Here is a 50661-nt window from a genome sequence, read left to right as displayed (position 1 = left end):
TCTTTCCCTACCCGACGCGCTTCCGTTCTGCCGTGGCGCGGCGTACGAGCCCGGTCGGGTCGGGGTGCCCCGCCGGGGGTCGGCGGGGCACGGGGACGGGGGCGTACGCGCGTACGGAACCGGAGGGAGGGGAGGCGCGCGGGACACGGGCCCGCGCGCCGGCGCGGTCCGGCTAGGGGGTCAGACCGAGCTTCTCGCAGTCGGCCCGGTACTTGTCGGCACAGATTTCCTGGACGGTGTAGACCCCGTCCTTGACGACCGTGTCCCGGATGTTCTCCCGGGTGAGGGGCACCACCGGCACGAGCACCGCGGGCACGTTCTTCGCCGTCCCGCTGTCCACCGTGTCCCCGGCCAGCTCGCCGGGCTTCTCGCCCCGGGCGAGCGCGACGGCCATCTCGGCGGCGGCGTCCGCCTCGCCCGCGTAGGGCTTGTAGACGCTGGAGTGCTGCTCACCGGAGACGATGCGCTGCACGGCGGCGAGTTCGGCGTCCTGGCCGGTGACGGGGGGCAGGGGGTCGAGCCCGGCGGCCTTGAGGGCGGTGATGATGCCGCCGGCCATCCCGTCGTTGGCGGAGTAGACCCCGATGATCTCGTTCTTGCCGAGGGCGGAGATCGCCGCCTCCATGTTGGCGTTGGCGTTCTCCGGCTTCCACTCCTTGGTGTCGTATTCCTTGCCGATGTTCACCTTGCCGTGGAGTACGGAGTGCGCGCCCTTCTTGTAGTCGGCGGCGTTGGGGTCGGTGACCGAGCCGTTCATCATCACGATCTGCCCGTCCCGGGCCTTCTTCCCCAGCGCGGTGAGCAGCGCCTTGCCCTGGACCCGGCCGACCTCCTCGTTGTCGAAGGAGGTGTAGGCGTCGATGGGTCCCTCGGCGAGCCGGTCGAAGGCGACGACCGGGATGCCGGCGCCCTTGGCCTTGGTCACGGCGCCCGCGATGGCCCGGGCGTCCACCGCGTCCAGGATGATCACATCGACCTTGTTGGTGATCATCGTGTCGACCTGCTGGGTCTGGAGCGCCGCGTCCTGTTTGGCGTTGACGTAGACGACCTCGCCCTTCCCGTCCGTCAGCTCGCTGATCTTCTTCTCTATGAGGGGTCTGTCGAACTTCTCATAGCGCGCGGTCTGGTTCTCCGGGAGCAGCAGACCGACCGTGAGCCGGTCGCCCTTGGCGGCGGTGTCCGTCTCCTTCGCCTTGTCTCCGGACTCCTTGGCACTGCCGCAGGCGGCGAGTAAGCCGGCCGTGACGGTGGCGGCGGTGGCAACGGCTGCACGACGCAGATGTGCGTTCATCCGTGGAACCTCCTGACGGGGCCGCGTCATCGCGGCCGAGGTGGCAGGCAGTCAACTCGGCGCCGGAGCCGGGGTCAAGGAGTAAATCCTTAACGAGATGACAACGGTGCCATGTGTTCTTTAAGTGAAGATGCTTACGTGAAGACGGCACCGCCGCCCGGTGGCATGCCGTCGAACAGGCCGGTGTCGCCCATCTCGCTGAGCACCAGGGCGACCGCGCCCAGCACCTCGGCCCGGGGGCCCAGGGAGCCGGCGGCCACGGTCAGCTGCCGGGCGGCGCTGGGGATGGCGTAGCGCGAGACGGCGTCCCGGATGGGTCCGAGCACCAGCTCACCCGCCTCGGCGAGGTCGCCGCCGAGCAGCACCCGGCTGGGGTTGAGCAGATTGCACAGGGCGGCCACCCCGCTGCCGATGTGCCGGCCCGCGTCGGCGATCACCCGGCGGCAGCCGAGGTCTCCCCCGTGGGCCAGACCCACCACCCGTTCCATCGTCAGCCCGGGACCGTGGGCGGGGCTCAGCAGCGGCAGCAGATAGCGGGCGGCGGCGAAGGTCTCCAGACAGCCCCGGTTGCCGCAGCGGCAGACCGGGCCCGACTCGTCCAGGGTGAGATGCCCGATCTCGCCGGCCGTGCCGCCGGGCCCCCGGAAGATCCGGCCGCCGATGACCAGACCGGCGCCGACACCGCCCGCGACCTTGAGATAGGCGAGGTTGCGCACACCCCGGCCGCCGCCCCAGACCAGTTCGCCCAGGGCCCCGAGGTTGGCATCGTTGTCCACCCGGACGGGGACGCCGAGCCGTTCGGCCATCTCCTTGCTGGGGTTGGTGCCGATCCACCCCGGCAGCATCGAGGTGGAGCCGAGGGTGCCGGACTCCGCGTCGATCGGGCCCGGGACGCCGAGGCCGACGCCGATCACCTTGTCCCGGCCGATCCCGGAGGCCGAGATCAGCCGGCCCACCAGCTCCTCGGCCCGGTCGAAGCCGTCCTGCGCCGAGGCGTCCACATCGAGCGGCTCGGACTCCTCGGCCAGCACCCGGTGGGCCAGGTCGGCGACGGCCACCCGCAGATGCGTGTGGCCGAAGTCGACCCCGATCACCGCGCCCGCGTCCCCGCTCAGCGAGATGCTGCGGGCGCGGCGGCCCCCGGCGGAGGTCGGGGTGACCTCGACGGTCCCGCTCTCCTTCAGCTCGCGGACGATATTGGAGACGGTGGCCGCCGACAGGCCGGTGGTGCGCGCGATCTCGGCCTGGGTCAGCGAGCCGGCCAGCCGGACGGCCCGCACGACCCGTCCGAGATTGGCCCGGTGCAGCGAGGTCTGCGATCCCGGAGTCTCCATCAGCCCATCCACTCCTGCCCGGGAGGGCGGCACGACGGCCGTCCTCCGATCGGGGACCCCGATGAGGAATCCCCGCCCTTTCTCCAACTTGTGAAGCACAAGGTCCCTGCCGATGGGTTCGTCCGTCAAGACCTCGATCGGGCGGCGGACGGAGCGCGGCCCCCGGTGGAAGGGTTCCACCGGGGGCCGCCGGGCATGCCGGACCGTACGGACCGTGCGGGGCGCTACTTGATCGCGCCCGCCGTCAGACCCGCCTGCACCTGGCGCTGGAAGATCGCGTAGACGATCAGCACCGGGAGCATGGCGATCATCATGCCGGCCATGAGCGCTCCCCAGTCGTTCTCATAGCCCTGCTGGAGCGCGATCATCGCGAGCCCCTGGGTGAGGACGTACTTCTCCTCCTGCTGGTTGAGGACCATCGGCAGCAGATACTGGTTCCACTGCCCCAGGAAGTTGAAGATGCCGATGCTGATCAGGCCGGGCTTGGCCATCGGCAGCATCACCTGGAAGAACGTCCGGGTGTGCGAGGCCCCGTCGATCATCGCCGCTTCCGCCACCGAGCTGGGCAGGGTGCGGAAGAACGACGTCATGAAGAAGACGGTGAAGGGCAGCGAATAGGCGATGTAGACCAGGATCAGTCCGTGGTACGTCGCCAGCAGCGAGCTGCCCGGGAAGTCCCTCAGCACGAAGAAGAGGGGAATCACCAGCATGAAGACGGGGAAGGACATGCCCGCCACGAACAGGTAGTAGATAAACCTGTTCCCCGGGAAGGTGAAGCGCGCCAGGACATAGGCGGCCATGGAACCCAGCACCATGGTGCCGACGACCGAGCCGCCCACCACAATGGCGGTGTTGACGAAGTACTGGCCCATGTTCGCGTCGTTCCACGCGTTGGACCAGTTCTCCCAGTGGAGGGTGGTGGGCAGTCCCCAGGGGTCGGTCAGAATGCCATTGCTGTCCTTGAAGGCGCTCCAGAGCACCCACAGCAGCGGAACACCGACCATGAGCGCCCAGACGACGAGTATGCCGTGGGAGAAGACATTGAGCACCCCGCCCTCCTTGCGGGGGGTCTTCCTCCCCGCCGCCGGGCCGGTCGTTCCGGTGGCCCCGGCGGGTGTTTCCCGCTTGGCCACATCGATCTCTTCGGTCGTCATCCGCCGTACCCCTAGAACTCGATCCGCTCACGCCGCGCGAAGCGCATGGTGAGCAGTGCGAACGTCATCGTGACAATGAGCATCGCGATTCCCATCGCGGAGGCGTAGCCGAATTGGCTGTCCCGGAAGGCCGTCAGATACAGCCGCAGCGGCATGACGTCGGTCGCGCCATCGGGTCCGCCCATGTTCACCGACATGATCTGGACCAGGGCGAAGGCGTCCAGGGCGATGATGCCCATGTACACCCAGCCGGTCTGCACCGCGTCCCACAGCAGCGGGAGGGTGATCCTGAAGAAGGTGTGGAAGCGGTTGGCACCGTCCAGCAGTGCCGCTTCGTAGATCTCCCGGGGGATGGAGGCCATCGCCGCCGAGAACAGCACCACATAGAAGCCGACATGGCCCCAGACCATGACCGCGCTGATGCACCAGAGGGCGATGCTCTTCTCGCCGAGCCAGGAGTTCTGGAGGCTGTCGAGACCGACCGCCCCGAGCAGCGAGTTGAGCATGCCGTCGTTGGGGTCGGGGTTGTAGATGTTGAACCAGATGACCGCGACGATGGTGATGGAGATGACCTGCGGGAAGAAGAAGACGAACTTGTAGAACTTCGACCCGGTCACACCCGTGACCACTTCGTTCTTCTTGCGCTTGCCGCCCACATTGAGCATGAAGGCGAAGAACAGGCCCATGCCGAGGGTGACCACCGGGACGAGCGCCAGCATGTAGACGTTGTGGCGCAGCGCGTTCCAGAAGTCGTCGCTCTCCCAGAGCCGCTGGAAGTTCTCCATGCCGACGAACTTGGCGGTGCCGACCAGACCGGACCAGTCGGTCATGGATATCTGGAAGGCCTGGACGAACGGCGACAGTACGAAGATGCCGTAGATGATCAAAGGTAGGGCCAGGAAGCCCACGATGAATCGGTATTTGCCGTGTTGCATGTGCTTCCCGGCCCTTCCCCTCTTCCTTCGGACTGATGCCGTGTCAGATTCAGCTGCTGCGCTTGAACTTGGTGACGGAACTGTCCTTGGCCACCTTGTCGGCCTCCGCCTGGGTCTTCTTGATCCACTCGGATGCCTTGAGGTCACCGGTGAGCAGCTGGCCGGTCAGGCCGCCGATCTTCTCGTCGGTGAGCGCCGGGTACCACTCCTGGAGCTGGAGGCTGATGAGGTTGTCACCGGCCGCCTTGACCGCCGCGCTCGCGGAGGCGAGGCCCGGGGAGAGCGTCATGCCCTCGGTGGCGCCCACCACACAGGTCAGCGACTTCACCTTGGTGGCGAAGTTCTGCGCGTGCTTCTTCGACAGCATGATGCGGAGCAGCTCCATGCCTCCGACCGGGTTCTTGCCCTTGGCCGAGACGATGTACGGCTCGCTGGGCTCACCGCGCAGGGTGCCCTGCGGCAGCTTGTCGCCGGTGCCGTCGAGGAGGGCGCCCACCGCCATCCCGAAGTCCTTCGGGGTGGTCGGCGCGGCCTCGTTCTCCACCCAGGAGCCATTGGGGATGAAGACGGCGTTGTTCTTGGTCCAGGCGGTCTGGGACTGGATGTGGGTCAGACCCTGGCTGCCCTCCAGGAAGTACTTCTTGGCGGCCAGCTCCTCGTAGTGCTCGATGACCTGCTTGACGGCGTCGTTGCCCGTCCAGGCGTTGGGCTCCAGGTTGTCGATCGCGGTCCAGGCCTGCATGCCGCCGATCTTGGCGATCTGGGCGAAGAGGTTGAAGTGGACGTAGTACGGGTGCTTGCCCGCGTACGTCCAGGGCGCGATCTTCTCCTTCTTGATCTCCCCGCAGAGCTCGACCATCTCGTCGAGGGTCTTGGGGTAGGTCCAGCCCTTCTCGTCCAGCAGCTTCTGGGAGTACCAGGTGCCGTAGATGGTGAAGGCGTAGTAGAGCACGTCGAACTTGTCGCCGTGCCGGCCCTTCTCCAGAGTGCTGGGGTGGATGATGTCGCGGACCTTCTTGGCCGGGTCGTCCAGCGACGCCGCGTCCAGCAGCACGCCCAGGTCCTGGAGCTGCCCCTGGCTGGAGAGCTTGTTCATGTCCAGGTGGTTGGCGCCGGAGTTGTCGATGACGTCCGGCGGGTTGCCGCCCGCGAACCGGGGGGTGAGCTTGGGGCCGACCTCCTGCGTACCGGTGTGCTTGACGTCGGCCTTGTAGGTGGTCTTGTAGTCGGCCTCGGCGTCCTTGGCGTACTGGTCGCCCAGGCCGCCCTTGAAGATGAACGCCTCCAGCGCGGCACCGTTCTTCACCCCGAGCGGGTTCTTAGCCGACGTCTCACCCTTGGGGGCCTCGGTCTTCTTCCCGTCGCCGCCGTCGCCGCCGGTGGCGCAGGCGGAGAGAAAGCCCATGGTGGGAACGGCGATCAGGCCGAGCGCCGCGGAGCGCTTGATCAGATTGCGCCGGCCGAGACCCTCATTGTTGTGCGCGGAGGTCGATCCCATGCTCAAGTCCTCGCCTTCATCAGGACTCAGGCGGTGAACAAGTCGCCCGTGTGTATCGCCTCAGGCGAAGGGCCCCGCCACCGCAGTCAGTTGCTGTGTTTCCCAGGGGGAAATTCAGTGAAGCTTGGGTTGTACACGGTCTACAGTGAGAACAGATCGCGGGCAGCAGTGAATGGACGCACGCCTGCCCGTCTCCCCCGTTCCCCCCGGCCCGCAGAGTGTGTGCAACAGCCCTGGCGGGTGCCGACAGGTATAGTCCACTTCACATCAACGGAGCAAGATCGAAAGCATGGTTGAGCGGGAGTCTTTCCCTAGTTGAGACCTCCCGGATATATGAGCACTGTGCGTACGCATTCGACCACATCGCCCGGTCCGGAACGGAAGCTTCCGGCCGCTTCGCGCTGCCCAAACCCTTGACACCGTCGGGCACTTGGCTCCCTACTGGAACCCGCGCACCGTATTGACAACGTTGTCCGGACGCATCTTCCGCTGGAGGAAAGGCCCGTGATGGCCAGAGCCAGACATCGGCAGAGTCCAAGAAGAGCACCTCGCGGCCGAACTCGCCCCGCCCTCCTGGCGGTCGGCATCGCGCTGACCCTGCTGACGGGTGGTCCCGCCACCGCCGCGCAACCCGCGCCGGCGGCCGGAAAGGACGCCGCGGCAGCGAAATTCAGCTCCTCCTTCGAAACGGATGAACCACCACTCGACTGGCGCAATACCGTTGACATCGGACCAGACGGTCAGAAAAAGGCTTCCGGTGTCGATGGCGGCTTCTCCAGCGGTATACCGGGCAATATCACCGACACGGTCCGGGAGTTGCGCGCGAGCGGTGAGAACACCGAGGCGGGCGAGGTCAAAGAGAACCTGATAGATCTTCAGCCGAACACCAAATGGCTGGAATTCGCGCCAACCTCGTGGATAGAGTTCGACACCGGCACCCCGGTCAAGGTCGCCTCCTACGCTCTGACCTCGGCCAATGACGCCCAGACGCGCGACCCCAGGGACTGGACCCTCAAGGGCTCCCCCGACGGCAGCCGGTGGACGGTCCTCGACGTCCAGCGGGACCGGGGTTTCGAGCGGCGCTTCCAGACCCTGACCCAGGACATCGGCGATCCGGCCGGGATCACCGCCTACGCCCACTACCGGCTGGAGATCACCCGCAACAGCGGCGCCGGACTGACCCAGCTCGCCGATGTGCAGTTCTCCGACGGCTCCGCCACCGCGCCCGCGCCGGGCGACATGCGCACCCATGTCGACCAGGGCCCGCCCGGCTCCCCCACCGCCAAGGCCCGCGCGGGCTTCACCGGTCTGCGGGCGCTGCGCTACGCCGGCAGCCACCGGCCGGCCGGCCGGGCCCACTCGTACAACAGGGTCTTCGACGTCCACCTGCCCGTGCGGCGCGACACCGAGCTGTCGTACCGGATCTTCCCCGCGCTGCCGGAGGGGCCGGAGACCGACCTCACCTATCCGGCCACCCATGCCTCGGTGGACCTGGTCTTCACGGACGGCACCTCCCTGAGCGGGCTGCGGGCCACCGACGCGCACGGCGGGGCGCTGACCCCGCAGGGCCAGGGGGACGCCAAGCGGCTCTACGTCAACCAGTGGAACCAGGTGACCTCGGCCATCGGCACGGTTGCGGCCGGCCGGACCGTGGACCGGATTCTCCTCGCGTACGACTCCGCGAAGGGCCCTTCGGTCTTCCAGGGCTGGATCGACGACCTCGCGCTGCGGCCCGCGGCTCCCGAGCCCCGGCACGACAGCTGGGCCGAGTACGCCTCGACCACCCGGGGCACCCACTCCAGCGGGCAGTTCTCCCGGGGCAACACCTTCCCGGCGACGGCCGTGCCGCACGGGTTCAACTTCTGGACCCCGGTGACCAACTCGGCGTCCAGAAGCTGGATCTACGAGTACGCCCGGGGCAACAACGCGGACAATCTGCCCGCCCTCCAGGCTCTCGCGGCGAGCCATCAGCCCAGCCCCTGGATGGGCGACCGGCAGACCTTCCAGATCATGCCGTCGGCGGCGGCCGGCACCCCGCCGACCGGCCGGGCCGGCCGCGCGCTGCCGTTCCGCCACGAGAACGAGAGGGCACGGCCGCACCACTACGGCGTCACCTTCGAGAACGGTCTGCGGGCCGAGGTCACCCCCACCGACCACGCGGCGATGATGCGGTTCACCTACCCCGGCGACGACGCCTCCCTCGTCCTCGACAATGTCACCGGGGACGGCGGCCTCACCCTCGACCCGGCGGCCGGCTCCTTCACCGGCTACTCCGATGTGCGCAGCGGACTGTCCACCGGGGCCACCCGGCTCTTCGTGTACGGAGTGGTGGACGCGCCCGTCACCGGCTCGGGCGCGGACGGCGTCACCGGCCATCTGCGGCTGGACGCGGGCCGGGACCGCACGGTCACCCTGCGGATCGCCACCTCGCTCATCGGGACCGAGCAGGCGCGGAAGAACCTCGCGGACGAGATCCCGCCGGGCACCTCCTTCGAGCGGGTGCGGGAGCGGGCCCGGAGCGCCTGGGACCGTCTGCTGGGCCGGGTGGAGGTCGAGGGGGCCACCCACGACCAGCTGGTGACGCTCTACTCCGGTCTCTACCGGCTCTATCTCTATCCGAACTCCGGCCATGAGAACACCGGCACCCGCGCCCGCCCGAAGTACCGGTACGCGAGCCCGTTCTCCCCGGCCGCCGGCCCCGACACCCCCGACCGCACCGGCGCGAGACTCGTCGACGGCAGGGTGTATGTGAACAACGGCTTCTGGGACACCTACCGGACCACCTGGCCCGCGTACTCCCTCCTCACCCCGGAGAAGGCCGGTGACCTGGTGGACGGCTTCGTCCAGCACTACCGGGACGGCGGCTGGATCTCGCGCTGGTCCTCCCCCGGCTACGCCGATCTGATGACCGGCACCAGCTCCGATGTGGCCTTCGCCGACGCCCATGTGAAGGGCGTCGACTTCGACGCCGAGGCGGCGTACGAGGCCGCGCTGAAGAACGCGACCGTGGTGCCGCCCTCCTCCGGTGTCGGCCGCAAGGGCATGGCCACCTCGCCCTTCACCGGCTATGCCTCCACCCGGACCCACGAGGGCCTGTCCTGGTCGCTGGAGGGCCATATCAACGACTACGGCCTGGCGCGGATGGCCGCCTCGCTCCACCGGCGGACCGGGGAGGAGCGCTACCGCGAGGAGTCGGAGTACTTCCTCGACCGGGCCCGCGACTATGTCGCGCTCTTCGACCCGGGGGCCGGCTTCTTCCAGGGCCGGGACGAGCGGGGCGGATGGCGGGTCCCGAGCGAGCGGTACGACCCCCGGGTGTGGGGCTACGACTACACCGAGACCAACGGCTGGGGCTATGCCTTCACCGCCCCCCAGGACAGCCGGGGCCTGGCCAATCTGTACGGCGGCCGGGCGAAGCTGGGCGAGAAGCTGGACACCTACTTCGCCACCCCCGAGACGGCCTCCCCCGGCTTCGCGGGCTCCTACGGCTCGGTCATCCACGAGATGACGGAGGCGAGGGATGTGCGGATGGGGATGTACGGGCACTCCAACCAGGTCGCCCACCACGTCCCGTACATGTACAACGCGGCCGGGCGGCCCTGGCGGACCCAGGAGAAGGTGCGGGAGGTGCTCTCCCGGCTCTACACCGGCAGCGAGATCGGCCAGGGCTACCACGGCGACGAGGACAACGGGGAGCAGTCGGCCTGGTGGCTGTTCTCCGCGCTCGGCTTCTATCCGCTGGTCATGGGCAGCGGGGAGTACACGGTGGGTTCGCCGCTCTTCACCAGGGCGACGGTACGGATGGACAACGGCCGGACGCTGGTGGTGAAGGCGCCCCGCAACAGCGCCCGGAACATCTACGTCCAGGGGCTGCGGGTCGACGGCCGGGCGTGGGACTCGACCGCGCTGCCGCACGGGCTCCTCGCGCGCGGCGGGACCCTGGAGTTCGCGATGGGCCCGGAGCCGTCCGCGTGGGGGACGGGACAGGACGCGGCCCCGGTCTCCATCACCCGGGACGACCGGGTGCCCCGGCCGCGCCGGGACGCCCTCACGGGCGGGGGCCCGCTCTTCGACGACACCTCGGCCACCGCCGGAAAGACGGCGGGGGCGGTGGAGCTGGCGGTGGCCGGGCCGAGCAGGGCCGTGCAGTACACGCTGACATCGGCGGACCGGGCGCGGGCCCCGTCGGGCTGGGTGCTCCAGGGCTCGCGCGACGGCGAGCGGTGGCGGGAGCTGGACCGGCGGTCCGGGGAGGAGTTCGCCTGGGACCGGCAGACCCGGGTGTTCTCGGTCGCCCGCCCCGGCACGTACACCGCCTACCGGCTGGTGCCCCGGGGCCCGGCGACGCTGGCGGAGATCGAACTGCTCGCCTGAGCCGCCGTGGGGACGGCAGGCCGTGAGGGCCGTACCCCCGCTCGCGCGGGGGTACGGCCCTCACCGGTGTCCTTCAGCGGGTGTCAGCCGCGGATCAGGTTCCGCAGGACGTACTGCATGATGCCGCCGTTGCGGTAGTAGTCGGCCTCGCCGGGGGTGTCGATGCGGACGATCGCGTCGAACTCCACCCCGGTGTCGGTGGTGACCTTGACCGTGCGCGGGGTGGTGCCCTCGTTCAGCTCGGTGACACCGGAGATCGCGAAGGTCTCCTCACCGGTCAGGCCGAGCGCCTCGGCGGAGGCGCCCTCCGGGAACTGGAGCGGGAGGACGCCCATGCCGATGAGGTTCGAGCGGTGGATGCGCTCGTAGGACTCGGCGACGACGGCCTTCACGCCCAGCAGCGCGGTGCCCTTGGCGGCCCAGTCGCGGGACGAGCCGGAGCCGTACTCCTTGCCCGCGAGGATCACCAGCGGGACGCCCTGCTCGATGTAGTTGCGCGAGGCGTCGTAGATGAACGACACCGGCGCGTCGGGCTGGGTGAAGTCGCGGGTGAAGCCGCCCTCGGTGCCCGGCGCGATCTGGTTCCGCAGCCGGATGTTGGCGAAGGTGCCGCGGATCATGACCTCGTGGTTGCCGCGGCGCGAGCCGTAGGAGTTGAAGTCGCGGCGCTCGACGCCGTGCTCCGTGAGGTACTTGCCGGCCGGGGTGTCGGCCTTGATCGCGCCGGCCGGGGAGATGTGGTCGGTGGTGACCGAGTCGCCCAGCTTGGCCAGCACCCGGGCGCCGGAGAAGTCGGTGACCGGGGTGGTCTCCATCTGCATGCCCTCGAAGTAGGGGGGCTTGCGGACGTAGGTGGACTCGGTGTCCCACTCGAAGGTGTTGCCGGTGGGGATCGACAGCGCCTGCCACTGGGCGTCACCCGCGAAGACGTCCTGGTAGGACTTGTTGAACATGTCCTCGCCGATGGAGTTGGCGACGACGTCGTTCACCTCGGCCTCGGTGGGCCAGATGTCCTGGAGGAAGACGGGCTTGCCCTCCTGGTCGATGCCGAGGGCGTCGCGGGTGATGTCCACCTTCATGGAGCCCGCGAGGGCGTAGGCGACGACCAGCGGCGGGGAGGCCAGGTAGTTCATCTTGACGTCGGGGTTGATCCGGCCCTCGAAGTTGCGGTTGCCGGAGAGGACCGAGGTCACGGCGAGGTCGTTGTCGTTGACCGCCTTGGAGACCTCCTCCGGCAGCGGGCCGGAGTTGCCGATGCAGGTGGTGCAGCCGTAGCCGACGAGGTTGAAGCCGACCTTGTCCAGGTAGGGGGTGAGCCCCGCCTTGTCGAAGTAGTCGGTGACGACCTTGGAGCCGGGGGCCAGGGTGGTCTTGACCCACGGCTTGCGGGTCAGGCCCTTCTCGACCGCCTTCTTGGCCACCAGCGCGGCGGCGACCATGACGTACGGGTTCGAGGTGTTGGTGCAGGAGGTGATCGCGGCGACGGTGACGGCGCCGTGGTCGATCTCGTAGGTGGAGCCGTCGGGGGCGGTGACGGTGGTCGGACGCGTCGGCACACCGTTGGCCGAGGCCGGGGCGTCGGAGGCCGGGAAGGACTCCTTGCCCGCCTCCTCGTCGTCGTCCACGTAGTTCCGCACGTCGACGGCGAACTGCTCGGCGGCGTTCGCGAGGACGATCCGGTCCTGCGGGCGCTTCGGTCCGGCGATGGAGGGGACGACCGTGGAGAGGTCCAGCTCCAGCTTCTCGGAGAAGTCGGGCTCGGCGGCCGGGTCGAGCCAGAGGCCCTGCTCCTTGGCGTACGCCTCGACCAGCGCGACCTGCTGCTCGTCGCGGCCGGTGAGCCGCAGGTACTTCAGGGTCTCGCCGTCGATCGGGAAGATCGCGGCGGTGGAGCCGAACTCCGGCGACATGTTGCCGATGGTGGCGCGGTTGGCGAGCGAGGTGGCGGCGACGCCCTCGCCGTAGAACTCCACGAACTTGCCGACGACGCCGTGCTTGCGCAGCATCTCGGTGATGGTGAGCACCAGGTCGGTGGCGGTGGTGCCGGGGGTCAGCTCACCGGTCAGCTTGAAGCCGACGACGCGCGGGATGAGCATGGAGACCGGCTGGCCGAGCATCGCTGCCTCGGCCTCGATGCCGCCGACGCCCCAGCCGAGCACACCGAGGCCGTTGACCATGGTGGTGTGCGAGTCGGTGCCGACGAGGGTGTCGGGGTACGCCTGACCGCCCCGGACCATGACCGTACGGGCCAGGTGCTCGATGTTCACCTGGTGGACGATGCCGGTGCCGGGCGGGACGACCTTGAACTCGTCGAAGGCGGTCTGGCCCCAGCGCAGGAACTGGTAGCGCTCGCGGTTGCGGCCGTACTCCAGCTCGACGTTCTGCGCGAACGCGGCGTTGGTGCCGAACTTGTCGGCGATGACGGAGTGGTCGATGACCAGCTCGGCCGGGGCGAGCGGGTTGATCTTCGCCGGGTCGCCGCCCAGCTCCTTCACGGCCTCACGCATGGTGGCGAGGTCCACGACGCACGGGACACCGGTGAAGTCCTGCATGATCACACGGGCCGGTGTGAACTGGATCTCCTGGCTGGGCTGCGCCTGCGAGTCCCAGCCGCCGAGGGCCCGGATGTGGTCGGCGGTGATGTTCGCGCCGTCCTCGGTGCGGAGCAGGTTCTCCAGCAGCACCTTCAGGCTGTACGGGAGGCGTGCGGAGCCCTCGACCTTGTCCAGCTTGAAGATCTCGTACGACTCGTCACCCACGCGCAGCGTGCTGCGGGCGTCGAAGCTGTTCGCCGACACGACAGTCTCCTTCATCAATGTGCACGTACTACGTCCATGCTGCCGCCACGGCTCCACGCTCATCCGCTAAGGTAGGGCTTAGTTAGGTAACCCTTACCGAGTGGCGGCTGCGGCACGTCTTCGGCAGATATCTCGATGTCGAGATAACTCTAGTACATCGGTGCGTCCCGGTCATGCCCGGGCGCCCGATGTTCCCGTACGGACAATCCCTGCGTTTCTCGGCCGGAATCGGACATACGGTCGAGCAAGGGCTCAGTGAACCGAGAACCCGCCATCGACACAGAGGGACTGTCCGGTCACATAGGCGGAGGCCCCGCTCGCCAGAAAGACGGCCGCGCCCGCGAAGTCCTCGGCCAGGCCGTTGCGCCCCACCATGGTGCGGGCGGCGAGCGCCGCGACCCTCTCCGGGTCGGAGGAGAGCCGGGTGTTGAGCGGGGTCATCACAAAGCCCGGCACCAGGGTGTTGCAGGTGACGCCGTACGGCGACCAGGCCTCGGCCTGTGAACGGGCCAGCGACTCCAGCGCCCCCTTGGAGACTCCATAGGCACCGCTGCGGACGAACGCCCGGTGCGCCTGCTGCGAGGTGATGTGGATGATCCGGCCGAAACCCCGCTCGGCCATGCCGGGTCCGAAGCGCTGCCCCAGCAGATGGGGTGCCTCCAGGTTCACCGCCATGGTGGTGTCCCACACATCCTCGCCCAGCTCCCCCAGGGGCGGGCGCAGATTGACCCCGGCGCAGTTGACGAGGATGTCGGGCTCCCCGAAGACCCCGGCCGCCGCGTCGGCCCCGGCGCGCACCCCGGCGCGGCTCCCCAGATCGGCGCTCACCCAGGCGGCCCGGCAGCCGTCCGCCACCAGCTCCCCCGCCGCCGCCGCGAGCTCCGCCTCCCGGCGGGCCACGATCACCACACCGGCGCCGGCCCGGGCCAGGGCACCGGCGATGGCCCGCCCGATCCCGGAGCTGCCGCCGGTCACCACGGCGACACGCCCGTCGAGCGAGAACAGCCGGGAGAGATAGTTCCGCGAGGTCATCCCCGCACCCTAAGAGTCCGCGCGCGCCGCCCCGGCCCCGGGGGCGGTCGCTCAGCGCGGCGTATGTCCGGCGGGGGGCGCGGCTCGGCGCGGCGCGTGCCCGGCGGGGATGCGGCCCGGCGCGGCGCGTGTCCGGCGGGGATGCGGCCCGGCGCAGCGCGTGTCCGGCGGGGGCGGTCGCTCAGCGCGGCCCCAGCAGAAACAGCACGAGCAGCACCATGAGCAGCAGCGCCCAGCCCAGCACCCCGACCTTCCGCCGGTGCGGATTGCGCCCCTGGGGCCATGCGCCGGCGCCGCGCGGATCGTTCTCCATGGGCGCCGAGCATACGGCCCGCACCGGCGGCCCGGGGGCCGAGGCCCATACGGCCCCGGTCGACTTGACGGCCCACCACCTCCGACGGATCGTCAGAGAGCGGGCCCCGGGGGCGCGAGGAGCGCGGGATGTCACCCGGACGCCACCCCCGGCGAGCGCTTCATCTCATATCTGAGATAACGTGATCCGCATGGCAGACGACTACCTCGTACGCATCGGCAAGCTCATCCGTGACGCGCGTCAGCATCGCGGCTGGACCCAGACGCAGCTCGCGGAAGCTCTCGGCACCAGCCAGAGCGCGGTCAACCGCATTGAACGCGGCAACCAGAACATCAGCCTTGAGATGATCGCACGCATCGGCGAGGCGCTCGACAGCGAGATCGTGTCCCTGGGATACGCCGGCCCCATGCATCTGCGGGTGGTCGGCGGACGCCGGCTCTCCGGGGCGATCGACGTCAAGACGAGCAAGAACGCCTGTGTCGCGCTGCTCTGCGGCTCGCTGCTGAACAAGGGGCGCACCGTGCTGCGCCGGGTCGCGCGGATCGAGGAGGTCTTCCGGCTGCTGGAGGTCCTCAACTCCATCGGGGTGCGCACCCGCTGGATCAACGAGGGCGTCGACCTGGAGATCGTGCCCCCCGCCGAGCTGGACATGGACGCCATCGACGCGGAGGCCGCCCGCCGCACCCGCTCGATCATCATGTTCCTCGGCCCGCTGCTGCACCGCCTCGACACCTTCAAGCTGCCCTACGCCGGCGGCTGCGACCTGGGCACCCGCACCATCGAGCCCCATATGATCGCGCTGCGCCGCTTCGGCCTGGACATCACCGCCACCGAGGGGCTCTACCACGCCGAGGTCGAGCGGGCGACGGTGCCGGACCGGCCGATCGTACTGACCGAGCGCGGCGACACCGTGACCGAGAACGCGCTGCTGGCGGCGGCCCGCCACGACGGCGTCACCGTGATCCGCAACGCCTCCTCCAACTACATGGTCCAGGACCTCTGCTTCTTCCTGGAGGCCCTGGGCGTACGGGTGGAGGGCGTCGGCACCACCACCCTGACCGTGCACGGTGTGCCCACGATCGACGTGGACGTCGACTACTCCCCCTCCGAGGACCCGGTCGAGGCGATGAGCCTGCTGGCCGCCGCCGTGGTGACCGAGTCGGAGCTGACGATCCGCCGGGTGCCGATCGAGTTCCTGGAGATCGAGCTGGCCGTCCTGGAGGAGATGGGTCTCGACCACGACCGCTCCACCGAGTACACGGCGGACAACGGCCGCACCCGGCTGGTCGACCTGACGGTGCGCCCCTCCAAGCTGGAGGCGCCCATCGACAAGATCCACCCCATGCCCTTCCCCGGGCTGAACATCGACAACGTCCCCTTCTTCGCGGCCATCGCCGCCGTGGCCCAGGGCCAGACCCTGATCCACGACTGGGTCTACGACAACCGGGCGATCTACCTCACCGACCTGAACCGCCTGGGCGGCCGCCTCCAGCTCCTCGACCCCCACCGCGTCCTCGTCGAGGGCCCCACCCGCTGGCGCGCGGCGGAGATGATGTGCCCGCCGGCCCTGCGCCCGGCGGTGGTGGTGCTGCTGGCGATGATGGCGGCCGAGGGCACCTCCGTACTGCGCAATGTGTATGTCATCAACCGGGGGTACGAGGAGCTGGCGGAGCGGCTCAACTCGGTGGGGGCGCAGATCGAGATCTTCCGCGACATCTAAGACCGGGACATCTGATACCGGGACATCTGGGATACGGACGCGGTCGCGCCCTGTCCGGCTCGAAGGCAGGGCGCCGGGCAGGGCGCGTTCATCTCAGCTCGTCCAGCAGATCCTGGACCTCCGACAGCTCATCGCTTCCCATCAGCTCACGCAGCACCATGACTCTCTCCAGCTCGGCCACCGCCTTGGAGCGATCGAAGGAGACCAGGACGCCCGCGAAGAGCCGGCGCACCTTTTCCTCGTTGGGCCGGTCCTCCTGTTCGCAGTAGAGGTCGGACGCCTGCCGGTAGAGAGGGATGGCATCCTCGCTCTCGGCGCGGGCGAGGTGCACCTTGGCCAGGGTGAACAGCACATCGGCCCAGCCGCTGCGCTCCTCCGTGCACTCGATCACCCGGCGGGCTCCGAGCACCAGTGGAGCGCTTCATCGTGCTCGCCCCGGTCGAGATGGAGGGCGCCGATGGCGTTGAGCGCCGCTGCCTCTCCCACCGGGTCGGACAGCTGCCGATACAGCTCCAGAGCCCGGCGGAGGCTCTCCTCGGCCTCCGTGGTCTCATCCAGCTTGCGCTGGGTGATCCCGAGTGTGTACAGGGAGCGGGCCAGGCTGAGGGAGCCGTTGTCGCCGGGGTCCTGCTCGCTGAGGGACACGGCCCGCCGCAGGTGGCATGCGGCCAAACGGAAGTCCTCCAGCCGCCAGTACGTCCCCGCCAGCATCCGGTAGACCATGGCGAGGTCCGCCCGATCGGCCTCCGCCGCCGCGACCACGGCGGCGCTTTTGAGGTCTTCGCGCGCGTCGTCGAGGCGTCGGCGACGCCATTGATAGGTGACCAGGGCCATCGGCAGCATCCGCATGTACCACGTCATCCTGTGGCTGACAGCCAGGGCGATACAGCCTTTGATGGTCGGGTACTCCCTGTCCAGCACCTCCATCGCCTGCTCCGGGCCGGCGAGTTCGATCACAGTGACCCCAGTGGGATCACCGATGGGCAGCTTGCGCTGGCGGTCCAGCTGACGATCACAGGCCAGGACGTTGTGCAACTGGTGCTCCAGTGCCTGCCGCACGGTCGCCTGTTTGAGGGCTTCTCTGTCCCGATGGGTGGCGAGGGGCAGGTGGTGGTGGGCGAAGGCCCGCACCAGGTCGTGCAGATGAAAGCGGCCGGACCGGGTCTCGACCAGGCTCGCCGCCACCAGTTCCTCCAGGGCCCGGTCGGCCCGTATCCCCGCGCCCTCCGCCGCCCCGAGATCCATCACGGCTTCCCAGGTGACACTGGGTCCGGGATGGACGCCCAACTGCCAGAGCAGCAGCCGTGCCTCTTCACTGAGAACGCGTACGGAGCAGTTCAGCGCCACGCGGACCGACAGCTCGTCCTGGGGACAGTCCATCCGATCCAATCTCCTCCGCTCATCCTTCATCTCCCGCACCAAGGACTTGATGTTGGACACCATGCGGTGCTCCATACGTCGCGCCACCACCGTGAGGGCCAGCGGCAAGTTGCCGCAGATATGGATCAGTTCGGTGAAGTCACGGAGATACACCGCCCGGTCCTTCGCCATCACCTTCTCCTGAAGCAACGCCAGGGCATCCTCGTCACGCAGTGGCTCCATCGTGCAGACAAGCACCTCATTCTCGGAGCGCAGACGAGCCAGGGTGTTGCGGCTCGTGATGATCACGGCGCTGGCGCGGCCGACCGGGAGCAACGGCAACACCTGCTCTGAGCTGCGCGCGTCGTCGAGCAGGATGAGGACCGAGCGGTCCGCCAGAGCGGTCCGCAGCGCACCGATCTTTGCGGTGAGCCCGGTCACCCCTGAATAGGGCGGCAGATCGGGCAGGAATCGGTCCAGGATCTGCTCCGGTGGAGTGGGCTGTACGTCACCCTCGACGAATCCGTTCAGCTCGCCGTAGAGGGCGCCGTCGCGGAACCTCTCTCTCACCAGCCATGCGAGATCGCGGGCCACCAGGCTCTTCCCCACACCAGCCAAGCCAGTGAACAGAATGATCGCGGTTCTGCCGGCCGCCTGCTCTCGGCACACGTAGTCGAAAAGGACACGGATCGTCTCCTCTCGCCCGATGGGTCGACGGCCCTTGGGTGGTAGCTGATTCGGGATCGGGAGAAGCGCTCTTCCTGCTGATCGGGGCGTGCCTGCGCGCAATTGTTCGATAACGGGCTGGAGACGGTGGCCCGTTGGCCCATAGCGCTTCGTCCACGCTGCGACGCGGCGGTCCAACTCCTTGGCCGAGAGATTCCCGCCGTGTGCCCTCAGATAGAACTCGAAGATCCGCGGATGACCCGGTGATCGCGCGTGCCACTTCTCCGTCTCCTCGCGGAGCCACTCCTCCTGTCCGGACTTCAACGCGGCGTCGAGAAGTTGACATACCGCGCCGGATACCTCCGCCGTCAGCTTTTTCCGTCGTGCCTCGAAGCCGTCACCACGCAGCCCTTGCAGCGGTTCTCCGTAATCCGCCGACGGCACGGCGGCGGCAAGCTCCGCGAACCTCTCCCGAGGGGGCAGTGCCTCCGCTCGCCGTACCGCCGCGCGCAGACGCAGAAGATCGACACTCTCCTCGGGCGGACAGAGCGCACAGAAGCCCGATTTACCAGTTTTCGGCATGATCGTCTCGCCCAGTTGCTTGCGGAGGTCGGAGATCGCCCTGTCCACCAGACCGTGGACCTTCTTACTCTCCTCCCAGGACGACTCGGCGAGCTTCTTCCCCCAGAGGTACTCGGCGATCTGCTCCTTACTGCATCGGTACTCCGGCGAAATGGCCAGCAGCGCGAACAAAGCGGCCACTTTCGTCGTTCCGAAGACTCCCCCTCTTCCCTCGACCTTTGCCACGACCGGCCCGAGTACGCGCCCGTCCATCATTCTCCTCGTCCCCGCACCACGGTAATGAGCCGCCCCCCGGCGGCACCTCTTGATCTGTGCGCAGTCGCCGACCGCTTCACACGCATGTGCCTCCTCACGCCCCCCGGCCTCAGTTTTGGCTCAGCCTTGCCTCAGTTATGGGTCTGCGGAGTCCTCGACTGCCCGGGCACGATGACACAAGCCACTCGCCGAAACGCGAGATACCGGTGTAGTTCCTGATCAGAAGGGCCACTTCCATGAATAACCGCCAGCGTGTCCGCCGGGCGAGCCGTCTCAAGATGTCCCCCGGCTTCCCGCCGAGCCGACGTCACCCCAGCGCCGGCCACTCCGAGGAGATGCCCCCCGTCACCCAGCGGAACGGGAACGCGGGCGCCTCGACCTCCGGCACGGGCTGAGAGCGCACAGGCCACAAGGGTGCCCGCTCGGAGGCGGGCACTCTTCTCCCACCGCGTGTCGGCCCGCTGGGTGCCCGCGCCGACCGGACGGCCTTCGGCGCTTCGGTACCTGCTGTCAGCCGGCGCGGTCCACGATATCGAGAGAGGACTTCCCTCGTGCATTCCCCAACCATTGGTGTGTTCGCCTCGGTGAGACGGCACTTCGACAATCCCGGTGTGAAGGAGGCAGTACGGGTGATCATCGCCCACGAGACAGAGCGGGCCGAACCGGTCCGGCTGACCGCCGCGGAGGCTCACGAGGCCCTGTACGGGCCGGGCGCCGATCCGCGGCACTCCGCCGCGATCTGGCAGGCGGTGCTCAGCGCCGCGCGGGCCGACCTCACTCCGCACGGGGACAGCAGGCTCCTGGTGATCTGGCTGATGCTGCCCCGACTGACCGGCACGGTCCATCGCGTCTGCCGCCGTCTGGGCGCCGACCGATGTGATGTGGAGGCCGAGATGGCACTGGCCCTTCTCGAAGAGCTGACGGAACCGGGCAACACGACCCACTCCTGTGCCGCACCGCTGGCCAAGGCGGCGCGCGTCCGGGCGTGGCGCCTGGCCCGCGGCGGCTGGCGCGAGTTTCCCTCCACACGGGTGGAGCACATCGCCCGGAACTGTGCTCTCACCCACGAGGAGGAGAGCGCGGATGCCTCCGCGAGTCAGGGAGGCCTGGACATCCGGGTCGACCGTCCGGACGGGCCGGACGGGCCGCGTGCCTCGCTGCGCTTCCGTGTCCGCTCCGAGCACCTGCGCGCTGATGCCCTCGCCAAGGGCGGGGACGGAACGAGGGGCCGCGTCGAGGGCCGCTGTGTCCGGACGCGGCGGGCCCGACGGCGCGTTGGCACCCTGCCGATCCGCCCCGCCATGAGGCGCCGGTGAAGCACGATCAGGTTCTCGGCTTCACGGAGATGTTCGAGTTGCCGGTCTGTGTCGATCTGCGGACAGCGGCCCGTGCGTTCGGTGTCTGTTCCACGACCGCGTATCGGCTGATCCACCGAGGCGATTTCCCCTGCCTCGTCCTCCGGGTCGGTCGCGGGTACCGGATTCCGACCCATGAGCTGATGCGCGCGCTGGGCATCCATGAACGGCCCGTGTACTCCGTGGATCTCGGCCCGGACGCGGAGGTGCGGGTCAGCACTGGGTAGCCCTGCCCGACAGCCCTCCATGCGACCCCTGGGCCCGCATGGAGGGCCCGGGCAGCGCCCCGGCCCCGGCGCCCCGGCCCCGGTGTCCCCGTGCCCTTCAGCCGTTCCAGGTCGGAAGGTCTGACCTGGATCACCAGCAGGGCGATCAGGGCCGCGACGCGGCGAAGACGGAAGTCCCGTCCGGGCTCCAGGTACACCTGATCCTCGACAACTACGCGACCCACAAGACACCCGGCATCAAGAAGTGGCTGCCGGCCCACCCACGTTTCCACCTGCACTTCACACCCACGAGTGCCTCGTGGCTGAAGCTGCCGTGCCGAAGGTGGAACCGGTCGGCCTCGGTGACCTCCGTCTGCACGTCGCCGCCACGCCGCCGATCTTCAGGGGGTCGTGGGACCGCTCAGCATTGGCCGAGGGCCATTCACCCAGCGCCCAAGTCTCAAGGTCCTCTCCGGTCGCGAGACGGGTCGTACAGGACACGTTGCCGATCGTTCAGGGCAGACCGCCCATGCGCGCCGCACCGCCACCCTCTGCGTAGAGTCGAAAGAAGGACGACGGGCAGTGGGACTTCCGTGGGACTCCTCTGGGACTTCCGGCTGCATCAAAGGGCATGACCATGTAAGAACCGAAAGAATATTTACGCGGGTCAGCAGCCTGGCACCAGCAGACACCGCATGTTACAGACCCGACTGGTCTTTTCCGGGACATCTGATACCGGGACATCTGGGATACGGACGCGGTCGCGCCCTGTTCCGGTCCGGGGAAGCGGACCGGAACAGGGCGCGGTGGCGCGGGCGGAGCGCGGATCGGGCCGATGTCGTGCGGTGCGGGCCCGGTGGTGGCGCTCAGCCGGTGGCCGAGGGGACGGCGCGGGCCTGGAACGCGGTGTGGAACTCCTGGAAGGTGACCGCGCCGGAGGCCATGGAGAAGTAGAGATCGGACAGCTCCGGATCGTCGGCCAGCCGGCGCAGGTCCGCGAGACCGGACGCGTCGAAGCCCAGCTCGGCCGCCGCCAGGGTGGCGTGGTAGCCGCCCTCCGCGAGACTCCGCAGGGTGGTGGCGTACTCGGCCAGTGCCAGGTCCGGGGCGAGGTCCGAGGCGAGGGTGTCGGACAGCAGCTGGGCCTGGAGAAAGGCGTCGGTGATCCCCCAGGCGGTGATCGAGTCCTTGTGCATCGCGGCGTCGCCCACCAGCGCCCAGCCCGGGCCCGCGGCCTGCCGGATGAAGTTCCGCTGGTCGCCGGTGCCGTACAGCCGCTCGGTCGGCTCCGCCGAGCGCAGCCGCTCCCAGAGCTCGGCGTCGTGCTCACGGATGGTCTCCAGGTAGACCTCCATGGGCCGCTGCCGGGCCCGGGCGAACTCCCGCTGGCGCAGATAACAGACGACGAGGGTCGCGTCGTTGGTGGCGGACGAGCCGACCAGCACACCGTCCGCGTGGGTCATCGACAGCAGACGCTCGGCCGGCAGGTCCCAGAACCCGTAGTAGACACAGCTCCTGGGCGGGGCGCTGGTCAGCACCTCGGCACCGGCCAGGTGCGCCACCCGCGAGCGCATGCCGTCCGCGCCGACCACCAGATCGGCGCGCTCGTCGATCCGGCTCCCGCCGGCGGTGCGGCAGCGCACACCGGCCACCCGGTCGTCCGTGAAGAGCAGTTCACCGACGGTCGTGGCGTCCCGGAACTCCGCACCGGCCTCCACCGCGGCCTCGACCAGCAGCTGGTCCAGCAGATGGCGGCGGGGCGCGTAGTTGATCCGCTGGCCGCGCACCGGGCGGCTCGACCCGGTGACGGTGATCCCGCCGGCCCGGTAGGCCACCCGCTCCAGCGGCGGACAGCCGGTGGCGATCAGCCGGTCCAGCAGGCCCCAGTCGGCGAGCGCGGCAACACCCGGCAGCTGGATGTACAGGGTGGACAGGGTGTCCTTCGGGAAGACCGCCCGGTCCAGCAGCAGCACCCGGCGCCCCTGACGGGCCAGCAGCAGGGCGGTGCCGGCGCCGGCGCAGCGGGCGCCGACAACGATCGCGTCATAGCCGCTCATCGGCCGCCTCCCGGTCCTGAGCGGCCCACGCGTCCACCTCGCGCAGCACCGAACTCAGCGGAGGGCAGAGCCAGCCGTCCATCTTCCGGGTGGTCAGGCTCAGACCCGGCTCGGGCGGGACGACCCTGATTCCGGGGCGCGCCTCCAGCGCCGCGACATGGCCGGCCATCGCCGCGGACTCCCAGCCGCCGGGCGGCAGCGCGGGGGCCACACCGACCGGGGCGCTGGTGCAGTGCAGGGCCAGCAGGCCGGGCGAGTCCGCGAGGCCCAGCGCCAGCCGGGCCGTGTAGTGCATCGTCGCGGGCCAGACCACCGCCAACTCGGCCCAGTGCGACCACTCCACATGCCGGGCGTCCGAGGCGTCGGCGTCGGGCTCCCAGGTGTCGTCGAACACCGGCCGGCCGGTGAGCATCCGCAGCGCCTCCTTGCTCACGAAACGCGCCGCCGACCTGGTCAGTACCACCTGAACCTCCAGCGAGGGCTGCTGCACGCGCACCCAGGCCAGCTGCGCGGGCAGATGGGCGGCCATGATCGACCCGGTCACCACCAGCAGCAGCCGGTCGCCGTGCAAGGCGAGCCGCTCGACGTCCGGCATGGACCACTCGGCCCGCCGCTCGCTCATGAACCGGCCTCCGCCGACGGTGCGACCAGCAGGCTTCCCAGGTGTCCGCCGACGGCGCCGGGCGGGCGCACCAGACCCGCCCGGGTGTCGATGGCCGCCCGGTACCCGGCCGCGACCAGCGCCGTCCGTACCGTCCGGGCGCCCCAGCCGACCCGCACCAGCAGCGCCCCGAGGTCGGCCCCGGCGGTCGCCGGATCGCCGAACCAGAGCAGCGCGACCGGCACCCGGGCCTCTCGCAGCCCGTCCAGCCGCGCGGCCGACCCGGGCAGGGGCGCCGGCTCCCCCGGCAGGTGGAGCCCGGGTTCCATGCCCTCCGCCCGGACCACACCGATCAGCACCCGCAGACCGGGGCCGAACTCCCCGTTCAGCCACCTCCCGCACTGCTCCAGGGCTCGTCTCAGCTCCTGCGGGGGGACATCGCCCGGCCCGGTGACCGACACCGGCCCCGGCTCCGGTGTTCCGAGGGGTGGCGGGCCGAGCCGCAGCGCCGCGCCGTAGAGATCCGCCTCAGTCGTCAGTGGCATGCTCGGCCTCCCGGTACACACCGACCACGGCGGCCGGCACCTCCTGATCCGTCCTCAGCTCCAGCAGCCCGCTCAGCGCGGGATCGCACCGGGTGGTCACCTGGAGCCGGCAGCCCACGGCCGCCTGCCGCATCCCGGCCACTGCCGCGCCCGCCGCCAGTTGGGCGAGCCGGTGGCTCTCCGCCCGGCGGTCCGCGTACAACCGTCCCGGTGTGGCGACCAGCACCACGATCGCCGCCGGCTCCCCGGGCAGGCCGAGCGGCACCGGGTCGGCGGTCGCCCGGGTGGCCACCAGCCGGCCGGAATCCGGGTCGTAGAGATGCACCGGGTGGGCCAGTTCGGGGACGCCCAGCAGATAGACGTCCACCTCATCGGTGGCCTCGGGTTCGGTCAGCAACGGCCGCAGATACCGGGGCAGCCGGTCCAGCGGAAGTTTGGGCGAGGCCTCGTACTGGGACCGGATTCGGGACGTGGGCCCGGTCGCGCCGCGCGGCCGTTCGGCCCAGGGTGACCAGGCGGCGGCCCGCTCGTAGTGGGCGGCCGCCAGACCGCTCGCCCCGGGGGCCCCCGGAAGGCAGCGCGCGCAGCCCGGCTCCGGGCCGAGCACCAGCACTTCCTCGCGCAGCTCCGCCAGGGTGAGTCGGACCACCCGGCTGATCGTGCGCGGCGGTGTGATCATGCTCAGCAGCGCCAGCACCTCCGCGCAGACCAGCCCGGCGGACAGCTCCACGGCGTCCTCGGGCAGCGCCCCGCCCGACGCCGGTCCTATGGCCCGGGACCAGCACTCCGGGCAGCCGGTCCAGTCCGGGTGGAAGAACGGCCCCAGCTCCAGCCGCTCACCGTTCCCGGCGAACCGGAGCACCGGTGTGCCCCGGTTCCACAGCTCGGCAGCCAGCGCGGCGAATCCGGCGGGCTCCTCCTCGCAGATCACCACCAGTTGCCGCGGCTCGGCGGGGGCGACGGCCGCCCGTGCGGCGCCGGTGACGCCGCTCTCGTGCAGGCAGGCGAGCACTTCCTCGGCGAGCGGACCGGTTCCCACGACGGTGACACGGGCGTTCGCCAGCGCCGCCGCGACCGTCCGCACCTCGGCGTGGCGTTGGGTGAGCGAGAGGCTGCGGGAGAAGTAGGCGTCCGCCGCAGGGGCCAACGGTACGTCCGGCGCGCCCGGCGGGAACCACTCGACCAGGCCCCCCCGGTCCAGCAGCCGCAACGCCCGGACGATCTCGGGCCGGCGCGCCCCGGTGGCGGTGGCGAGGCCGGTGATGTCGTGCTCGCCGTCCAGCAGCGCGAACAGCCCCGGCAGCAGCCCGGTGGCCGCCGCGCCGGTGAAGACCTGGCGGTTGGTCACCCCCTCGACCACCAGCCCGTCCGGACGCCGGACCACCGCGAGGCCGCGAGCCAGCCGGGGACGCGGCTCAGCGGCCGGCCGCGGCCCTCCGGCCCCGGCCGCGCTCATCGCGCGCTCCCGGCAGCGGCCGGGGACGGCACCCGGAGGGACCGCGCCACCCGCGCCACCGCCCCGTCGGCGCCCAGCCGGTCCCGCCGCCCGCAGCGCGGACAGCCGTGGCAGCCCAGGGTCCGGTGCGCGGAGATCCGGCTGCCGACGGTGTTGGCCGACAGCACCAGTCCCGGTTCGCGCCGCCGCAGGGCCTGCCGCGCCAGGCCCGCCGCCAGCCGTACATGGTGCGGCAGATGGCCCCTGACGCCGAGACTCGGATCGGCGGCGTACGCCTCGGTCAGCACCCGGGCGGTGTCGGAGTACTGCCGGTGCTGCGCCCGGCGGTCCAGATAGCAGCGGTGGCACGGGCCGTCCGGCGGCGCCAGCCACGGTCCGACCACGATCCACGGGTGCTCGAACACCACCGGAAGCCAGGGCCGGCCGGCCGCGAAGGCGGCCTCGTCGACGCGCTCACCGAGCTCCTCCAGGGGCCGCCAGAGCGCCACCACCAGAACCTCGGGCGCGTTGGGCGGCGGCCGGTCGGACGTGAACTCCTCGATGGCCCGGGGCACCGCGCCGAGTTCCCGGCTGACGTGGTCGCGCACCGCCTCGCCGAACTCCCCGACGCCGGCCACCGCGACACGGTCCGGCTGGATGGCTTGATCCATGGGTTCTGCTTCCTCCTCTGTGTCGACGGGACAGGGTCCGGCGGTCACCGGTCGAGTGGCACGCCCAGCACGAACTCCCCGACGGACGACTCCTCCAGCGGGTCGAGCCCGGTGATCCGGGCGAAGGCGGCGGAGTCGCCGCCGCCGACCGCGCAGCCGCCGAGCCTCATCGCCGTCGCCGCCAGGTACATGGCCTGGTACAGCACGCCGACGTTCTTCAGCGTGGCCGCGTAGCTCAGGCCCCGGTACTTCCAGGACAGCCGGTTGAACCGCCCGGCGAGTGTGATCACCACCTGGGGAACGGAGGCCGAGCTGAGGCTCTGACGGGCGTCCTGGACCAGTTCCAGCACCGCCCCTCGCTCCGGCGTGATCAGCGTCAGACCGTGCTCCACCGGCTCGTAGTGGTAGACACCGGACGCGAGCCCCCGGCACCGGGTGACCGACAGATACACCTCCAGGTCATGGCTGGCCCCACCGGACGGGACCGGCCGGCAGGTGCGGTCGTAGGGCGCCGCGTCGTCGGCCGGTATCTCCTCGCGCACCCGGACGGTGCGGTGGAGGAACTCACCGAGCTGGTCCAGCGTCAGCGGTCCGGGCCCGAAAGCGCGTACCGAGCGCCGCTCCTCCGCCACCTCCGCGAACGGACGGTCCGTGCTCCGGAGCCGGTCCAGGTCCGGACGCGGCAGTGCGATCACCGGCTGCCGGACCGGCTTCACCGCGGCGAGCGGCGGGTAGCGGTCCAGGAACGGGTGGGTCATCCCGATCGCGAGACCGGAGAGACCCCGGCGGCTGTGCCAGTGGAGCAGAACGTCGTGGAACTCCCGCTGGGCGGGAACCGGGTCGGCGTCCTCGGGCAGCAGGCCGTCCTCGTCCACCGGTCCGGCGGCCCCGGCGGCGAGCAGCAGTTCCAGCAGCTCCAGCACGACCTCGGCCGGCAGCTCGGAATCCGCGCACAGCTCGCCCACCCGCTGTGGCTCGGCGAGCCGCGCCAGCACCGCCGCGGTCTGCGGGGCGATGACCAGCCGGGTGTGCCCGGTCAGCGACTCGACCACCAGCTCCTCGTCCAGGCGCCGCAGACAGGCGAACCGGGAGAGCTGAATCCGCCGGCCGGGCTCCGGACGCACCCGGGTGAGGGCGGCGAGCTCACCCGTGACGGCGACCCTCAGCAGTTCCCGGCCCCGGTCGACGCAGAGCAGATGGAGCACCCCCCGGTGCAGCAGTGCCGCCAGCTGCTCCGCCAGGGCCGCACCGGCCCGTGGCGCGAGTTCGGCCAGCTCGGCCTCGCCGCGCGCGCCCGCTCCCAGCGAGACCAGGGCGTCGGCGCACCCCGGGGCGGACGGGCGCAGCACCGTCGAGCGGCCGTCCGATGAGGTCAGCAGCACGGCGCCGGCGGGCTGGTCGTCGGCCGGCCGCATCCCGATACCGGGGGCGACACGCCAGACGATCACCGCTGCTCTCCGTCCCGGCGCGGGACGCCTACGCGAACGGCTGTGGCCATGGGTTCTGTTCCTCCTCGGGAAGACTGGCGTATCCCATCCGTACCGGCGCCTCGGCCAGCCTCGGATGGCCCCGGAACTGCGCGAGCGGCTCCAGCGACATCGGCTGGAGCTCCGGGATCACGACGGCGACCGCCGTCAGCCCGGCCGCGCGCAGCTCACGGCTGGTCCGGTCCATGGCCACCACCTGCATTCCGGCGCCGGCCAGCCGGGCGAGCAGCTCCTCGACCGCCGCCTCGGGGTCATCCGGCAGCGCGGGTCCGCCGGCGGAGAGCGGTCGCCCGGCCAGGTCCTCCGTCAGGAAGGTGAAGGCGTCCGCGTGTTCCGGCAGGGACATCATGCGTGAGCCGTCGAGGAACGCGAAGTCCCCGTACTCGCCCGGGAGGTCCTTCTCGGAGCGGTAGCAGTCACGGATCGTCAGCAGCTCCAGCAGACAGCGCTCGGCGGCCTCGCCGAGGCTCCGGCCGGTGCCCGCCCCGATGATCTGCCGGATTCCCTCGTCGTACGGGGCGATCTGCAGCGCGTACACCGCGGGCACGCCCAGGTCCGAGGTGGCGTCGAAGAGCAGAGTGCGCAGGAACCGCCGCTCGCCCCAGTCCAGCATCTCGCGGGAGCCGGGGGTGAGCACGGCGGGGTCCACCGGCGGCAACGGCAGCTTCTGGAGCCAGGTGAGCGCGATCGAGTCCCGCTCGAACAACTCCATCAGACCGCCCAGCACCGCCTCGTGGGGATCGGTGTGCACCGATTGTCCGGTGGAGATCTGTGCGATGAAGCGTTCGGGTCCGTGCACATGGAAGCCGTAGCAGGCCATCACGGTGGGCACCCAGATGTCCTGGCCGGAGAGCAGGTCGACGCCGCGGCTCCAGTGGATCGGGGTGTCCGGGTCGTAGCGGCTGACCGGGCAGCGCGGATCGGCGTACTCCCGCTCCGAGCACCGCGGCACCCGCGTCATGTCGAGTACGGGGCCGTCGAGTTCGGCCTCCCTGGCCAGGCGCGGCCGCTCGTGCGTCAGATATCCGGCGGAGCGCTCCGCGGCCTCGGCCGTGGCGACCACATAGGAGAGGAACTCGTCGTCGAGGATGCGGCTGCCGCCCGAGAAGCCGTCGGAGGGCTCCCTGGTCACGCCCGGCACCCCGCTGCCGACGTTGGCGGAGGCCGTCTTCAGACGGGGCAGCCCGCGCAGGGCGGGGGCGGGCCGGACCGCGGAGACCAGTCCCACCGGGGAGACGAGGGTCGCGAGCGGGGAATCGCGGAAGCGCTCCTCCGCCGGGGTGTCCGGTCGGGTGTCGGAGGTGATGGCCGTCTCTCCTGTCCTTGAGGGGGCACCGGGAGCGAGCGGGCGAGCCCGGGAGGGCCCGCCCGCCGTTGCGGTTCAGCCTGCTGTCGGGGCCGTGTCCGGACTCAACAGCCGCTGCAGCCCACGGTCTGGGTGCCGCAGGGGGCCCCACACGCCTTGCACCACATGAAGGCGCCGCCCTCGTGGAGCCCGACCAGGAGCTTCTCCCAGTCCGTGTTCTCCTCCTCCGACAGCTCCAGATCCAGGCGGACGTCCTCGACCATATTCACCGGCATTTCATTCTCCTTCTCATCGCGAAGAAAGGATGCGGGCCTTCCTTCAGCACCACGGCACAGCACCGGCAATACCGTGGAAACGTTCAGGAAATCCCGCAGCCGAATGGCGACTCAAGTCAACCGGGCACCCGGGAAAGCGTCAACGGACATCGCGTCACCACTCGGGGATATGGCTCCTGACCTGCGAACAAGGGTGTTCAACTGAGCACGTTCGAACTTGCACAGGGCCTATCACCGGGGCAATTCACCTGCTCCTCGGACTAGCCGGACCTCAGCTCTTGTCTGCTACGGTGTGGCCCGCAGTGATCTCGAATTCAGTTCGACGTTCCTCTGGGATTGAAAGGTGCTGAGATGAGCGTGCTTAGCGGAGCTTCGATCCTGGTAACCGGGGGCTGCGGGTCTTTGGGTCTGGCATTCGTCCGCCATGTACTGACCCATGTCGATCCCGGCCGTGTCGTGATCTACTCGCGTGATGAGTTCAAGCACGCCGAAACGCGGAGCGTGCTGGGCGAGGACCGGCGTGTGCGTTTCGTTCAGGGTGATATCCGCGACCGGCGGCGGCTCACGCAGGCGATGGCCGGCGTCGACCACGTGGTGCACGCCGCCGCCCTCAAGCGCGTGGACACCGCGGAGTACGCGCCGACCGAGTATGTGAAGACCAATATCGACGGCTCGCGCAATGTCATCGAGGCAGCCGTGGAGAACCGGGTGCGGAGTGTCGTCGGTGTCTCCACCGACAAGGCGAGCAGCCCGGTCAACCTCTACGGCGCCACCAAGCTGGTCGCCGACAAGCTCTTCACCTCGACCGGTGCGACGCTCGCGGGCGAGTCCGGGACCAGGTTCTCGGTGGTGCGCTACGGGAACTTCAGCGGCAGCCGGGGCTCGGTGGTGCCGTTGTTCCGCCGGCTGGCCGCCGCCGGTGAGAGCCTGCCGGTCACCGACAAGCGGATGACCCGCTTCTGGATGAGCATCGAACACGCCGTCACCTTCCTGGTGGACTCGTTCGAGCTCATGGCCGGTGGCGAGCTGTTCGTGCCGCGGATACCGAGCGTACGGATCATGGACCTGGTCGAGGCCATAGCCCCGGGCGCCGCCACCCATGAGGTCGGCCCCCGGCCCGGTGAGCGGCTGCACGAGGAGATGATCTCCAGTGACGACAGCCACCGGGCCTTCCGGCTGGGCGACCGCTATCTGGTCACCTCCGCCACCCGGGGCGCCGGACGGGCACCCGCGCCCGGGTGGTGTCCGGTACCACGGGAGTTCGCCTACCGTTCGGACTCCAACGACGACTGGCTGTCGGTCGGGGAGCTGAAGGCCATGCTGGAGCGGAGCGAGGGCTGACCGGCCCGGCAGGCGCACGGGGCCGGGCCGGGCCGGCCTCAGGCGTCGAGCAGTTCGAACAGCCGCTGGGCGACCGTCTCGCCGGTGCTCCAGCCGAATCCTTCCCGGGCCGCCGCCCGGTCCGGCGCCGCCGCCCCGGCCCTGGCCCGTTCGATGGCCCGCCAGACCGCCGGGGGCCCCTCGTGCACCGGGGCGGTCTCGATCAGCCCGGCCGCCGTCAGATGGCGGATACGGCCCGGGAAGGTCTTCGGGAAGCCGGCCGCCGACTCCTCGTCCAGCAGCGCGACCGCGGGCACCCCGTTCCAGGCCAGGTCGCAGACGGTGGAGCCCATGGCGTCGTTGAGCACCACATCGGCGGCCCGGTAGTAGGTCTCGGGCTCCGGGGTGACCCCGGCCCAGACCACCTCCCCGCCGCCCGCGGGCGCGCCGTCGCCGTCGTGGACCGGGAGCGGTTCGGCCGGCGGGTCGGCCAGCAGCAGCAGCCGGGCGCCGGGGCCCGCGTGCGCGCGCCAGGCCCCGATGGCGGCCGTCGCCATCCTCCGGCTCTCCGGTCTGGTGTTCATCCCGCCCAGGCTCAGCACCGCCACCTCGTCCCGCTCGGCGATGCCCAGTGCGGACCGGGCGGCCCCGCGCCCGGCGGGGAAGGGCTGCACCACCGGCCCGAGGAAGCCGATCGGCGCGGTGGTCCCGTACGACTCCCGCCGGTTCCGAGGGAAGTCGAGCACCAGGACCTCGTCGGCCGTGTCGAAGAACCGGTCCGCGTCCGGCATGCCGTACTCCGCCCAGAGCGCGCAGAGCAGCATCACACAGGGCCGCTTCCAGACCTCGCGGGCGAACGGCAGGGCCCACATGACCTCGTCCGAGACGACCAGATCGGGGCGGGGCACCGAGGCCAGCGCCCGCCAGACGGCCTTCGCGGCGCCCTCGCCGAAGTCCTCACCGTAGTCCTCGTCGGGCAATTCGATGGGGGTGCATTGCACCCCGCGCATCGCGTAATAGGTGACCGCGCTGCCGTTCGCCATGATGCGGACCGTGGTGCCGGGCCGCCGGCGCAGCTCCTGGATCACCCTCAGATCACGTGCGGCGTGGCCGAACCCGTGGCCTCGGGTCAGGAACAGGATCTCGGGCATGCCTCTCCTCGGTCATCGGTCGTGTCCCCGGGCGTGGGGCATCGGTCCCGGGCGTGGGGCGTCAGGCATCAGGCATCAGGCATCAGGCATCAGGCATCGGTGAGCGGGCGCCGGGCATCGGTGATGCGCGGTCGTAGTACCCGGACGTGCGCGGACGTGCGCGGACGTGCGCGGACGTGCGCGGACGTAAGGCGGTCAGCGGTCGCCGGTGGGCCGGTCCAGCAGGGATTCGATCTCCTCGGCCAGGCCGGCCCAGTCCGCCGCGCAGGTGCGGGCCAGGGTGAGGATCGCGGGGACGCTGTGCGAGGGGACCTCGGCGGGCAGCCGCTCCCACACCCGGGCATCCGCGTGGTGGGTGACCAGCATGCGCAGCAGCGCCCGGCCGGAGCCGCTCTGCCGCAGGGACGGGTCCCGGGTGAGCCGTATCAGCAGCAGGCGGCGCTCCTCCGGTCCTGCGGGGACCTCCGGCGGCGGGCCGACACCGCAGACCGGCGCCTCCTCGCGCTGGCAGTCCGGGACCGGGTCCAGGCCCTCCAGCAGCCGCTGTCTGACGTTCCGGGCGGTACCCGGCGAGATACCGGTCCGGCGCGCGATATCGCGCAGTGAAATGGTGGGGTCCTCGCGGATCAATTCGGCGGCACGGGAACGGCCTTCGGCGGTGCGCACCGGGCGTGCCCGGCCGTCCTTGCCCACGCGCCGGACCGGTTCCGGGAGATCCCGCATGGTGCGGCGCAATGCCGCCACGGTCTTGGTGGCGAGACCGCTGGCACCGGCGATCCGACGGTCCGACCAGTCCGGATGGCTGATCATCAATTGTTCGGCGGCGGCTGTCCGGTCGGCTCTGGTCGGCGGGCGATCAGCGGGCCCACCGGAGGAATTCGGAACAGGAACGGACAACGGTGCCTCCCCCGAGGTGTGTGCGGCATTTCCCCTGGTGTTCAGAAGCGGAATTCACCACCCATGGGCCGTGCCGGGTACATCCCGGGAACGCGAACGGCCACTGTTGCGTCGGATGTTACGTTGACGTTGGTCCGAACCAATAGTTCAATCGCGGGGTGATCAGCGGTTAGCCGCCTTTCGTCCGTCGCCCGTGCGATCCGGCCCGGGCGCCCCGGTCTCCCAAGGAGTTGAGCGACCTGTCGACCACCCTTCACCGAGCCCGTCTGCTCGCCGACTGCGCCGCCCTGACCTTCGACCCCGAGGCACAGAGCACCTGCCCGCCGTGGTGGTACTGGACCCGGCCCGACCACGATCGGGTGGTGGAGCTGCTGCGCGGGGAGCCACGGCTCGCCGGCCCGCTGACCGAAGTGACGAGCGCTCCCCAAGACGTGGCCGCGCACCGGCGGCTGAGCCTGGCGCTGGCCGAGGTGCTGGCCGAGGAGTCCGCCGTCGCGGCGGAGCTGGAAGCCGCGCTGGAGGTGATCGAGCAGTCCGCCCGGCTCGGCCTGCACCTGGGCGAGGAGCTGGACGGCGGGCCGGCCGTGGACCCCCTGTCGGTGGAGCAGATCCTGGCGGGCATCGACCGGACCGGGCCCCGCCCCGGCACCGCGCCCACCCGGATCACCGTGGTCGTCCCCTTCCGCGCCCGTGACCCGCACGACGGACGGGCCCGCAATCTGGCGGCCTGCCTCGCCGGGCTGGCCGACCAGGGCCTGCCGCGCGACCGGTACCGGATCGTGGTGGTGGAGAGCGACTCCGAGCCGCGCTGGCGGTCCGCGCTCGAACCGCACGCGGACCGCTATGTCTTCGCCTTCAACCCCGGTCCGTTCAACAAGGCCTGGGCGGTGAACTGCGGGGTGGTGCACGGTGGCGGCCCGGACGAGATGGTCTGTGTCCTGGACGGCGATGTGCTGCCCGACGCCGACTTCCTCTCCCGGGGCGCGGCCCGTTTCGCGCAGGACCCCACCCTGCAGGTGCACTGGCCCTACCGCGACATCATCTTCGCCGACGCGGCGAGCAGCGACCGGGCCGTGGCCCTGCGCTGCGCCGAGGGCCGGCCCTCGGTCGACCACGCCGGGCTGCGCGGGGTCTTTCTGCGCCGTCCGCCCGGCGGGTGCATCTGGGTGCGGCGCCGGCTCTTCGACCAGATCCTCGGTCTGGACGAGCGGTTCGAGGGGTGGGGCGGCGAGGACAACGACTTCGCCTGGCGGGCCGACTTCCTCGGCGGCGTCGAGCGCTTCGGCGACACCCTGGTCCACCTCCACCACGCCCGCGCCCATACCGACCCCGGCAGCCCGCCCCCCGCTCGCAGCCCCGACCACCACTGGTGCAGCTGGTTCCCCACCTCCCCGATCGGCGACCTGGCGAAGTACCGGACAGCGGGGTGAGGCCGGGGCCGCGCCCCGGTCCCGGCCCCGGCGCCCCGGCCCCGGCTCTCATCCCGGCCCCGGTGTCCCCGTGCCCTTCAGCCGTTCCAGGTCGGAGGGTCTGACCTGGATCACCAGCAGGGCGATCAGGGCCGCGACCGCGGCGAAGACCGCGGCCGTGACGAAGGCGGCCGAGGTGCCGTTCGCCAGGACCTGGTCGCCCCAGGGGGGCGGGAGCTGTCCGGTCTCCCGGAAGAGGAGGCGCTGCTGCGGGGTCGACTCCGCCAGGAACGAGGGGAGCTGGTCGCGGACCTCGTGGCGGCTCGCCGTGCCGAAGACCGTCACCAGGATGGACAGGCCCAGCGAGCCGCCGACCTGCTGCGTCGCGGCGAGCAGGCCGGAGGCGGCGCCCGATTCCCGGCGGGCCACGCCGGAGAGCGCCATCAGGGTCAGGGAGACGAACTGCATGCCCATGCCGAGGCTGAAGACCAGCATCGGGCCCAGCACACTGCCGAGATAGGTGGAGTGGACATCGGCCTGGGTCAGCCAGGCGAGGCCCAGGGCCGACAGCAGGGCGCCCGAGACCATGAAGGGCTTGGGCCCGTACTTGGGCAGCAGTTGGGAGGTGATCCCCGCGCCCAGCGCGATGATCGCGCTGACCGGCAGGAAGGAGAGCCCGGCCTTCAGCGGGCCGAAGCCCAGGACGTCCTGGACGAAGAGGGTCAGGAAGAAGAACATGCCGAAGATCGCCGCGGCGATGCACAGCATGATCCCGTAGGTGCCGGACCGGTTGCGGTCGGCGAACATGTGCAGCGGGGTGATGGGCTGCCGGGAGCCCCGCTCGACCAGGACGAAGGCGGCGAGCAGCACCACGGCGGCGCCGAACGAGCCGAGGGTGACCGGGTCGGTCCAGCCGTGCGCACTGGCCCGGATGAAGCCGTAGACCAGGCTGACCATGCCGAGCGTCGAGGTCAGAGCGCCCGCGATGTCGAAGTGGCCGGAGCGGCGCTCGGACTCCTGGATGTGGCGGCGGGTCGCCAGCAGGATCAGCGCGGCGATGGGGACGTTGACGAAGAAGACCCACCGCCAGTCCAGCCACTGGACCAGCATCCCTCCGGCCAGCAGCCCGATCGCGCCGCCGCCCGCCGAGACCGCGGAGAAGACGCCGAACGCCCGGTTGCGCTCCGGCCCTTCGCGGAAGGTGGTGGTGATCAGGGCGAGCGAGGTCGGCGAGGCGATCGCGCCGCCCACTCCCTGGAGCGCGCGGGCGGCGAGCAGCTGGCCGGAGCTCTGCGAGAGCCCGCCGAGCAGTGAGGCGATCGCGAAGAGCGCGACACCGAACATGAAGACCCGCCGCCGGCCGAGGAGGTCCCCGGCGCGGCCGCCGAGCAGCAGCAGCCCGCCGAAGGTGAGCGTGTAGGCGTTGACCACCCACGACAGGCTGGTGGTGGAGAAGTTCAGCGAGGTCTGGATGTGCGGGAGGGCGATGTTCACGATGGTGATGTCGAGGACCACCATCAGCTGCGAGCCGGCGATGACGACGAGCGCGACACCATGGCCGCCGCCTCGGCTCGGGGCGGCGACCGGGGCGAGTGATTCCGGTCGCGGAGTCGTCATGGTCGCGGGGTCGTCATGTCGCGGGGTCGTCATCGCGCCGGGTTCCCCTGCGCCCGGGAGGCTCCCGGGTGTGTGGAGCGGACGCGCGTGGGACGGATATGCGTGAGCGGACGGGGACAGGAAAGGGAGGGAGGGAAGAACGGCCGTCGGCCCACCCATCGACGGTAAGCCCGCGACCGCCGGCCCACCAGTCGATCACGCGGCCCTCCACACGGCACAGCGGCCCGGGGCGCAGGGCGCTCCAGGGGCAAAGGACAGCGACCCCGGGGCCCAGGGCAGCACCGCACCCTGGGGTGCCCCAGGCAGCACCCCCGGGGCCCAGGGCAGCACCGGGGGGCTCAGGGCAGTACGGCCATCCCGTCCAGTTCCACCAGCGCCCGGGTGTCCCAGAGGCGTACGACACCGATGACGGCCATCGCGGGGTAGTCACGGCCCGCCAGCCGCCGCCAGATCCGGCCGAGTTCGGGCGCCTGGGCCCGGTAGTCGGCGACATCCGTGGCGTACACCGTGACCCGGGCGAGGTCGTGGGGTGCCCCGCCGGCGGCGGCCAGGGCGGTGAGGAGGTTGGCGAGCGCGGTCTCGAACTGCTCGGGGAGTGTCTCCCCCACCACCGCGCCGTCCAGGTCGAGCGCGGTCTGGCCGGCGAGCAGGACCAGCCGGGAGCCGGTGGCGGTGACCGCGTGCGAGAAGCCGGAGGGGGCGGGCAGGTCGGCGGGGTTGTGGCGGTGGAGGCTCATCTGTCCTTCCCGTACGGCTGCGGGGTGGCGGTGACCTGTGAAGCACAGGCCGTGTGGGCCGTGCGGGCCGCGTACAGCTGTTTGGCGATGATCGAGCGCTGGACTCCGCTCGCGCCCTCGTAGATCCGGGGCGCGCGGACCTCACGGTACAGATGTTCCAGGAGATGTCCGCGGCGCAGCGCCCGTGCGCCATGGAGTTGGACGGCGGCGTCGACGACGTACTGCGCGGTCTCGGTGGCGAAGAGCTTGGCCATCGCGGAGCGGGCCGGCACATCGGCGGCGCCCGCGTCATGGGCCGCCGCGGCGGAGAGGACCAGCAGCCGGGCCGCCTCGACGCGGGTGGCCATCTCGGCGGTCTGGTGGGCGACGGACTGGAGTTCCGCGAGAGGGCCGCCGAAGGCGGTGCGGCGGGCGGTGTGGTCGAGGGTGGCGTCCAGGGCGGCCTGCGCCATGCCGACGGCGAACGCGCCGACGCTGGGACGGAAGAGGTTGAGGGTCTCCAGGGCGACCGGGAAGCCCCGGTCGGGTGCGCCGATGACATCCGCCGCGGTGACCGGCACCCCGTCGAAGGCGAGGGTGCCGATGGGGTGCGGGGAGAGCATCTCCACCGGGGCGCCGGTCAGCCCGGGGCGGTCGGCGGGCACGAGGAAGGCGGTGATTCCGCGGGCCCGGGCCCCGGGGGTGGTGCGGGCGAAGACGGTGTAGAAGTCGGCCTCGGGCGCGTTGGAGATCCAGCACTTCTCGCCGGTGAGCCGCCAGCCGGCTCCCCGCTCGGGGACGGCCGCGAGCGCCAGGGCCGCCGCGTCGGAGCCGGCGTCCGGCTCGGTCAGGGCGAACGCGGCGACGGCGCGGCCCGCGGTCACCTCGGGGAGCCAGCGGGCCCGCTGGGCGTCGGTGCCCGAGCGGAGCACGGGGGTGGTGCCGAGGCCCTGGAGGGCGAGGGCGGTCTCCGCCTCCGTACAGCCGAGGGCGAGGGACTCGCGGAGCAGACAGAGGTCCAGCGCGCCGGCGCCGAAGAGGTCGCGCAGCAGTCCCCGTTCGCCGAGGGCGGCGAGCAGCGGGCGGTTCACCCGGCCGGGTTCGCCCCGTTCGGCGAGCGGGCGCAGGGTGTCGGCGGCCAGGGCGCGCAGCCCGGCGCACCAGGCGGTCTGTTCCGGATCGAGCGAGAATACGGGCATTCGTGCCCCCACTCCTGAGATGCCGACCGAGCATTTATCGCGGACCGTTGACTGTCGTCACGGTAACGATACGCTCCCTGCACGACCCCACCACCAGAAGGGGCGAACCATGGAGCTGACACCCTCGGCCCACCTCGACACCTTCACCAGAGACCGTCTCCCGCCGCCCGGGCAGTGGCCCGTGATCCTGGGGACGCCCTCCCCGGAGCGGCTCAACTGCGGCTCCGAACTGCTCGACGGGACGATCGGCCGCCTCGGCCCCGGCCGGCCCGTCTTCCGCACCGCGGACGGGGCGGTGTGGACGTACGGGGAGCTGCGCGAGCGGGTCGACCGGATCGCCCACACCCTCACCACCCGGCTCGCGGTGGTCCCCGGCAACCGGGTGCTGCTGCGCGGCCCCACCACGCCCTGGCTCGCGGCCTGCTGGCTGGCGGTGATGAAGGCGGGCGCGGTGGCGGTCACCGTACTGGCGGGGCAGCGGGCCGGGGAGCTGGCCTCGGTGTGCGGGATCGGCTCCGTCGGACACGCCCTCTGCGACGCCCGCTCGCTCGGGGAACTGGTGGCGGCCCGGGTGCCGGGGCTGCGGATCACCCCGTTCGGCGGGGACTCCCCCGGGGATCTGCTGCGGCTCGCGGAGAGCGCGCCGGCCGCGCCGTACCGCGCCGTGGGGACGGCGGCCGACGACATCGCGCTGATCGCCTTCACCTCCGGGACCACCGGGCGCCCCAAGGGGTGTCTGCACTTCCACCGCGATGTGCTGGCCGTCGCGGACACGTTCTGCGCGCGGGTGCTGCGGCCGGAGCCGGACGACGTCTTCGCCGGGAGCCCGCCGCTGGGGTTCACCTTCGGTCTGGGCGGGCTGGTGGTCTTCCCGCTGCGGGTGGGCGCGTCGGCGCTGCTGCTGGAGGAGGCCGGGCCCCGGCACCTGCCCGCCGCGATCGCCGCGCACCGGGTCTCGGTCCTCTTCACCGCGCCGACCGCGTACCGCGCGATGCTCGCGGCGACCGGCCCGCCCGGCGGCGCCGACGGGTCCGGTGCCGGCGGGCCCGGTGGCGCGCTGGAGTCGCACGACCTCCGGTCGCTGCGGCGCTGTGTGTCGGCCGGTGAGCATCTGCCCGCCGCCACCTGGCGGGAGTGGCGGGACCGCACCGGCCTCCGGATCGTCAACGGCATCGGCGCCACCGAGCTGCTGCACATCTTCCTCTCGACCACCGGGGACACCGGCCGCCCCGGGACCCTCGGATTCCCGGTCCCCGGCTGGCAGGCGCGGGTGGTGGACAGTGCGGGCAGGCCCGTCGCGGACGGGGTGCCCGGGCTGCTCGCCGTGCGCGGCCCGGTCGGCTGCCGGTATCTGGACGACCCCCGGCAGACGGAGTACGTCCGGGACGGATGGAACCTCACCGGCGACACCTGTGTCCGGGAGGCGGACGGCTGCTTCCGCTATGTCGCCCGCGCCGACGACATGATCATCTCCGCCGGTCACAACATCGCGGGCCCCGAGGTGGAGGAGGTGCTGCTGCGGCACCCCCGCGTGGCGGAGGCCGCGGTGATCGGCCGCGCGGACGCGCGGCGGGGGCAGCGCGTGGTGGCCTGTGTGGTGCTCCGCGGGGACGCCGAGCCCGGGCACGCCACCGCCGCCGCGCTCACCGACTGGGTGAGGGCCCGCCTCACTCCGTACAAGTGCCCCCGCGAGTTCGTCTTCCTCGACGCCCTCCCCCGCACCCCCACCGGCAAGCTCCAGCGCTTCCGTCTGCGGAACCCCGGGGGGCCCTAAGGTGATCACGTGGCCGACCAGCACTCCCCCCGCTCCCTGATCGTCACCCTCTACGGCGCCTACGGACGCGAACGGCCCGGGCCGGTGCCGGTCGCCGAGCTGATCCGGCTGCTGGCCGCGCTCGGGGTGGACGCCCCGTCCGTGCGGTCGTCGGTGTCGCGGCTCAAGCGCCGGGGGCTGCTCGTGGCCGGGCGGTCGGCGGACGGGGCCGCGGGGTACGCGCTCTCCACCGACGCGCGGCAGATGCTGGAGGACGGCGACCGGCGGATCTACGACCGGGCGACGCCGCTGCTCTCGGACGGCTGGGTCCTCGCGGTCTTCTCGGTGCCGGAGGCGGAGCGGAGCAAGCGCCATCTGCTGCGCTCCCGGCTCGGACGGCTCGGTTTCGGCACCGCCGCGCCCGGGGTGTGGATCGCGCCGGCGCGGCTGTACGAGGAGACCCGCCACACCCTGCGCAGGCTCCGGCTCGACCCCTATGTGGAGCTGTTCCGGGGCGAGCACCTGGGGTTCGCGGCGACGGCGGAGGCGGTGGCCGCCTGGTGGGATCTGGGCGCCGTCGCCAAGCGGCACACGGAGTTCCTGGACGCGCGGGAGCCGGTCCTCAGGGGGTGGCTGTCGGGGCGCCGGCCCGAGCCGGAGGAGGCGTACCGCGACTACCTCCTCGCGCTGGACTCCTGGCGGCGGCTGCCGTACGCGGACCCGGGGCTGCCGATGGAGCTGCTGCCCGAGGGGTGGCCGGGGGGCCGCTCGGCGGAGGTCTTCGGGGCCCTGCACGAGCTGCTGAGGGACGCGGGAGAGGCGTTCACCCGGCGGTGAGCGCGCCCGCCAGGACCGGGGCCGGCCCCGGTCAGAGGGCGAGCCTCGGTCTCGGGGCGTCCCTGCGGCCCGTCGGGGGCGGGCGGCTGCCCGCGCGGTAGGGCGGCGGCCAGGGCGCGCCCGGCCCGGTGTGGTCCTGCTCGGCCGCCGCGTGCAGGGTCCAGTGCGGGTCGTACAGATGGGGCCTGGCGAGCGCGCACAGATCGGCGCGGCCCGCCAGGAGCAGGGAGTTGACGTCGTCCCAGGAGGAGATCGCGCCGACCGCGATCACGGGGACACCGGCCTCGGTGCGTATCCGGTCGGCGTGGGGCACCTGGTACGAGCGCCCGTACTCGGGCCGCTCGTCGGGCACGACCTGTCCGGTGGAGACATCGATGGCGTCGGCGCCGTGCGCGGCGAAGGCGCGGGCGATCTCCACCGACTCCTCGGCGGTGGTGCCGCCGGGCGCCCAGTCGGTGGCGGAGATCCGGACGGTCATGGGCCGGTCGGCCGGCCAGCTCTCCCGTACCGCGTCGAAGACCTCCAGCGGGAAGCGGAGGCGCCCCTCGATCCCGCCGCCGTGGGCGTCGGTGCGCCGGTTGGTGAGCGGGGAGAGGAAGCCGGAGAGCAGGTAGCCGTGGGCGCAGTGCAGTTCGAGGAGGTCGAAATCGCAGCCGGCGGCGCGCCGGGCGGCGGCGGCGAACTCCTCCCGCACAGCGGTGAGCCCGGCCCGGTCCAGGGCGTGCGGTATCTGGTTCACGCCGGGGCGGTACGGGATCGGGGAGGCGGCCCGCAGCGGCCAGTTGCCCTCGGGGAGCGGGGCGTCCATGCCCTCCCACATCAGCCGGGTGGAGCCCTTGCGGCCGGAGTGGCCCAGCTGGACACCGATCGCGGTGCCGGGCGCGCGGCGGTGCACGAAGGCGGTGACCCGCCGCCAGGCGGCGGCCTGTCCATCGGTCCACAGCCCGGCGCAGCCGGGGGTGATCCGGCCCTCCGGGCTGACGCAGACCATCTCGGTCATCACCAGACCGGCCCCGCCGAGCGCCCGGGCGCCCAGATGGACGAGGTGGAAGTCGCCGGGGACCCCGTCGGCCGCCGAGTACAGGTCCATGGGCGAGACCACGACCCGGTTGCGCAGCCGCAGCCCGCGCAGCCGGAAGGGGGTGAACATCGGCGGTGTGCCGGGCGGGCAGCCGAACTCCCGCTCGACGGCTTCGGTGAAGGCGGGGTCGCGCAGCCGCAGATTGCCGTGGGTGACCCGGCGGCTGCGGGTGAGCAGGCCGAACGCGAACTGCCGGGGCGGCCGGTCGAGCGCGCCGCCCAGCTCCTCGAACCAGCGCAGGCTGGCGGTGGCGGCCCGCTGCGCCGACTCGACGACCGGGCGGCGCTCCTCCTCGTACGCGGCGAGCGCCTCCTCCACCGTGGGGTGCTCCCCGATCCCGGCGGCGAGCGCGAGGGCGTCCTCGACGGCGAGTTTGGTGCCGGAGCCGATGGAGAAGTGGGCGGTGTGCGCGGCGTCGCCGAGCAGGACGGTGCGGCCGTTGGACCAGTGCTCGTTGACGACGGTGCGGAAGGGGGTCCAGGCGGAGTCGTTGGCGCGCAGGGGCCGGCCGCCCAGGGCGTCCTCGAAGAGGGCGGCGCAGCGGCGCAGGGTCTCGGGCCCGGCCCGTTCGCCGAGGCCGGCGAAGCCGGCGGCCCGCCAGACCTCCTCGCGCATCTCGACGATGACGGTGCTGGCGGCGGGGGCGTAGGGGTAGCCGTGGAGCTGGACGACGCCGTGTTCGGTCTCGGCGGTCTCGAAGCGGAAGGCGCCGAGGGCGAAGTCGGCGGCCAGCCAGACATAGCGGCTGCGGTGAGTGGTGATCCTCGGGCCGAAGGCGTCGGCGTGGGCCCGGCGGGTGGCGCTGCCCGCGCCGTCGGCGGCGATGACCAGATCGTGGGTGCGGGCGAGCGCGGCGGCGGGCGGGGCGGGGGCGCGGAAGCGGAGCCGTACGCCGAGGTCGGCGCAGCGGGCGTGGAGCACCGCCAGGAGCCGCGCGCGCCCGAGGGCGACGAAGCCGTGGCCGCCGGAGGTCAGCCGGTGGCCCCGGTGGACGATGTCGATGTCGTCCCAGCGGATGAACTCCCGCCGGAGCGCTGAGTGGACGACCGGGTCGGCGCGCTCGATGCCGCCGAGGGTCTCGTCCGAGAGGACGACACCGAAGCCGAAGGTGCGGTCGAGGGCGCCCCGCTCCCAGACGGTGATCTCGCGCGCCGGGTCCAGCCGCTTCAGCAGCGCGGCGGCGTAGAGCCCGGCTGGCCCGCCACCGACGACGGCGACCCGGAGCGGCGGGGTCACCGGCCCCGCCACACCGGGGCGCGCTTCCCGGTGAACGCCGCGTGGAACTCCGCGTAGTCCTCGCTCGTCATCAGCAGGGCCTGGGTGGCGGCGTCCAGCTCCAGGGCGGCGCCGAGCGGCATGTCCAGTTCGGCGGTGAGCAGGGCCTTGGTCTGCGCGTGCGCGAGGGCCGGGCCCGCGGCGAGCCGGGCGGCCAGTTCCGCGGCGCGGGCGTCGGCGCCGCCCTCCCCGGTCACCTCGCTGAGCAGTCCGATCCGCTCGGCCTCCGGCGCGCCGACGGGTTCGCCGAGCATCAGCAGCCGGGTGGCGTGGCCGAGGCCGACGACGCGGGGCAGCAGATAGGCCGCGCCCATGTCCCCGCCGGAGAGCCCGACCCGGGTGAAGAGGAAGGCGAAACGCGCGGTGGGGTCCGCGATCCGGAAGTCGGCGGCGAGGGCGAGGACGGCGCCCGCGCCCGCGGCGACACCGTGGACGGCGGCGATCACGGGGAAGGGGCACTCGCGCAGCGCCCGCACCACCTGTCCGGTCATCCGGTTGAAGTCGAGGAGCGCGGCGGTGTCCAGGGCGAGGGTGGCGCCGATGATCTCGTCGACGTCCCCGCCGGAGCAGAATCCGCGCCCCGCCCCGCCGAGCACCAGCGCGCGCACGCTCCGCTCCCGGGCCAGTTCGGCGAGGAGGTCGCGGAGATCCGCGTACGCGCCGAAGGTCAGCGCGTTGAGCTTCCCGGGGCGGTCCAGGGTCACCGTGGCGACACCGTCGCGGACGGTGAGCCGCAGATGGCGCCACTCCTCCGTGTGCCTCGCCGAGCTGGGGAACGGGCTCATCGCACCTGGCCTCCCTCGGGGCGGCGGTGAGCCCCTGATGAAGTTATCACCAGAATATGACCGCCGTCACGAGTGCGCGACAAGCCGGAGCCCCCGGGAGCGCTCAGGGGCGGGCCAGGGTGGCGACCAGGACCGCCTTGATGGTGTGCATCCGGTTCTCCGCCTCGTCGAAGACGACCGAGTGCTCCGACTCGAAGACCTCGTCCGTGACCTCCAGCTCGGTGAGGCCGTGGCGCTGGTGGATCTCCTGGGCGACGGTGGTGGCCAGGTCGTGGAAGGCCGGGAGGCAGTGCAGAAACCGCACTCCGGGGTTGCCGGTGGCCCGCAGCACGTCCATGGTCACGGCGTACGGGCGCAGTGCGGCGATCCGCTCGTCCCAGACCTCCTTGGGCTCACCCATCGACACCCAGACGTCGGTGGCGACGAAGTCCGCCCCGAGGACCCCGGCCGCGATGTCCTCGGTGAGGGTGATCCGCGCCCCGCTGGCGGCGGCCAGCTCCCGGGCCCGGTCCACGACCTCCTGGGCGGGCCAGTACGCGCGCGGCGCCACGATCCGTACGTCCATGCCGAGCAGCGCGCCGGTGACCAGATAGGAGTTGCCCATGTTGAAGCGGGCGTCGCCGAGGTAGGCGTACGCCGTCTCCTGGAGCGGCTTGGCGCAGTGCTCGGTCATGGTGAGCAGGTCGGCGAGCATCTGGGTGGGGTGCCAGTCGTCGGTGAGGCCGTTGTAGACCGGGACCCCGGCGTACCGGGCCAGCTCCTCCACGGTGGACTGGGCGTCCCCCCGGAACTCGATCGCGTCGAACATCCGGCCGAGGACGCGCGCGGTGTCCCTCGCGGACTCCTTGCTGCCGATATGGGAGCCGGCCGGGTCGATGTAGGTGGTCGACGCGCCCTGGTCGGCCGCCGCGACCTCGAAGGCGCAGCGGGTCCGGGTCGACGCCTTCTCGAAGATCAGCGCGATGTTCCTGCCCCGCAGCAGCCTCTCCTCGGTCCCCGCTCGCTTGGCGGCCTTGAGCCGGGCGGCCAGCTCGATCAAGCCGCGGAACTCCCCGGCCGTGAAATCCAGCTCTTTGAGGAAGTGGCGGCCTTCGAGATGTATCGCCATGGTGGCTGCTCCTGCGTTGCGGATGCGGTGACCTATGGAAGTGTATACGGAAGGCCACATTGATATACAGAGGCATCGGGCTGACCCCGGGACCGGCCGGAGCGCGGAGACACCGGCCGCCCAGGGGCGCGCGCCGGGGCCCGGGCGTCCGCGGCCCGATCCCCGTCCCGCCTCTTCCCGTACCGCACTGTCCCGCACTGTCCCGGTCCGGCCCGTACCGGTCCACACCGCCCCGGTCCGGTCCGGGTGCGGCCCTACACCGGATCGCGCTCCACGGGGCAGCTCATGCAGCGAGGGCCGCCCCGCCCCCGCCCCAGTTCGCTCCCCGGGATCTCGATCACCTCGATGCCCTGCTTGCGCAGATGGGTGTTGGTCGTGACATTACGCTCATAGGCCACCACCACGCCCGGCTCGACGGCCAGCACATTGCATCCGTCGTCCCACTGCTCCCGCTCCGCCGCGTGCACATCCTGGGTCGGGGTCAGCACCCGGATCTCCTTCATCCCCAGCGCGGCGGCGATGGCGCTGTGCATGTGCTCCGGCGGATGGTCGCTCACCCTGAGCCCCTGGGCGCCCTCGGCGGGCTCGATCGTGTACGAGCGGAGCATCCCCAGGCCCGCGTACTGCGTGAAGGTGTCCGCGCCGACCATCGTCATCACCGTGTCGAGGTGCATGAAGGCCCGCCGCTTGGGCATGTCCAGCGCCACGATCGTGCGCGCCGAGCCCGCCGCGAACATCCCCCGCGCCAGCATCTCCACCGCCTGCGGAGTGGTGCGCTCGCTCATTCCGATCAGCACGGCGCCCCGGCCGAGCACCAGCACATCGCCGCCCTCGATGGTGGACGGATAGTCGTCCTGCCCCTCCGACCAGTGGTGGAAGTCACCGGCGAGCGGGCCGGTGAAGAGCGGATGGTGCTTGTAGATCGCCTCGAAGTGGACGGTCTCGCGCCGCCGGGCCGGCCAGCGCATCGCGTTGATGGAGACCCCGTCGTAGATCCAGGCGGAGGTGTCCCGGGTGAAGAGGTGGTTGGGCAGCGGGTCGAGCAGAAAGCCGTCCAGGTCCAGCACATGGAACCGGACCGACGTCGGCTCGGGGTGATGGGCCAGGAACTCCCGCTTGGTCATACCGCCGACCAGCGCCTCCACCAGATCGGGGGTGGGCATCTCGTCGAAGGCGGCTCTGAGGTGGTCGGTGGCGAGCGGCCCGTACTCCTTCTCGTCGAAGACCCGGTCCAGGACGAGCTTCCTCGCCTCCGGGATCTCCAGCGACTCGCGGAGCAGATCGCCGAAGAGATGCACCTCCACGCCCCGGTCGCGCAGCACGTCCGCGAACCCGTCGTGCTCCTGCCGGGCCCGGCGCACCCAGAGCACATCGTCGAAGAGGAGTGTGTCCTTGTTGCTCGGGGTGAGGCGCTTCAGCTCCAGATCGGGCCGGTGGAGTACGACCCGGCGCAGCCGCCCGGTCTCGGAGTCGACGTGGAATCCCATGTCCCCATCCTCACCGCGCGGCGCGCGCTTCACTCGGCGGACGGCGGGGCGTTCCCCGCCGGTACCCCCTCGTATCCCGCGCCGGGGCGCTCTCTACACCGAACGCGCGCCCCCGGCCGTGAGCGGGGGCGCGCCCGCGCGGTTCAGAGCCGGGGGTCGACCGGCTCGGACTCCAGCGCCAGAACGGCGAAGACCGCCTCGTGGACCCGCCACAGCGGCTCCCCGCCGGCCAGCCGGTCCAGCGCCTCCAGACCGAGGGCGTACTCCCGCAGCGCCAGCGAGCGCTTGTGGCCCAGATGCCGGGCGCGCAGCCGCTCCAGATGCTCCGGGCGGGTGTACTCCGGGCCGTAGACGATCCGCAGATACTCCCGGCCCCGGACCTTGACGCCCGGCTGGACCAGCCGGCCCTTCCCGTCGCGGGTGAGCGGCCTGAGCGGCTTGACGACCATGCCCTCGCCGCCGCGCGCGGTCATCTCCAGCCACCAGTCGGTGCCGGACCGCACCGACTCCCCGTCTCCCGTATCCACCACGAGCCGGCGGGTGACCTGGAGCAGCCCGGTGGGGTCGTGCTCCACCAGCCGGTCCAGCCAGGCCAGCTGGGTGTCGTGCGGTACGTCCGTCAGCGCGCGGCCGGGCGCGGCCAGGATCTGGAAGGGAGCGAGCCGTACGCCCTCCAGGCCCTCGGTGGGCCAGCAGTAGCGCCGGTACGCCTCGGTGAAGGCGGCCGTGTCAACGGCGCGCCCGCGCTGGGCGGCGAGCAGCGGGGCGACCTCGACACCCCGGGACGCGGCGGCCTCCAGGGCGGCGACGGCGCCGGGCAGGACGGCGCCCGCCGCCGCGCCGACGGCCGCGTACTGCGAGCGCAGCAGCCCGCGCGCCTTCAGGGACCAGGGCATCAGCTCGGCGTCGAGCAGCAGCCAGCCGCCGCCGGCCGCACCCGCGCCGCCGGCCGCGAGCTCGTCCCAGAGGCCGGCGGCGCGGACGGCGGCCCGGAGCCGGCCGAGGATCTCCTCGGTGACCTCGGGGTCGTCGAAGAAGGGGCGGCCGGTGCGGGTGTAGAGCGCACCGGTCGGCCCGTCGACACCGAACCGCTCCCGCGCGGCCCCGGCGTCCCGGCACACCAGCGCCACGGCGCGCGAGCCCATGTGCTTCTCCTCGCACACCACCCGGCCGACCCCGTCCGCGCGGTACTGCGCGAAGGCCTCGGCCGGGTGCTCCAGATAGCCGGGCTCCCGGGAAGTGGCGGTGGGGGCCATCGTCGGCGGCAGATAGGGGAGCAGCCGGGGGTCGACCGCGAACCGGCTCATGACCTCCAGCGCCGCCGCCGTGTTCTCCTCACGGACGCCGACACGGGCCATGTGACGGGTCTCCACGGCGCGCCGGCGCACATCGGCGAGGTCCAGCGGCCGTCCCTCACGGCTGCCCGGCGCCTCGCCGGACAGCGTTCTGGCCGGCTCGTACCAGACCCGCTCGGCGGGTACGTCGACCAGCTCGCGCTCGGGCCAGCGCAGCGCGGTCATCCGGCCGCCGAAGACGGCTCCGGTGTCCAGGCAGAGGGTGTTGTTGATCCAGGAGGTGGTGGGCACGGGGGTGTGGCCGTAGACCACGGCCGCCCGGCCCCGGTACTCCTCCGCCCAGGGGTAGCGCACGGGCAGGCCGAACTCGTCGGTCTCGCCGGTGGTGTCCCCGTACAGCGCGTGGGAGCGGACCCGGCCGGAGGTGCGGCCGTGGTACTTCTCGGGCAGGCCGGCGTGGCAGACGACCAGCCCGCCGCCGTCCAGGACGTAGTGGCTGACGAGGCCGTCGATGAACTCCCGCACCCGGGCGCGGAAGGCGTCGTCCTCCTTCTCCAGCTGCTCGATCGTCTCGGCGAGACCGTGGGTGTGCTGGACCTTGCGTCCCTTGAGGTAACGGCCGAGCTTGTTCTCGTGGTTCCCGGGCACGCAGAGCGCGTTGCCCGCCGCGACCATGGACATCACCCGGCGCAGCACGCCGGGGCTGTCGGGGCCCCGGTCCACGAGGTCGCCGACGAAGACCGCGGTACGGCCCTCGGGGTGGACGCCGTCGGTGTAGCCGAGCCGGCCGAGCAGGGTCTCCAGCTCGGAGCTGCAACCGTGGATGTCACCGATGATGTCAAAGGGGCCGGTGAGGTGGGTGAGGTCGTTGTAGCGGCGCTCCAGGACGACCTCGGCCGACTCGGCCTCCTCCACGCTCCGCAGGATGTGCACCTTGCGGAAGCCCTCGCGCTCCAGTCCGCGCAGGGAGCGGTGGAGTTCGCGGCGGTGGCGGCGGATGACGTGGAGGGGCATCCCGGCCCGCTCGGGGCGGCGGGCGTTGCGCTCGGCGCACACCTCCTCGGGGAGGTCGAGCACGATGGCGATGGGCAGCACATCGTGCTCCCGGGCCAGCCGGACCAGTTGACGGCGGCTCTCGGACTGGACGCTGGTGGCGTCGACGACGGTGAGCCGGCCGGCGGCGAGCCGCTTGCCGGCGATGTGGTGCAGGACGTCGAAGGCGTCGCCGCTCGCGCTCTGGTCGTTCTCGTCGTCGGCGACGAGGCCCCGGCAGAAGTCGGAGGAGATGACCTCGGTGGGCTTGAAGTGCCGGGCGGCGAAAGTGGACTTGCCCGAACCGGTGGCGCCGATCAGGACGACCAGGGACAGGTCGGTGACGGGGAGCAGGCGCTTCGCCGGTGCGGTGGTGGTGGTGTCGGTCGTGGTGGTCATGCCGCCTTCTCCTCCTTCTTCTTGTTCTCCGCCGGGGCAGGGGCCGGAGCCGGGGCCGGCCGGTCGGCGGGGGTGGCGCGGGTGAAGACGGCCATCTGGGTGGGCGGGCCCACCTCGGGGTCGTCGGGCCCCACGGGCAGGAACTCCACCGTGTAGCCCTCCCGCCCGGCGACCGCCACCGACCACTCCCGGAACTCCCGGCGGGTCCACTCGAAGCGGTGGTCGCTGTGGCGGACCCGGCCCGCGGGCAGACTCTCCCAGCGGACGTTGTACTCGGCATTGGGCGTGGTCACGATGACGGTCCCGGGCCGGGCCGCGCCGAACACCGCGTACTCCAGCGCGGGCAGCCTGGGCGGGTCGACATGTTCGACGACCTCGCTCAGCACGGCGGCGTCATAGCCGGCCAGCCGCTTGTCGGTGTAGGCAAGCGAGCCCTGGAGCAGGGTCAGCCGCGCGGCCAGGCGCTCGCCCATCCGGTCGACCCGCAGCCGCCGGGCGGCGACGGCCAGCGCCCGGGCGGACACATCGACGCCGACCACCTCGGTGAAGCGCGTCTCCTTGAGAAGCGCCTGCACCAACTGGCCCTGTCCGCAGCCCAGGTCGAGCACCCGGCTCGCGCCGTGGTCGCGCAGCACGGAGAGGATCGCCGCACGCCGCTGCTCGGCCAGGGGCACCGGCTTCTCCTCGGTGTCGGTGCGCTCGTCGACGGCGTTGTCCAGGTCCTCGACCCCGAGGTCGTCCGCCTCGGCGAGGCGGACCAGTTCCAGGCGCTCCATCGCCTGCCGGGTCAGGCCCCAGCGGCGGGCGAGATAGCGGCTGGTGATCAGCTTCTGCTCGGGGTGGCCGGCGAGCCAGCCCTCGCCGGCGCGCAGCAGTTTGTCGACCTCGTCGGGGGCGACCCAGTAGTGCTTGGCGTCGTCGAGAACCGGGAGCAGGACATAGAGCTGCCGCAGCGCGTCGGCGAGCAGCAGCTCGCCCTCCAGCACCAGCCGGACATAGCGGGACTCGCCCCACTCGGGGAAGCGCTCGTCCAGCGCCACCGGCTCCGCGCCGACCGTGCTCCAGCCCAGCGGCCCGAACAGCTTCCGCACCAGCTCCGCACCGCCGCGCGCGGGCATCGCGGGTATCTCCACCCGCAGCGGCAGCGGGGCCCCGGCGCGCTCGGGGCGCGCGGCGCAGACACCCCGCAGGGCGCTCCTGAAGACGCCGCTCATCGCGACGGCGAGCAGTGAGGACGCCGCGTAGGGGCGGTCGTTGACGTACTGCGCGAGTGCCGCGTCGGGCGTGCCGCCCCCGCTCTTCCCGCGGCGCACCAGCGCCACGGGATCGACCTCCAGCAGCAGCGCGGCGGTGCAGCGCTCGGCGGAGGCCTCGGGGTAGAAGACATGCGCGGTGCCGTGCGCGGTGGAGAAGCGCTGCGCCTTGTCGGGGTGCTTGTGCAGCAGGAATCCGAGGTCGGTGGCGGGGCGCTCGGGGGTGCCGGTGGTGCTGATGGTCAGGAACACCGTCCGAGTATCACCGGATTGACCGCTCCCGACCACGCAGTTTCCACCGCGCGCCCCCGCCCGCCCCGCCAGAACCGGGCACGCTGGGAACCCCCTCGACCGGCGCCCTCTGAGGCGCCGCCGCTACGGGCTGCGCCGGCCCGGTGCTCCCGGCACTTGAGGAGCACCCACCGGCTCTCACCGGCTTGAGTGCCCACCACCTCAGCCCTCACTGCCACTTGAGGAGCCCTCCCCACTAACCGGTGCTGGAGCCCACCCACCCAGCCCTCCCCGACGCGCGGAAGGCGCCACCCCGGCCCCTCCCCGACGATCAGGAGGCACCACCCCCACCCCTCCGGGCGAGCTGAGGCACGAAACCCAGCCCTTCCGGGCGGACCGAGGCACACATTCCAGCCCCTCCGGCGGGCGAGGCACACCACCCCAGCCCCCCGGCGACTGAGCAGCACCACCCCAGCCCCTCCGGCGATTGAGGAGCGGGGGTTCGGGGGGCGGGGCCCCCCCGAGGGCCCCCGGGTGCGGGGTGCGGGTGTGCCGGGGGCGGGCGCA

37 protein-coding genes and 1 pseudogene are annotated in these 50661 nt (G+C 71.6%); 9 read left to right on the top strand and 29 right to left on the bottom strand.

Translation table 11 applies throughout. From position 1 onward, the window contains the following. Window positions 1–172: 172 nt before the first annotated feature. The 5 genes from ABT122_RS25260 to ngcE form a co-directional block, all read right to left on the bottom strand. Window positions 173–1291 (bottom strand): substrate-binding domain-containing protein, encoded by a 1119-nt coding sequence (locus ABT122_RS25260; RefSeq protein WP_351556545.1) that lies wholly within the window; start codon window positions 1289–1291, stop codon window positions 173–175. A gap of 134 nt (window positions 1292–1425) precedes the next feature. Next, window positions 1426–2625, bottom strand: a complete 1200-nt coding sequence (locus ABT122_RS25255; RefSeq protein ID WP_351556543.1) for an ROK family transcriptional regulator — start codon at window positions 2623–2625, stop codon at window positions 1426–1428. Between the two features lie 224 nt (window positions 2626–2849). Further along, entirely contained in the window at window positions 2850–3779 is a 930-nt protein-coding gene (locus ABT122_RS25250) for a carbohydrate ABC transporter permease (RefSeq protein WP_351556541.1), read from the bottom strand. Window positions 3780–3790: 11 nt separating this feature from the next. Further along, window positions 3791–4714, bottom strand: coding sequence for a carbohydrate ABC transporter permease (locus ABT122_RS25245; protein WP_351556539.1), 924 nt, complete (start codon window positions 4712–4714; stop codon window positions 3791–3793). A 49-nt stretch (window positions 4715–4763) separates the two neighbouring features. Then, entirely contained in the window at window positions 4764–6212 is a 1449-nt protein-coding gene (gene ngcE / locus ABT122_RS25240) for an N-acetylglucosamine/diacetylchitobiose ABC transporter substrate-binding protein (protein WP_351556537.1), read from the bottom strand. A gap of 507 nt (window positions 6213–6719) precedes the next feature. Here ngcE and ABT122_RS25235 point away from each other — a divergent pair. Next, window positions 6720–10586 (top strand): GH92 family glycosyl hydrolase, encoded by a 3867-nt coding sequence (locus tag ABT122_RS25235; RefSeq protein WP_351556534.1) that lies wholly within the window; start codon window positions 6720–6722, stop codon window positions 10584–10586. 83 nt (window positions 10587–10669) lie between these two features. Here ABT122_RS25235 and acnA read toward each other — a convergent pair whose 3' ends face one another. The 3 genes from acnA to ABT122_RS25220 form a co-directional block, all read right to left on the bottom strand. Further along, a complete protein-coding gene (gene acnA / locus ABT122_RS25230; RefSeq protein WP_351556531.1) occupies window positions 10670–13384 on the bottom strand; it encodes an aconitate hydratase AcnA in 2715 nt (904 codons plus the stop codon). A gap of 252 nt (window positions 13385–13636) precedes the next feature. Further along, complete coding sequence (locus ABT122_RS25225) at window positions 13637–14416, bottom strand: SDR family NAD(P)-dependent oxidoreductase (RefSeq protein ID WP_351556528.1); 780 nt, start codon at window positions 14414–14416, stop codon at window positions 13637–13639. 181 nt (window positions 14417–14597) lie between these two features. Continuing rightward, on the bottom strand, window positions 14598–14729 hold the full coding sequence (locus ABT122_RS25220) for a hypothetical protein (protein ID WP_351556525.1): 132 nt from the start codon (window positions 14727–14729) through the stop codon (window positions 14598–14600). 190 nt (window positions 14730–14919) lie between these two features. Between ABT122_RS25220 and ABT122_RS25215 the strand changes: the two genes are divergently transcribed. Continuing rightward, the gene (locus tag ABT122_RS25215; RefSeq protein ID WP_351556522.1) at window positions 14920–16449 is read left to right on the top strand and encodes a helix-turn-helix domain-containing protein; all 1530 of its coding nucleotides are present in this window, start codon (window positions 14920–14922) and stop codon (window positions 16447–16449) included. Window positions 16450–16537: 88 nt separating this feature from the next. Here the strand turns inward: ABT122_RS25215 and ABT122_RS25210 are convergent, their stop codons facing one another. Then, entirely contained in the window at window positions 16538–16840 is a 303-nt protein-coding gene (locus tag ABT122_RS25210) for a hypothetical protein (RefSeq protein ID WP_351556519.1), read from the bottom strand. Beyond that, window positions 16837–19227, bottom strand: coding sequence for a tetratricopeptide repeat protein (locus tag ABT122_RS25205; protein WP_351556516.1), 2391 nt, complete (start codon window positions 19225–19227; stop codon window positions 16837–16839). Before ABT122_RS25205 ends, ABT122_RS25210 begins: the two co-directional genes overlap by 4 nt. Before the next feature lie 695 nt (window positions 19228–19922). Between ABT122_RS25205 and ABT122_RS25200 the strand changes: the two genes are divergently transcribed. The 3 genes and pseudogenes from ABT122_RS25200 to ABT122_RS25190 all read left to right on the top strand — a co-directional run. Next, window positions 19923–20627: a hypothetical protein gene (locus ABT122_RS25200; protein ID WP_351556513.1), complete on the top strand. Its 705-nt coding sequence runs from the start codon at window positions 19923–19925 to the stop codon at window positions 20625–20627. A gap of 29 nt (window positions 20628–20656) precedes the next feature. Continuing rightward, window positions 20657–20893 carry a helix-turn-helix domain-containing protein gene (locus tag ABT122_RS25195; protein ID WP_351556551.1) on the top strand — a complete coding sequence of 79 codons (237 nt, stop codon included), beginning with the start codon at window positions 20657–20659 and terminating at the stop codon, window positions 20891–20893. Window positions 20894–21063: 170 nt separating this feature from the next. Further along, window positions 21064–21204, top strand: a pseudogene (locus ABT122_RS25190) (transposase); the annotation flags it as partial. 534 nt (window positions 21205–21738) lie between these two features. On the opposite strand, the gene ABT122_RS25185 reads toward ABT122_RS25190, so the two are convergent. The 8 genes from ABT122_RS25185 to ABT122_RS25150 all read right to left on the bottom strand — a co-directional run bounded on the left by ABT122_RS25185 (window position 21739) and on the right by ABT122_RS25150 (window position 29249). Next, window positions 21739–22929: an NAD(P)/FAD-dependent oxidoreductase gene (locus ABT122_RS25185; protein WP_351556511.1), complete on the bottom strand. Its 1191-nt coding sequence runs from the start codon at window positions 22927–22929 to the stop codon at window positions 21739–21741. Next, window positions 22916–23551 carry a flavoprotein gene (locus ABT122_RS25180; protein ID WP_351556508.1) on the bottom strand — a complete coding sequence of 212 codons (636 nt, stop codon included), beginning with the start codon at window positions 23549–23551 and terminating at the stop codon, window positions 22916–22918. Before ABT122_RS25180 ends, ABT122_RS25185 begins: the two co-directional genes overlap by 14 nt. Next, entirely contained in the window at window positions 23548–24075 is a 528-nt protein-coding gene (locus tag ABT122_RS25175) for a hypothetical protein (RefSeq protein ID WP_351556505.1), read from the bottom strand. The genes ABT122_RS25180 and ABT122_RS25175 overlap by 4 nt, the downstream gene beginning before the upstream one ends. Beyond that, window positions 24059–25531: a hypothetical protein gene (locus ABT122_RS25170; RefSeq protein ID WP_351556502.1), complete on the bottom strand. Its 1473-nt coding sequence runs from the start codon at window positions 25529–25531 to the stop codon at window positions 24059–24061. The genes ABT122_RS25175 and ABT122_RS25170 overlap by 17 nt, the downstream gene beginning before the upstream one ends. After that, window positions 25528–26181, bottom strand: coding sequence for a TOMM precursor leader peptide-binding protein (locus ABT122_RS25165; protein WP_351556499.1), 654 nt, complete (start codon window positions 26179–26181; stop codon window positions 25528–25530). The genes ABT122_RS25170 and ABT122_RS25165 overlap by 4 nt, the downstream gene beginning before the upstream one ends. A gap of 44 nt (window positions 26182–26225) precedes the next feature. Beyond that, complete coding sequence (locus tag ABT122_RS25160) at window positions 26226–27629, bottom strand: SagB/ThcOx family dehydrogenase (RefSeq protein ID WP_351556496.1); 1404 nt, start codon at window positions 27627–27629, stop codon at window positions 26226–26228. A gap of 28 nt (window positions 27630–27657) precedes the next feature. Then, on the bottom strand, window positions 27658–28896 hold the full coding sequence (locus ABT122_RS25155) for a YcaO-like family protein (protein ID WP_351556493.1): 1239 nt from the start codon (window positions 28894–28896) through the stop codon (window positions 27658–27660). Between the two features lie 182 nt (window positions 28897–29078). Beyond that, window positions 29079–29249 (bottom strand): hypothetical protein, encoded by a 171-nt coding sequence (locus tag ABT122_RS25150; RefSeq protein WP_351556490.1) that lies wholly within the window; start codon window positions 29247–29249, stop codon window positions 29079–29081. Window positions 29250–29600: 351 nt separating this feature from the next. On the opposite strand from ABT122_RS25150, the gene ABT122_RS25145 reads away from it, so the two are divergent. Further along, a complete protein-coding gene (locus ABT122_RS25145) occupies window positions 29601–30590 on the top strand; it encodes an SDR family NAD(P)-dependent oxidoreductase (protein WP_351556487.1) in 990 nt (329 codons plus the stop codon). Window positions 30591–30628: 38 nt separating this feature from the next. Here the strand turns inward: ABT122_RS25145 and ABT122_RS25140 are convergent, their stop codons facing one another. Beyond that, the gene (locus ABT122_RS25140) at window positions 30629–31720 is read right to left on the bottom strand and encodes a glycosyl transferase (protein ID WP_351556484.1); all 1092 of its coding nucleotides are present in this window, start codon (window positions 31718–31720) and stop codon (window positions 30629–30631) included. Between the two features lie 195 nt (window positions 31721–31915). Continuing rightward, on the bottom strand, window positions 31916–32530 hold the full coding sequence (locus ABT122_RS25135; RefSeq protein WP_351556481.1) for a winged helix-turn-helix domain-containing protein: 615 nt from the start codon (window positions 32528–32530) through the stop codon (window positions 31916–31918). Between the two features lie 317 nt (window positions 32531–32847). On the opposite strand from ABT122_RS25135, the gene ABT122_RS25130 reads away from it, so the two are divergent. After that, on the top strand, window positions 32848–34047 hold the full coding sequence (locus ABT122_RS25130) for a glycosyltransferase family 2 protein (RefSeq protein ID WP_351556478.1): 1200 nt from the start codon (window positions 32848–32850) through the stop codon (window positions 34045–34047). Between the two features lie 48 nt (window positions 34048–34095). On the opposite strand, the gene ABT122_RS25125 is transcribed toward ABT122_RS25130, so the two are convergent. The 3 genes from ABT122_RS25125 to ABT122_RS25115 form a co-directional block, all read right to left on the bottom strand. Further along, complete coding sequence (locus tag ABT122_RS25125; RefSeq protein WP_351556548.1) at window positions 34096–35643, bottom strand: MFS transporter; 1548 nt, start codon at window positions 35641–35643, stop codon at window positions 34096–34098. 338 nt (window positions 35644–35981) lie between these two features. Beyond that, window positions 35982–36380, bottom strand: coding sequence for a RidA family protein (locus tag ABT122_RS25120; protein ID WP_351556475.1), 399 nt, complete (start codon window positions 36378–36380; stop codon window positions 35982–35984). After that, window positions 36377–37558 (bottom strand): acyl-CoA dehydrogenase family protein, encoded by a 1182-nt coding sequence (locus tag ABT122_RS25115; RefSeq protein WP_351556472.1) that lies wholly within the window; start codon window positions 37556–37558, stop codon window positions 36377–36379. Before ABT122_RS25115 ends, ABT122_RS25120 begins: the two co-directional genes overlap by 4 nt. Before the next feature lie 109 nt (window positions 37559–37667). On the opposite strand from ABT122_RS25115, the gene ABT122_RS25110 reads away from it, so the two are divergent. Next, complete coding sequence (locus tag ABT122_RS25110) at window positions 37668–39332, top strand: AMP-binding protein (RefSeq protein WP_351556469.1); 1665 nt, start codon at window positions 37668–37670, stop codon at window positions 39330–39332. A gap of 9 nt (window positions 39333–39341) precedes the next feature. Continuing rightward, a complete protein-coding gene (locus ABT122_RS25105; protein ID WP_351556466.1) occupies window positions 39342–40148 on the top strand; it encodes a PaaX family transcriptional regulator in 807 nt (268 codons plus the stop codon). Between the two features lie 31 nt (window positions 40149–40179). Here the strand turns inward: ABT122_RS25105 and ABT122_RS25100 are convergent, their stop codons facing one another. The 6 genes from ABT122_RS25100 to ABT122_RS25075 form a co-directional block, all read right to left on the bottom strand. Continuing rightward, on the bottom strand, window positions 40180–42465 hold the full coding sequence (locus ABT122_RS25100) for a bifunctional salicylyl-CoA 5-hydroxylase/oxidoreductase (protein WP_351556464.1): 2286 nt from the start codon (window positions 42463–42465) through the stop codon (window positions 40180–40182). Then, the gene (locus ABT122_RS25095; protein ID WP_351556461.1) at window positions 42462–43289 is read right to left on the bottom strand and encodes an enoyl-CoA hydratase family protein; all 828 of its coding nucleotides are present in this window, start codon (window positions 43287–43289) and stop codon (window positions 42462–42464) included. The genes ABT122_RS25100 and ABT122_RS25095 overlap by 4 nt, the downstream gene beginning before the upstream one ends. Before the next feature lie 103 nt (window positions 43290–43392). Further along, window positions 43393–44397, bottom strand: coding sequence for an ornithine carbamoyltransferase (gene argF, locus ABT122_RS25090; RefSeq protein WP_351556458.1), 1005 nt, complete (start codon window positions 44395–44397; stop codon window positions 43393–43395). 254 nt (window positions 44398–44651) lie between these two features. After that, a complete protein-coding gene (locus ABT122_RS25085) occupies window positions 44652–45884 on the bottom strand; it encodes an arginine deiminase (protein WP_351556455.1) in 1233 nt (410 codons plus the stop codon). 143 nt (window positions 45885–46027) lie between these two features. Beyond that, window positions 46028–48610, bottom strand: coding sequence for a polynucleotide kinase-phosphatase (locus ABT122_RS25080; RefSeq protein WP_351556452.1), 2583 nt, complete (start codon window positions 48608–48610; stop codon window positions 46028–46030). Continuing rightward, window positions 48607–50115, bottom strand: coding sequence for a 3' terminal RNA ribose 2'-O-methyltransferase Hen1 (locus ABT122_RS25075; protein WP_351556449.1), 1509 nt, complete (start codon window positions 50113–50115; stop codon window positions 48607–48609). Before ABT122_RS25075 ends, ABT122_RS25080 begins: the two co-directional genes overlap by 4 nt. Window positions 50116–50661 lie beyond the last annotated feature (546 nt).

It is taken from the genome of Streptomyces sp. NPDC001985, assembly GCF_040296845.1.
Classification (GTDB): domain Bacteria; phylum Actinomycetota; class Actinomycetes; order Streptomycetales; family Streptomycetaceae; genus Streptomyces.
Note: the sequence above shows the minus strand (reverse complement) of the source record. Positions and strands in the feature narration are given on the sequence as shown.

What these genes read in the sequence shown, in the direction of transcription:
- ABT122_RS25260 (WP_351556545.1), bottom strand. Translation starts at nt 1,291, where the DNA reads ATGAACGCACATCTGCGTCGTGCAGCCGTTGCCACCGCCGCCACCGTC.
- ABT122_RS25255 (WP_351556543.1), bottom strand. Translation starts at nt 2,625, where the DNA reads ATGGAGACTCCGGGATCGCAGACCTCGCTGCACCGGGCCAATCTCGGA.
- ABT122_RS25250 (WP_351556541.1), bottom strand. Translation starts at nt 3,779, where the DNA reads ATGACGACCGAAGAGATCGATGTGGCCAAGCGGGAAACACCCGCCGGG.
- ABT122_RS25245 (WP_351556539.1), bottom strand. Translation starts at nt 4,714, where the DNA reads ATGCAACACGGCAAATACCGATTCATCGTGGGCTTCCTGGCCCTACCT.
- ngcE (WP_351556537.1), bottom strand. Translation starts at nt 6,212, where the DNA reads ATGGGATCGACCTCCGCGCACAACAATGAGGGTCTCGGCCGGCGCAAT.
- ABT122_RS25235 (WP_351556534.1), top strand. Translation starts at nt 6,720, where the DNA reads ATGGCCAGAGCCAGACATCGGCAGAGTCCAAGAAGAGCACCTCGCGGC.
- ABT122_RS25225 (WP_351556528.1), bottom strand. Translation starts at nt 14,416, where the DNA reads ATGACCTCGCGGAACTATCTCTCCCGGCTGTTCTCGCTCGACGGGCGT.
- ABT122_RS25220 (WP_351556525.1), bottom strand. Translation starts at nt 14,729, where the DNA reads ATGGAGAACGATCCGCGCGGCGCCGGCGCATGGCCCCAGGGGCGCAAT.
- ABT122_RS25215 (WP_351556522.1), top strand. Translation starts at nt 14,920, where the DNA reads ATGGCAGACGACTACCTCGTACGCATCGGCAAGCTCATCCGTGACGCG.
- ABT122_RS25195 (WP_351556551.1), top strand. Translation starts at nt 20,657, where the DNA reads ATGTTCGAGTTGCCGGTCTGTGTCGATCTGCGGACAGCGGCCCGTGCG.
- ABT122_RS25185 (WP_351556511.1), bottom strand. Translation starts at nt 22,929, where the DNA reads ATGAGCGGCTATGACGCGATCGTTGTCGGCGCCCGCTGCGCCGGCGCC.
- ABT122_RS25180 (WP_351556508.1), bottom strand. Translation starts at nt 23,551, where the DNA reads ATGAGCGAGCGGCGGGCCGAGTGGTCCATGCCGGACGTCGAGCGGCTC.
- ABT122_RS25175 (WP_351556505.1), bottom strand. Translation starts at nt 24,075, where the DNA reads ATGCCACTGACGACTGAGGCGGATCTCTACGGCGCGGCGCTGCGGCTC.
- ABT122_RS25170 (WP_351556502.1), bottom strand. Translation starts at nt 25,531, where the DNA reads ATGAGCGCGGCCGGGGCCGGAGGGCCGCGGCCGGCCGCTGAGCCGCGT.
- ABT122_RS25165 (WP_351556499.1), bottom strand. Translation starts at nt 26,181, where the DNA reads ATGGATCAAGCCATCCAGCCGGACCGTGTCGCGGTGGCCGGCGTCGGG.
- ABT122_RS25150 (WP_351556490.1), bottom strand. Translation starts at nt 29,249, where the DNA reads ATGCCGGTGAATATGGTCGAGGACGTCCGCCTGGATCTGGAGCTGTCG.
- ABT122_RS25145 (WP_351556487.1), top strand. Translation starts at nt 29,601, where the DNA reads ATGAGCGTGCTTAGCGGAGCTTCGATCCTGGTAACCGGGGGCTGCGGG.
- ABT122_RS25140 (WP_351556484.1), bottom strand. Translation starts at nt 31,720, where the DNA reads ATGCCCGAGATCCTGTTCCTGACCCGAGGCCACGGGTTCGGCCACGCC.
- ABT122_RS25135 (WP_351556481.1), bottom strand. Translation starts at nt 32,530, where the DNA reads ATGATCAGCCATCCGGACTGGTCGGACCGTCGGATCGCCGGTGCCAGC.
- ABT122_RS25125 (WP_351556548.1), bottom strand. Translation starts at nt 35,643, where the DNA reads ATGACGACTCCGCGACCGGAATCACTCGCCCCGGTCGCCGCCCCGAGC.
- ABT122_RS25120 (WP_351556475.1), bottom strand. Translation starts at nt 36,380, where the DNA reads ATGAGCCTCCACCGCCACAACCCCGCCGACCTGCCCGCCCCCTCCGGC.
- ABT122_RS25115 (WP_351556472.1), bottom strand. Translation starts at nt 37,558, where the DNA reads ATGCCCGTATTCTCGCTCGATCCGGAACAGACCGCCTGGTGCGCCGGG.
- ABT122_RS25110 (WP_351556469.1), top strand. Translation starts at nt 37,668, where the DNA reads ATGGAGCTGACACCCTCGGCCCACCTCGACACCTTCACCAGAGACCGT.
- ABT122_RS25095 (WP_351556461.1), bottom strand. Translation starts at nt 43,289, where the DNA reads ATGAGCCCGTTCCCCAGCTCGGCGAGGCACACGGAGGAGTGGCGCCAT.
- argF (WP_351556458.1), bottom strand. Translation starts at nt 44,397, where the DNA reads ATGGCGATACATCTCGAAGGCCGCCACTTCCTCAAAGAGCTGGATTTC.
- ABT122_RS25085 (WP_351556455.1), bottom strand. Translation starts at nt 45,884, where the DNA reads ATGGGATTCCACGTCGACTCCGAGACCGGGCGGCTGCGCCGGGTCGTA.
- ABT122_RS25080 (WP_351556452.1), bottom strand. Translation starts at nt 48,610, where the DNA reads ATGACCACCACGACCGACACCACCACCACCGCACCGGCGAAGCGCCTG.